Source organism: Yersinia sp. Marseille-Q3913 (assembly GCF_963892745.1).
Lineage (GTDB): Bacteria > Pseudomonadota > Gammaproteobacteria > Enterobacterales > Enterobacteriaceae > Yersinia > Yersinia bercovieri.
This window is the reverse complement of the sequence record NZ_CAWQAF010000018.1, coordinates 1-57671: the sequence shown is the minus strand read 5'-3', so window position 1 is coordinate 57671 and position 57671 is coordinate 1. Positions and strand designations below refer to the sequence as shown.

Here is a 57671-nt window from a genome sequence, read left to right as displayed (position 1 = left end):
GGTGTAGTTCTCAGACGCAATCAGTTCGATGTGCTCTTCCTGGCGCACCACTTCTTGCTCCATTGCACGCCATAGATCTGCATCATAATCGGCAATGTTCATTTCACGCTTTAACATCCGGCTCTCCTGACTTAGCTAACAAATTATACCTGGAAGGTCACCCTTTTGGGTTCTGACACACAGTGTAAACTGTTTCCCCCTCGTTATGATAGGTCTTGACAGAGGTTTTTACGCAAACGATTGGCTCCTTACTGCGTAAGGCTTTGACCTGTTCAGTGCTCATCCAAGGCAAGGGAAATGTCCTCATATTCATCATGCGGTTTATTCACATTCTGTGAGCTGGGTTGCCACGGTAATCCCCTATAACAACAAAGTGCATTTACAAATTAGGGGGTAATCTATAAAATGCATTTAAAATACATCTATTAAATGACACACGATAAATACCCAATGAGATTTGAGCTTCAGCAGCAAATGCCAGGGGATAAAAATGACCAAGGAGTCACCATGCTGGACCGCCAAACCATCGCCACCGTTCAATCCACCATTCCATTACTTGCCGCCACTGGCCCCAAACTAACCGCGCATTTCTACGATCGCATGTTCGAGCACAACCCTGAGCTAAAGCACATATTTAATATGAGCAATCAGATAAATGGTGATCAGCGGGAAGCGCTGTTCAACGCCCTTTGCGCTTATGCGGCGAATATCGACAATCTGGCGGCCTTGCTGCCCGCCGTTGAGCGAATTGCCCAGAAACATACCAGCCTGAACATTCAACCTGAGCATTATGCCATCGTCGGTCATCACTTAATTAACACGCTGGATGAGATGTTCTCACCCGGTCAGGAGGTGTTAGACGCCTGGGGCAGAGCCTATGGGGTATTGGCCGATCTGTTTATTCAGCGGGAAAGTGAGATTTATCAACAGGGTGAAACCAGCTCTGGTGGTTGGAGAAGCTTGCGCCGCTTCCGCATCATTAAAAAAGAGAAGCAGAGTGAGGTGATTTGCAGCTTTGTATTAGCACCGGAAGATGGTGGTCGGGTGCTGGATTTCAAACCGGGTCAATATCTGGGTATTTATATCGAAGATGAGCGGCTTGAATATCAGGAGATCCGCCAATACTCGCTGACTGCCGCACCAAACGGTAAGACTTATCGTATTGCGGTGAAGCGTGAAGAGCTAGGCACGGTGTCTAACTATCTGCACCAACAGTTGAGCGAAGGCGACAGTGTGCGCATCGCACCTCCTCGCGGTGATTTCTTTCTGGATATCTCAGCGGAGACCCCAGTGGCACTGATTTCCGCCGGTGTGGGCCAAACGCCAATGCTAAGTATGCTCAATACCCTGCACGATCGGCAACATGCCGCATCGGTGCATTGGTTACATGCAGCTGAAAATGGTCGTGTTCATGCATTCGCCGATGAAGTCACCGCGATTGCCGCCAACATGCCGAATCTTAGCTGTCACCTGTGGTATCGCGAACCCACCGCGCAAGATAATCAGGGTGAGGAGTACCATAGCAAGGGGTTGATGGATCTCAGCTCACATCAGTGGTTGACCGCCGATGCCAACAGACACTATTACTGCTGTGGCCCACTGGCATTTATGCAATTTGTCGGACGTCAATTATTGGCACAGGGGGTAGCATCCGAACGAATTCACTATGAGTGTTTCGGGCCGCATAAAGTCATTTAATTATTGAATTTTATTTAATTTTCCGTGGGAGGTCATTCGGCCTCTCACGCATTTCCGCGCTAAAAATTCAGTCTGATTATTGTGCTTAAATTTGGTAGAACGTGATTTAGATCTCATATATCCTAACTTAATATTGCCACCATGAGGCATTCAGATGAATTTCTCAAAATCCATATAACTGAAGTTATTAATGTGGCTAAAATTATCCCCTCACTGTTTATTACTCGGTAACATAATTTATACCCAACATGATTAGAGTTGCAGGTAGGGAACCAGTGCGCATATGCAGCTTCAAGAATAAAGGGCATACCCAAAGTAATTGGAGTTGCAGGTAGGCGGCAAGCGAACGAATCCCGATGAGCTTACACAAGTAAGTGATTCGGGTAAGTGAACGTAGCCAACACCCCTGCAGCTTCAAGAATAAAGGGCATACTGAGTATGATAAGGCTGAATTGACCTACCATGAGTAAGAAATTCATAAAAAAAGAAGGGTTGGCATTGGTATCTATGGCGCGCTATTTAATTGGTGAGCGCCCCGGTAATCGACTTAAAACCATCGATGAATTATCAGAAGATTTCGGCATATCCGTTGGTGTGGTACAGCACGCATTAAAAGTGTTGGAAGCTGATGGAGCTATCATCGTTGAACGTCGTGGCCGCAATGGTACCCTATTAGTTGACCTGAATATGGCACTGTTACTGCAACAAGCAGATCTGGGTAATATGGTGTGTGCGATGCCGCTTCCCTATACTAAACTTTATGAAGGTCTGGCCAGTGGCTTAAGGGAACAATTCACCTTACTCCCCCTCTATTTTGCCCATATGCGTGGCGCCGAAGTGCGTATCGAATGCTTGATAGATGGTATTTACGATATGGCGGTGGTATCGCATCTGGCTGCAAAAAGTTATCTGGCTCAAGGACGAGTGGCGATGGCATTAAATCTGGGCAATGGTTCCTACGTGGATGGCCACCAGCTTATTTGCCGCCGTGGTGAGCAGCACAATATTCGCCGGGTTGGATTGGATCCGCGCTCACCGGATCAATGCTTGCTGACTGAAATTAAATTTGCCGGGCAATCTATCGAGTTGGTTGAATTACCTTATAGCGACTGTATCGTGCATATTAACCGTGGTGATATTGATGCCGCTATTTGGAATCTGGCTGATGATGTTCCCCATGACCATTTGCAAGCGATCAAGTTACAAGGCGATGAGCGTTATATTCAAGCCTCGCAGGCGGTCATCCTTATCCGGCCAGATAATCACCCAATCAAATTACTGCTGGAGAAAGGGATCAATGAAACACTGCTGCTGGATCACCAGCGGGCGGTTCAAAAGGGCGAGATAGAGCCTCGCTATTAATCATTTTAGCTCAGTTGCACGCTAAGTTTTTGTTTTCAGGAGGCCAACTCTTTGGAAATGTGTATTGATTCACGTCTTAATATTTTGTGTCAGGCTGGGGTTATCGACACCGACATCGGTCAGGGTTTAGACCAGGTTATCAATCGGTTAGAGAACTTTTGGCAGTTGCCGGCTCGTGGCGATCACGGTGTTATGGTAATTACTCATATGGCGAATGCATTAATGCGCACTCGTCGTGGTGAGGAGATCCCTGCCCTGGACCCGGCGATACTGGCTGAAATTGTCCAAAGTGAACATATTCACCATATTCGCGAGATCAATCAGGATTTATTGGCCTATTTCTCACTAAAACCCGCTGAAAATGAAATTGGATATTTACTCGCGAACCTTTACGGTCTATACCTTTCTAGTGACTTGCCACCACTGCGCTAATTTTGCTTTGTAGGCAGCGTTATCAAATATACAACACCAGGATCTTTTTTTTAAAAATATTCAAAATAAAAATGATTTAACAAATAATAAAAATGATTTAACAGATAATAATAATGCCTCGGGCGCTTAGGACATGAAATGTTTTTAAAAACCCTATTAAAACAAAACACTAAATTAGTTGATGCGGCTATTTTGTTCTGGCACCAGGGAAAAATCAGTCCAGATAGCTATGTTATCGATGTTGAACAAACGGAAACTAATGCCCGCTTACTGCTGAAAACCGCCCATCATTGCCAGATAAAACTCTATCTGATGAGCAAGCAGTTCGGGCGCAACCCTGAACTCTGCCGCCGCCTGTTGGCTTGTCGTTATGAGGGCACGGGCTATCAAGGTATGGTCGCGGTTGATTTCAAAGAGGCCCGGCTGCTCTATCACCACCAGATCCCTGTCGCGCATATTGGTCATTTAGTGCAGCCCCCCTCCGGCATGGTGGCAGAGATAGTGCGCAGGCAGCCGGAAGTGATTACCGTTTTCTCACTGGAGAAAGCGCTGGAGATCTCACAGGCGGCGCACCAGCAGCATATTACCCAATCGCTGATGCTGAAAGTTTGTCAGGCGGGAGACCTGCTGTATGCGGGGCAGGAAGCGGGGTTTGAATTAAGTCATTTATCGGCCGTCATTGCCGCTATCCGTAAATTACCGGCGGTGCGATTGGTCGGGATAACTCACTTCCCCTGTATGCTGTATGACCCCCCGTCACACCAGACCTTACCCACCGCCAATATGCGCACGTTGCTGGCAGCTCGGGATATCCTGCTAGCCGAGGGGGTCGATATTGAACAGGTGAATGCCCCTTCCGCAACCAGTTGTACTACCCTGCCACAATTAGCCCAATGGGGGGTGACACATGCGGAACCCGGCCATGCCCTCACCGGAACCATCCCCGCCAATCAACAGGGTGACCAACCGGAACAGATATCGATGCTCTATTTGTCCGAGATTTCCCACCATTTTTCTGGCAACAGTTATTTCTATGGTGGTGGCTATTATCGTCGTGGCCATTTGCAAAACGCATTGATTCACCATGACAATCAATTCAGCCAAAGCTCCCTATTACCCATTGATGAGAGCAGTATCGATTACTGTCTGGGCTTGGCGGGGGAGTTCCCGGTAGGCAGCCCGGTTATCATGAGTTTCCGCACTCAAATATTTGCGACCCGCAGCGACGTGGTATTGATTGATGGCATTCAGCGCGGAGAACCCCGCTTGCTTGGCTGCTATGATAGTCGCGGCACTCAGTTGAGCTAACGGAACCACGATCTAATGCGTTAGCTTATGTAATATGTTCTTGTTAGCGCTTTATCGAATAATATGACGGATAAGTAATATTATTACTGTACTGATTGATTAACCTGCCGATATATTAGTTACCGCCATCATAAGTTGCGCTAATGAAATTAATCGCCCAGCGATCAATGGCCGTCAATATCGGGTGAGATTTTGCCCCTATATTTACCTGCTTTGGAGCCTGCCCGATGATTAATCCTGATGGATACACCTACGCGCACGAACACCTCCACATTGATTTGTCTGGGTTTAAAAATAATCTGGACTGTCGGCTGGATCAATATCAGCCAATCTGTGATGAAATGCGCGAATTAGTGGCTAAAGGGGTGGCGAATATCGTCGAAGTCACCAACCGCTACATGGGCCGCAATCCCCAATTCCTATTGAATCTGATGCATGACAGTGGCATCAATATCATCGCCTCAACCGGCTACTATACCGACAGTTTCTACCCTCCAATGGTCCGCGAAAGCACGGCGCAGCAATTGGCACAGACCATGATTGATGAGATAGAAACAGGTATTGACGGCACTGAACTGAAAGCCGGTGTGATTGCCGAAATTGGCACCAGTGAAGGGGTTATCACCGCCGATGAAGCAAAAGTCTTCCATGCCGCCGCGCTGACCCACCATGCTACCGGCCTCGCCATCTCGACCCATACCAGTTTCAGCACCATGGGCCTGCAACAGATAGCCCTGCTTAAGCAGCATGGTGTGCCGCTGGATCGGGTGGTTATCGGCCATTGCGACCTGAAAGAGCAGCCGGATCTGATTTTACAAATGATCGATATGGGCGTGTATGTCCAGTTCGATACCATTGGCAAAAACAGCTATTTCCCCGATGAACGCAGGGTCGCCATGCTCGTCACGCTAGCGCAACACGGGTTGTTGGATAGGGTGATGCTGTCGATGGATATCACCCGCCGCTCACATTTAACAATCAATGGTGGCAGCGGGTTTAGCTATTTAGTGGATTCGTTTATTCCCATGTTACTGGCCGCAGGGATCTCCCAAGCTCAGGTGGAGATGATGTTGCGCCACAATCCTAATAAATTTTTCGCCACGCAAGGAGAGTGATTATGAAGAAGATTGGCATTGCCGGGCTGCAACGAGAATTAATTCGCGAAATGATTGAGCAGACGGCACCGAATACGTTTGAGACATTTATCCTTTCGGATATGGATGCGGCCGTCAAAGTAAAAGAGGGCCAGTTGGATTACTACATTGGTGCCTGCAACACCGGTGCTGGTGCCGCACTATCCATGGCGATTGCAATTATTGGCTATAACAAAAGCGCCACCATCGCCAAGCCCGGCATCAAAGCCAAAGCTGAGCAGATAGAGAAAGTGGTGGCGGAAGGTAAAGTGGCGTTTGGCTTATCCGTCGAACATATTGAACATGCCATCCCATTGCTGATTACCCAACTGCGCTAAGGGGCCACCGTGGATTATATTCATATTGTTGTGGTTGCCCTGCTGACAGGGATGACCGCGTTACTTTCTCACCGTTCTGTTGCCGTGTTCCATGACGGTATCCGCCCTATTCTGCCGCAATTGGTTGAAGGGAATATGAGCCGCCGTGAAGCAGGCAGTATCGCTTTCGGTCTGAGTGTCGGCTTTATCGCCTCCGTCGGCATCTCGTTTACTCTCTCAACCGGTTTGCTTAACTCCTGGTTACTGTTCCTGCCAACCGACATCATTGGTGTCTTGGCGATCAATAGCTATCTGGCTTTCGCGCTAGGTGCCGCTTGGGGGATTTTGGCCCTCACCAGCCTGCCTGCTGTGAATACCGCGCTAACCTCACTGCCGGTGAACTTTATCGGTTCGCTGGGGGAGCTGAGTAGTCCGGTGATTTCGGCCTTTGCCCTGTTCCCATTGGTGGCTATTTTCTATCAATTTGGTTGGAAAACGGCGATTGTCTCCGCCTTTATTGTGCTGCTAACCCGTCTGCTGGTTACCCGCTTTACCGGGCTATTCCCTGAATCCATTGAAATTTTCGTCGGCATGATACTGCTGATTGGCATTGCTATCGCACAAGATTTGCGGGCAAAAACCCACCTCGGAGGTGGTGGACACTCGGTGTTTGAAGAGCGAACCCAGCGCATTATTAAAAATCTCCCGATGCTGGCGATTGTCGGCGGGTTAATCTCTGCGGTGGCGAGTATGAAGATCTTCGGCGGCAGTGAAGTGTCGATTTATACGCTGGCGAAAGCCTACGCCCCCGGCATCACACCGGAAGAGTCGCTAGCGCTGATCCATCAGGCGTCACTGGCTGAGTTTATGCGTGGTCTAGGCTTTGTGCCACTGATTGCCACCACAGCACTGGCGACCGGGGTCTATGCCGTTGCCGGTTTCACCTTTGTGTTTGTGGTCGGTTATCTGGTGCCGAATCCATTGCTGGCAGGAATAATCGGGGCGATAGTGATATCGCTGGAAGTGCTGATGTTGCGGTCAATCGGGAAATGGTTAGGCCGCTTCCCTTCGGTGCGCAATGCCTCGGATAATATCCGTAATGCCATGAATTTGCTGATGGAATACGCGCTGTTAATCGGGGCTATTTTTGCCTCGATCAAGATGGCCGGATACACTGGTTTTACCATCACTACGGCGCTCTATTTCCTCAACGAAGCCATTGGCCGCCCAGTGATGAAAATTGCGGCCCCTGTGGTGGCGGTAATTATCGCTGGTGTAGTGCTGAATCTGTTCTATTGGTTGGGGTTGTTTGTCCCGGCTTGATAATTGCCCAGCTTGATAAATAAGATGTAGAAAGAGAAAAGCCCGTTCGTCGTCAAACGAAACGGGCTTTTTCTTGCGTGCTCTCTGTTGCCTGCTTTCTAATGCAGAGATACGGCGAATTAAATCGCCTCTTCGTCCTGCTCGCCGGTACGGATACGCACCACACGGGAGACATCATAGACAAAGATTTTACCATCGCCGATTTTACCGGTTTGGGCTGTCTGCATAATCGCTTCGACGCAGGTATCGACGATATCGTCAGCGACCACAATTTCAATTTTTACTTTTGGCAGGAAATCCACCATATACTCAGCGCCACGGTACAGTTCGGTATGCCCTTTCTGGCGGCCAAAACCTTTCACTTCTGTCACTGTCATCCCGGTGATGCCAACCTCAGCCAGCGCCTCACGGACATCATCCAGTTTGAATGGCTTAATAATCGCGTCAATTTTTTTCATGGTGGATCCCTGTTGTTACCAATTCTTGCGGCCAAAGCCTGATGTAATCGGATAGCGTCTATCTTTACCAAAATTGCGGGCAGTGATGCGCGGCCCGACAGCTGACTGACGCCGTTTGTATTCATTGATATCTACCAGGCGGATAACCTTACGCACGATAGTTTCATCAAAGCCGTCTGCGACCAAATCGGCCACCGACTTATCTTGCTCGACATAGCCTTCGAGGATGGCGTCCAAAATATCATAAGGCGGCAGGCTATCTTCATCTTTCTGATCAGGGGCCAGCTCCGCAGAGGGTGGGCGCGTGATAACCCGCTGCGGGATCACGTAAGAGACGGTATTACGGTATTCCGATAATTTGAAGACCAGAGTTTTTGGCACATCTTTCAGCACATCAAAACCGCCCGCCATATCACCGTACAAAGTGGCATAGCCCACGGCCATTTCACTTTTGTTACCCGTGGTTAATACAATGCTGCGGCGCTTGTTGGACAGCGCCATCAGCACCACACCACGACAACGCGCCTGGAGGTTCTCTTCCGTGGTATCGCGCGCGGTGCCGGCAAACATCGGGGCTAGTTGCCCCATAAAAGCATCAAACATTGGCTCGATGGAGAGCACATCAAATTCGATCCCCAGAATCTCAGCTTCTTCTTTGGCATCGGCAATACTGATATCTGCGGTGTATCGGAACGGCATCATCAATGCCTGAACCTTATCTTTACCCAGCGCATCGACGGCAATCGCCAGTGTCAACGCGGAGTCAATCCCGCCGGATAACCCCAGAACCGCGCCATTAAAGCCATTTTTAGTGACGTAATCGCGCACCGCCAATACCAACGCCTCATAGACCTGCGCCAGTGGCGGTAGTTCAGCGGCAGGTGCCATCATCGGCACCACTTCACACTCATTGAGCTGCAACAAGGTGGTTTGCTCGGCGAATGCGGCCAAACGATGGGTCAGATTACCCGCAGCATCGAAAACTTTGGAGCAGCCATCAAAAATCAGCTCATCCTGCCCGCCAATCTGATTGAGATAGACCAATGGCAAGCCGGTACGCTGACAATGTGCCGCCATCAGTGTTTTGCGGATATAGGGTTTTTCGCGGTTGTAAGGGGAGGCATTGATCGATAGCAGCACTTCGGCACCGGCGGCTTTCGCGGCATCGACCGGGCCGTCGAACCATAAATCTTCACAAATGAGCAAGCCCAAACGATAGCCCTTGAGCTCAACGACACAACTGTCATGACCTGCTGAAAAGTAACGTTTTTCGTCGAACACGCCGTAGTTCGGCAATTGCTGTTTGAAATAGCGCGCCAGCAATTTCCCCTCAGAAAACAGCGATAATGCGTTATACAGGTTACCGGCTTCGCGCCACGGGTGGCCCACCAGCACCGCGATATGCTGTGTTGCTGCTTGTAAACGATCCAACTGTGCTTCACAGCGTTGATAAAAATCATCGCGATACAGCAGATCTTCTGGCGGATAACCGGACAAAGCCAGCTCGGAGAACATGACCAGACTGGCCCCCGCCTTCTGCTGCTCATTTAAGGTTTGCAACATACGTTCAGTGTTGCCTTCGATATCGCCAACCAGCCAATTCAACTGGGCTAACGCAATGGAAAGTGATCTGCTCATTTGTATTTAAACTCGGTTATCAGCGTTGTCATTGATTAACAACAGTTATTCTTTGAAATCGTTGGCATCCAGCTCGTGACGTGACAACAATTTGTAAAACTCGGTACGGTTACGCCCCGCCATTCTGGCGGCTTGGGTCACATTACCTTTGGTGATTTGTAGCAGCTTACGCAAATAATTCAATTCGAATTGATTACGCGCCTCAACAAAAGTCGGTAATGCGGTGTTCTCCCCCTCTAGCGCCTGTTCAACCAGCGCTTCACTGATAACCGGAGCCGAAGTTAATGCCACACACTGTTCGATAACGTTGACCAGTTGGCGCACGTTACCCGGCCAGCTGGCGGTCATAAGCCGTTTCATAGCATCGGTTGAGAAGCTGCGGACAAAGGGTTTATGGCGCTTGGCTGACTCACGTAACAGATGGTTTGCCAACAGCGGGATATCTTCTGAGCGCTCATGCAACGCGGGGATCTTCAGATTCACCACATTCAAACGATAGTAGAGATCTTCGCGGAATTCATTTTTCGCCATGGCTTTAGGCAAGTCACGGTGGGTGGCTGAAATTATCCGTACATCAATGCTTAAGTCGCGGTTACTGCCCAAGGGGCGTACTTTGCGCTCCTGCAACACCCGCAGCAATTTTACCTGCAAAGACAATGGCATATCGCCGATTTCGTCCAGAAACAGTGTGCCGCCTTCAGCGGCCTGAAATAGCCCTTCACGGCTACTGACTGCCCCGGTAAATGCGCCTTTGGCATGACCAAAGAGTTCTGATTCAAGCAACTGTTCGGGTAATGCACCGCAGTTGATGGCAATAAAAGCTTTTTTCGCCCGTGGACTGGCGGCATGGATAGCTTGCGCCAATACCTCTTTACCGGTGCCGCTCTGCCCGTTAATCAGCACGCTGACATCGGATTGCGCCACCATTTTGGCTTGTTCCAGCAAGCGCAACATCACCGGACTGCGGGTCACAATCTCTTCACGCCAGCTATCATCACCGGCAGGCATAGAAAGCTCTAAAGCCGCATCGATCGCTTTATATAAAGCATCTCGATCAACCGGTTTGGTCAGGAAGCTAAACACCCCTTGCTGAGTTGCGGCGACGGCATCAGGGATCGAGCCGTGGGCGGTCAGGATAATCACTGGCATACCGGGTTGATGCTTCTGGATCTCGACGAACAGCGCCATGCCATCCATTTCATCCATCCGCAAGTCACTGATAACCAAATCAATTTTCTCACGCATTAATAGGCGTAATGCCGCCTGGCCGCTTTCAGCGGTGGTGACATTAAATCCTTCGCTGGTTAAACGCATCCCCAGTAGCTTGAGTAAGCTGGGATCGTCATCAACCAGCAGTAGATTGGCCGGTTTGCGTGGCGTCATGAGATTCCTTATTAGTCGCAGGGGGGAGGTCAGTTGGCGGCACCGCTGGCGGAGCATCAGCCGGTTTTTCTATTGATGGCGCGACCGATTTAGTGTCAGCTTGGGGTGCCACTGGTTTGGTTTCTGCTGGTTTGGTTTCAACCGGCTTGGTTTCTGCCGGTTTAGCTTCTACTGACTTGGTTTCAACCGGCTTAGCTTCCACCGGTTTCGCCTCTGCTGGCTTGGTTTCAACCGGCTTAGCTTCCGTCGGTTTCGCCTCTGCTGGCTTGGTTTCAATCGGCTTAGCTGCTGCCGGTTTGGCAGGCTCCACTTTGGGTTGCGGTTTCACGTCTGCGGGTTTTGCTGCCGCAGCCGCAGGTTTGCTCTCCGCGTCAGTTTCTGGAATTTCATTTTGTAACTGCTTACGCGATGAGAGCTGCCGCTCAATATCAGTCAGATTTTCCAACTTGCGAGTGGTATCCAGCAAGTTATATTGCAACCGGACCTGGCTCTCCCGCAGGCGATCTATCTGAGCATCTGATTCGTCTTGTAAGCGCTGATAGCGAGTGCGCTCTTCAGCCAGAGAGATGCGCAGTACCTGCTGCTCGCGCCACAATTGAATCAATGGGCGCACAGCGGCTGGGAAGGTTGGGCTATAGCTATTTAGGCGCTCAACCACCTGACGCCGCTCGGCTATCGACGGCTCGGCGCTGCTTATCAGAATGCCCTGCTTAAAGGCGGCAGACCAAGTGACCACTGGCAGTGCTTTTGCTAATGCCCGCGCTTGAGTAGAGCCAAGGCGCTCAGCACAATCCATCGCTCGTAACCAGTACAGTGAGTTTTCTAGCGTCTCTTTATCATCAATATCCCACAGCACATCACAGGGTAAGGTACGATAATCAACGATTTTCGTTTCCGGTATCACCATCTGGACCGCTTGTGAAAAACGGCTGCTAGCAGAATTATCGGTACACCCAGTGAGTAACAGTGGGGCCAGCAATATAGCTCGCCAAAAAATACCCGAACCAGAGCTGCCCGCAGGCGTTGTGGCCGCAGTTGAGGTGGAACCTGATAACAAGGCGGTCTTTTTAGTGATACTGCTCATAGACCATTTGTACATTATTCATTCATTCTCGGCGGTTAATGGCAATTCAACACGGAAACAGACGGCGGCATAATCCACGGCCACCAATTGCAGGTCGCCCTGCATCCGTCTGATGCAGTCCTGAGCAATACTCAGCCCCAATCCGCTGCCTTTGACGGCCCCTTTCCGCTGATGGCTTCCCTGGAAAAAAGGCTCAAATATCATTGTTTCTTCTGAATTCGGGATGGGCGCCCCGGTATTGGCGATATCAATTTGTATGCGGTTATTCACCCGACGGCTGCGAATCCAAATGGTACCGGATTCCTCGCCATAGTGCACCGCATTGGAGTAGAGATTATCTAATACCCGCATTAATAGCGTTGGATCTGCCCAACAAATGTCCGCCTGCAAATCCTGCTCGGTGCGGATCATCTTGGCGCGCGCCGGTAAACTGTGTGCGGAAATCACATCTTCAACCATGTCGGCCAGTTCAACATTTTCGAGTTCACCGGGGCCATCCGCCAGTTTGCGGTTATAGTCCAGCAGCTGCTCTATCAACAGTTGCAAGTGGCGGCTGCTATTATCGAGGATAGCCACCACCTCTTTCTGATCCTGGGTTAATGGCCCGGCCACCTCATCAGCCAGTAATTCAGTCCCTTCGCGCATACTGGCTAATGGCGTTTTCAACTCATGGGAAATGTGTCGCAAAAATTCATGGCGCTGTGACTCCAGCCAGGCTAAACGTTCACTGAGCCAAATAATGCGCTGTGCCAGTGACCGTAACTCCCGAGGCCCCTTAAACAGGGCGGTATTACCCAGTGGTCGTCCCTCTCCCAGGCGATTTATCATTCGCTCAATGCCTTTAACTGGCCCAATTATCATCCGGGTGAATAACACTACTAATAGCACGCTAACCAAAAACAGCAACAGTGATTGCCAGCCAAAGAATTGACCACGTTCGGTGATATCTTTTTGCAGCTGTTGACCGCGCGAGAAAATCACATCACGGGTGGCCTGTACCATTTCGGCATTTGAGCGAGAAAATTGCTCTAATAGCGCGGAGGCGCTCTGTTCCGGGCCGCTATTTTTACATTGAATATCAGAAAGTTGGTTCAGAAGCCCACTCAGGGTTTGGTAATAGCGGGCATCCGGCAGAATAGGGGCGTGGGTATCGAGCATTTGCGCGTACTGTTTACGCTGATGCTGGTAGAGCTTAGCCAGCGTGGCATCATCTAATACGCAATATTGGCGATAGCTGCGCTCCATTTCGAGCGCCACACTGGTCATCGCCTCACTGCGCCGGGCATCTGCCAGCGTGGTGCGGTTGATATCAGCCGCCTGAGTACTTAAGTGATCCAGACTCTGATACGCCTGATACGCGAGTACCAATAGAGGCAGCAGCACCAACAGAAATGCCATGAGCACCAGTTGACGTAAAGAACGGGGGAATAAACGCCATCTTTTCAACGAAATCATCTCATTACCTATCATTCTGTTGTGATGCTAGCTGACTCTGTCGGGATTACAATGCCTGCAATCCAAATAAATGCCGCAGCCGCCCTATGCGGGATAAAAAAAAAAAGCACTCGCCAGAAGCTAAGTGCTTTAAATTTAATTTTTTTTACTCATAACCGTCAGAATCATTATCAGACCTGCCTGTTATACAGTGACGAAATGACTAACTGGGAATGAGACAACGGGGCAATAACTGCCCCGTCGCAAGAATATTTGGATGCCCTTACATATCGTCTCCAGTGTGATGAAGCCGTAGCAATCATCGGGAGGATGAGACGAATAGCATCCAGACATGTCCAAAATTGATGAATGGTTCATCACAGCAGGACATAGGCGGTGCCTCACTCAACGTGTCGTCCGATGTTTGATAATGTGTATTCACACAATATCGGTTTAGGTGGACGATAGGCACCAGTCTTAGGCATCATTCGGTGGCTTATGAAGCGCATATTCCGCTTAACAGCGGGACTATCATAAAGAGGTGAATGAGCAACTGAATAGGATAATGCAGCTTGCGTGCCAACTTTCGAAAATAAAATTCAATACATTGATTTTAAATCAAAAATTAAATTTTCATTAAAATAATAAAAACCATGAAAGCTCAATAACTAATCAATGCTGAATTCTTTGTCGCTTAATCACGACACCTAAAGGTAAATAAAATAAATTATATATAAATCAGTATATTAAATGTCTCTTATTTGAGACAGTGATTTAGCCGATTGTCGCGATTTACCGACAGTTAAATTAAAATAGTTAATATTCAATAAGATAGATTTTCAGTTTCAAAATTTGAATCGAATTATAGAGTTCAGTCCGATCTTGAGCAACTCGCACCCTGCCCACGCGAAAACCATCACTGCGTTATAAATTATGCGATTTCATTACCAAGGCAAATAATTCACTATTCTGCTCTGACCCAGAAGTTGCTACCAAAAACAGGAGAGCCGTCTACTCCGTTAACCAAGGATGTCGCTTAACCTTAATCCGAATATAAGGAGGCAAAATGAAGCCTGCCAATATAACCATGGGATTAATATTACTCACCACCCTATTTAGCCCTTACTGCGCAGCCGCAATAAACCATAGCTCAAGTGCTGTAGCCGCTCAGCCAGGCCCTATGCGGGTATCTGCTGGCGCATATCATGACAATAATAACTTCCCCGAATTCTCCATTGAGGAGTTCCAGGTTCTGCAAAACACTACAGGCAGGGAGGCGGAGATAACATTCACATTAAAAAGTACCGGGTTATTGTATTACCACGTTTATCTCAATGATAAAGATAATTTTGACATCATAGAAACATCAGGCTTTGTTAATAATAATCAACGCCATGTTTCATTAAAGAAGAGCAGCACCATGGCAGGAAACTATAAAGTCATTATTGAGTTAATCGATAATAATAAAGTAACCGTCACCAGAAATTATGATATTACGCTGGACTGAAAAAACTCAGGGGATCACTCCCCTGAGCCTGCTTGATTAGCCTAATTGCTTACGCGCATTACGGAACATCCGCATCCACGGGCTATCCTCGCCCCACTCTTGCGGATGCCATGAGTTGCTGACAGTACGGAAGACACGTTCAGGATGCGGCATCATCACCGTGGCACGACCACTGGCACTGGTCACCGCCGTGATACCCTGCGCTGAACCATTCGGGTTCGCCGGATATTGCTCAGTTACCGCGCCGTAATTATCCACAAAGCGCAATGCCACCAGGTTGTGTTGCTGCAATGCCGCCAAATGCGCCGCATCGCGCACTTCAACCTGACCTTCACCGTGTGACACGGCAATTGGCATCCGTGAACCGGCCATATCCTGCATAAACAGCGACGGGCTACTCGCCACCTCAACCAGACTAAAACGCGCCTCAAAGCGATCTGACAGGTTGCGAACAAAGCGTGGCCAGTGCTCAGCACCGGGGATCAATTCGCGCAGATTAGACATCATCTGGCAACCATTACACACCCCTAACGCCAAAGTTTCAGGGCGGTGGAAGAAGGCTTCGAACTCGTCACGCACACGGTCATTGAATAGAATCGATTTCGCCCAACCTTCACCCGCGCCCAAAACGTCGCCGTAAGAGAAGCCGCCACAGGCCACTAAGGTCTGGAAGGCGCGCAGGTCAGTGCGCCCTGCCAACAGATCACTCATATGCACATCGACAGCATCAAAACCGGCGCGGTGGAAGGCGGCCGCCATTTCAACATGGGAGTTAACCCCCTGTTCACGGAGCACCGCCACTTTTGGCCGTGCTTGCTTGATGATGTAAGGTGCGGCGATATCTTCAGCCGGATCGAAGGTCAGTTTCACATTCAGGCCAGGATCGCACTCATCCTGCTTCGCCTGATGCTCTTGATCCGCGCAATCCGGGTTATCCCGCAGGCGCTGCATTTGCCAGGTGGTTTCTGCCCACCACAAGCGCAAGGTGCTGCGTTTTTCGCTGTATACCAGCTCAGTGCCACGGCGAATAGCGAAAGTATCCCCCTCAACCGCACGGCCCAGATAGTGAACACAATTTGCCAAACCATGGTCGGCCAATACTTTTTCTACCGCGCCACGCTGCTCAGCACTAACCTGGATCACCGCCCCCAACTCTTCATTGAACAATACGGCCAGTGAATCATTGCCCTGCGAGTGAATATCGACATCAATGCCACAATGACCAGCAAAGGCCATTTCAGCCAGTGTCACCAACAAACCGCCATCAGAACGATCGTGATAGGCCAGCAACAGCTGATCCGCCACCAGCCGCTGCATGGCGTTAAAGAAGCCCGCCAGCTGTTGCACATCGCGCACATCCGCCGGTTTATCCCCTAATTGGCGATAAACCTGTGTCAGAGCCGTGGCCCCCAATGCATTGTGGCCTGCGCCTAAGTCAATCAGCAGCAGCGCGTTATCACCTTTATCAGTGCTCAGCTGTGGCGTCACGGTATGGCGCACATCTTCAATACGGGCGAAAGCCGTAATCACTAGTGACAGCGGCGAGGTCATTTCGCGCTGCTCATCACCTTCCTGCCAGCGCGTTTTCATCGACATGGAGTCTTTGCCCACTGGAATGGTAATTTCCAGCGCCGGGCATAGCTCTTCGCCGACAGCGCGCACCGCGTCATACAAACCGGCGTCTTCACCGGGGTGACCGGCGGCTGACATCCAGTTAGCTGACAGCTTAATGCGCTTCAACTCGCCAATTTGGGTGGCGGCGATATTGGTCAGCGCTTCACCGACCGCCAAACGGGCGGAGGCGGCGAAATCGAGCAAGGCCACTGGCGCGCGTTCGCCCAGCGACATCGCCTCACCATAGTAGCTATCAAGGCTGGCACTGGTGACCGCACAGTCGGCCACCGGGATCTGCCATGGTCCCACCATCTGATCACGGGTCACCATACCGGTTACGGTGCGGTCGCCAATGGTGATCAGGAAGGTTTTTTCTGCCACAGCGGGCAGATGCATCACCCGTTTTACCGCATCGGCAATCGTGATATCAGCACGTTCCAGCGCCTCACCTTCGGCCTGCAAGCTCTTCACGTCGCGCAGCATTTTCGGCGTTTTGCCCAGCAGCACATCCAGTGGCATATCAATAGGTTGATTATCGAAATGGCGATCATTGAGGGTGAGATGTAACTCTTCCGTGGCTTCACCAATCACCGCATAGGGGGCGCGCTCACGGCGGCAGATCTCATCAAACTGTGCCATCTGCGCCGGGGCGATCGCCATGACATAACGCTCCTGAGATTCGTTACACCACACTTCCAGCGGGCTCATGCCCGGCTCGTCGTTCAGGATGTCGCGCAGCTCAAAACGACCACCACGACCGCCATCGCTGACCAGCTCCGGCATGGCGTTGGACAAGCCACCCGCGCCGACGTCATGGATAAACAGAATCGGGTTGTGGTCACCTAGCTGCCAACAGCGGTCGATCACCTCCTGACAGCGGCGCTCCATCTCTGGGTTATCCCGTTGTACCGAGGCGAAATCCAGATCCGCATCTGACTGACCGGAAGCCATGGATGACGCCGCGCCGCCACCCAGACCGATATTCATTGCCGGGCCGCCGAGCACCACCAGCTTAGCGCCGACGGTTATCTCACCTTTTTGCACATGATCCGCACGGATATTACCGATCCCGCCCGCCAACATAATGGGCTTATGGTAGCCGCGTAACTCAGTGCCATTATGGCTGTTAACCCGCTCTTCATAGGTGCGGAAGTAGCCCAGCAGTGCTGGACGACCAAATTCGTTGTTAAATGCGGCACCGCCCAATGGGCCTTCGGTCATGATATCCAGCGCGGTGACTATCCGGTCCGGCTTGCCGAAATTCTCTTCCCACGGCTGTTCGAAGCCAGGGATCCGCAAGTTAGAAACCGAGAAACCCACCAAACCCGCTTTCGGTTTTGCGCCACGTCCGGTGGCACCTTCATCACGGATCTCACCACCAGACCCGGTCGCCGCACCCGGCCAGGGTGAGATTGCCGTCGGGTGGTTATGGGTCTCAACTTTCATCAGGATATGCGCCTCTTCCTGATGGTAGCCATAAACACCACTCTCTGGTGCGGCAAAGAAGCGCCCAACCTGAGAACCTTCCATCACCGCCGCATTATCTTTATAAGCAGACAACACGTAATCCGGCGTGTGTTCGAAGGTATTTTTGATCATTTTGAACAGTGTCTTAGGCTGAGCAACCCCGTCGATTATCCAATCCGCGTTAAAGATCTTATGGCGGCAGTGCTCAGAGTTTGCCTGCGCAAACATATACAGCTCAATATCCGTCGGGTTGCGCCCAAGCCCGGTAAAGGCGGCCAGCAGATAATCAATTTCATCCGCTGCCAGTGCCAGACCCAATTTGGTATTGGCCTGCTCCAGTGCACTGCGGCCCTGCGCCAGAATATCCACCCGTTGTACCGGGGCTGGCTGATGATGAGAGAACAGCTGTTCTGCTTGCTGCAAATCGGAAAATACCGTTTCCATCATGCGATCATGCAGCAGCGCCGACAATTGTTGCCACTGGCTTTCGGTCAGATTCGGGCCTTGAATATAGAAGGCCAAACCACGTTCCAGCCGCAGCACTTGTGGCAATGCACAGTTGTGCGCGATATCAGTGGCTTTGGAAGACCACGGAGAGATGGTTCCCGGCCTTGGGGTAACCAGCAGTAAACGCCCTTCTGGCGCGTGCTCAGGGAGAGATGGCCCATACTTAAGCAGCCGCTGGAGTCTGGCGTGTTCATCGGCACTCAGTGGTGCGCTAACATCGGCAAAGTGAACATATTCGGCGTAGATATCACTCACCGGCAGATGAGCATCCTGGCAACGGGACAACAGTTTGGTAATACGAAAAGCCGACAAAGCGGGCGAACCACGCAGTATTTCCATAATCTAAGTTTCTCTCTCTTCGAAGCGACTGGAACAGCACTTCATTGGGCGCAGCACTCATTGGCGCAAAACAGGGGAAAACGCGCGCCATTATAGTGAATCTAAGCCGCCGACGAAACCGTTTGCGTAGCTATTATTCATAATTGCGTCAGAAACTGCGATTAGGATTATCAGCTGAATACCGGATAAATAAGCACGCAATAAAGTTGCACACTGACGATTTGTTGCGCAAAATGCCACTCCACTGGGGATTTAACCATGTCGATTCTCGCTTCACGACACACATATAAAGAGCGCTGCCGAGAGATAACTATTTGACGCGCATAAAATTAAATTACTTTGTTATCGGTGTAGTTGCCATACTTTTGGCCCTCGCGCTGTGGCCCAATATTCCCTGGCGCAATGGCCAGGAGGGGCAACTCGATCGCATAAAAGCCCGTGGTGAGCTGCGAGTTAGCACTATTAGTTCACCACTGAACTACACACCCGGAAAAGATGGTCCTTCCGGCCTCGACTATGAGCTGGCAAAACGTTTTGCTGACTATCTGGGGGTCAAGCTGGTCATGACCCCGCGTCATAATATTGACGATCTGTTTGATGCTTTAGATAGCGATGATGCAGATATGCTGGCCGCCGGGCTTATCTATAACCGCGAGCGTCTCAATCGGGCGCGCACTGGCCCTGCCTACTATTCGGTCTCGCAGCAGTTGGTCTACCGACTTGGCACACCACGGCCAAAATCCTTCGGTGATCTGAAAGGGCAGCTGATTGTCGCCTCCGGTTCAGCCCATATGACCACACTAAAACAGCTTAAGCAGAGCAAATATCCGGATCTTAACTGGGGATCGTCCATTGATCGCTCAGGGAAAGAGCTACTGGAGCAAGTTGCTGATGGCAAACTCGACTATACCCTGGGTGACTCCATCACCATTGCTCTGCTGCAACGCATTCACCCGCAATTGGCGGTCGCCTTTGATGTGACTGATGAAGAGCCAGTGACCTGGTATTTCCGCAAAGGCAGTGATGACAGCTTGTATGCCGCGATGCTCGATTTCTACAGCCAGATGGTGGAAGACGGCAGTTTGGCGCGGCTGGAGGAGAAATATCTCGGCCATGTCGGTAGCTTTGATTATGTCGATACCAAAACCTTCCTGTCCGCCATCGACAATGTGCTGCCCACTTTCCGGCCGCTGTTTGAAAAACATGCTGGTGATATCGATTGGAAATTGCTGGCGGCGATTGCTTATCAAGAGTCTCATTGGAACCCCCAAGCTACCTCGCCGACCGGTGTGCGTGGCTTGATGATGCTAACCCGCGCCACCGCAGATGGTTTAGGGGTCAAAGACCGCGTGGACCCCGAGGAGAGCATTAGAGGTGGCTCCATCTATTTGCAGCGGCTGATGCAAAAAGTGCCGGAAACCATCCCGGAAGATGAGCGAGTCTGGTTCGCGCTGGCGGCATACAATATGGGCTATGGTCATATGCTGGATGCCCGTCGACTGACCAAAAACCAGAATGGCAACCCAGACAGCTGGGTTGACGTCAAAATGCGGCTACCCATGCTGAGCCAAAAGCGCTACTACCCGAGCACCACCTATGGCTACGCCCGTGGTCACGAGGCTTATAACTACGTCGAGAATATTCGCCGTTATCAGGTGAGTTTGGTGGGGTATTTGCAGGAAAAAGAGAAAAAAGCCGCCCAACACGCCGCTATTGAGGCTGAGCTGGGGAGAGCCTATCCGGTCGTCGCCCCCGGCTGGTCAATCAATAACTAACACTCATTTTCCACATCAAGTTATCGCGCGCGGGTTAATTTTTATCCACAGAGGCCCGCTGCGCAACTTTTAATGCTTTCTGCTGCTCGCGACGCAGGCGAAAAAACGCGCTCAATTGGTGGGAACAGGCCTCCGCCAGCACACCGGCGCGGATCTCTACCTGATGATTCATCCTTGGGTGGCGTAAAATGTCCAGCAGTGATCCTGCGGCACCGGTTTTCAGATCATTCGCCCCATACACCAGACGACGGATCCGACCATGAACCATAGCACCGGCACACATCACGCAGGGTTCCAACGTCACATATAATGTGGCGTCTAGCAGACGATAATTCTGCACTGCTTGCCCACCTTGACGTAGCGCCATGATCTCTGCATGGGCCGTGGGATCGTTATCGCGAATAGAGCGGTTCCAACCTTCGCCAATCACCTGATTATCCAGCACTAACACCGCGCCTACCGGAACTTCACCCTCTTCCTGCGCACGAAGGGCCAGCATCAACGCGCGCTGCATCCAGTACTCATCACTGTACTCAGCGGTCGACACATATTCAGAAGATAAATTATTATCAGCAGACACATTAACCTCTCAGCTACTTTTGCGGCGTGCATTATACACAGCGAACCATAGCCTCTACACTCGTTATCCCCGCAACAACCTCGCTAACTGCATATAAAGTAGCTCAGAATATCATGATCGGTTACTGTTTCGACTGGATAGAAAACCTACCTGACCGAAAGGGTATCTGCCGATATGAGTGTTCTCTGATAATGGAAGCCAGATAAATGAAGCTCAGCAAGAAAAATGCCGCGATTGTGCGCAAAACCCTCAATGGATGGGCTAGTGAAGGGGTGATCCCCGAGGAAGAGCATCAGCGCTTATTAAACCACATTGATATTCAACCTTTTGACTGGCGCAGGCTGGCAGGTTATGCCTTTCTCGCGGCACTGGCGTCACTGGTTATCTCCATTGGCAGCTTAATGGCTGACACACTCCTGCTCAATTGGATTAGCCAGTTTTTCCGCTTCGATCCCCCGGTGCGGGTCGTCGTGACAGGGGTCTTGGCAACCCTGCTTTATATTTGGGGCTTTCGCCGCCGCCGACAAGATCCCAGCAAAATCTACAGCAATGAGGCGATACTGTTCCTCGGCGTCCTAATGACCGCCGCTGCCATCAGCCAACTCGGTCTCTGGCTGGATAATGGCAGTGGACGATTCTCTGGCTTATTGCTGCTCGGTACTCTTATCTATGGCGTGGTCGGTTGGTTTGGCCGCTCGCCGCTGGTGTGGCTATTTGCCTTACTCTCGCTGGGGAATGCCTTTGGGGCGGAGACCGGCTATGCATCGGGTTGGGGCGCTTATTGGCTAGGAATGAATTATCCGATGCGCTTTATCGCCTTTGGCCTGGTGCTTTGCGCCGCCGCGCTGGCGTTGCAACCGCAGCTGGCAATGCGCCGGCTTGACCGCGTTTCGCAGGCGATGGGGCTGCTTTACCTGTTTATCGCCTTATGGATACTGTCTATTTTTGGCAATTACGGCGATATTGACCATTGGTATCAGACTCGCCAGATAGAGCTGTTACATTGGAGTTTATTGTTTGCCATCGCGGCTGGAATGGCCATCTGGCTAGGGCTAAAACGGGATGATGCGATGTTACGCGGCTTTGGCCTGACATTCCTCGCCATCAACCTGTATACCCGCTTCTTTGAGTTCTTCTGGGATGCAATGCCAAAGACGGTGCTGTTCCTGCTGCTGGGTATCAGCCTATGGCTGCTGGGCAGACATGCTGAGCGGATCTGGCGGCTGGGTCACCATGACAATGACGTCACTCACTAAGGGCTGAACCTATTAACCTGGCGGATCGCTGTGATTATTTCTATTCTAGTTGCTGCAATTCGCCGGTTTTACTGACCCGCCAACGATGCTCACAGAAGTGCAGCAGCGGGTTATCCTGCTTGCTGTCGCTGTATCCGCTGTAGAGTTTCAGCGGCGACCCCAGCCGTTGCTCCAGTTGCACCACTTTCTCTGGCCCCAAACAGCGCAGGGGCAGCACCCAGCCACCATTACTCCGTGCCATGCGGCTCCCCACCAGTCGTAAGCGGTGGATAAATGTTGAGTCATGGTAAACCTGCTCGACCAATCGTTGCGGCGAACCGGTGATTAGCCAAACTTCGGCGTCACTGCTCTCCAGATATTCGCGCAACCGCATCACCACCACCGGAAACGCGGTAACTTTCTGCCGAAACGCCTGCACGAAGCGCAACTCCAAATCTTTCAGCTTCGCTTCCCGCCGCCCGAAGGTCGTCGCCCACAGCAACAGACTCAGCGGCCAGCGGGCACAGCGCCCCCCAGCCAATAATCCCAGCCCAACCACCGGCAGTAGCGGGATCACCAGCAACCAATTCAGTGGCAGGTGGCGCAACAAAAAACGCAAAAAACTGCCAAACATATCCTGCTGATGCAAAGTGCCATCTAAATCAAAAAAGACAATGCGTTTGGTACTGGCGGCTGGCGGCTCGCGCGTCGCTTTTGGGTTAATGTCAGTTTGCTCAAAGGTGGAGCTGGCCTGCTTTTCGCTCAAAAGTTACTCCTCAGGGTCATTAAATCCCATAAACCAGGTAAATAGAAAACCTGCCAGTATGGTGACAACCATCGCCACTAAATACAACATCACTTTACCTGTCACAATGGTCAGCGCCAGTGGTAAACCGGAAATACCAAAAGTAATCACGGTCGCCACTTTCCAGTAACTGATCAGTGCGCCCCCCACCGCGCCCCCTAAACAGGCAGCAATAAAAGGTTTCCCCAAAGGCAAAGTAACACCGAAAATCAGCGGCTCGCCGATCCCCAGGATGCCCACTGGCAGCGCCCCTTTGATCACTTTTTTCAATCGGCTATTGCGGGTTTTCATTAATACCGCCAGCGCCGCCCCCACCTGCCCGACACCCGCCATCGCCAAAATCGGCAACAGTGGATTGGCACCGTGGGCCTGAACCAGCTCCACATGAATAGGAACCAGACCTTGATGCAGCCCGGTCAATACCAGTGGCAGGAAGAAGCCGGACAACAGTGCACCCACCAGCAAACCGCCATGATCAATCGCCAGATTGACACCATAGGTGATGCCCTCAGAGATATAGCCGCCCAATGGCTGCAAAATCACAATGGCTAACGAGGCGGTAATCAGGGTGGTCAGCAGTGGGTTGACGATAAGCTCAATGGACTCCGGCAAGCGCTGGCGTAGCCACTTCTCCAGCCAACACATGAGTGCCACCACCAGTAATACGGCGATGACCCCGCCCCGCCCCGGTTGCAATGCCTCGCCGAATAAGGTAATTTGCGCCAATGCCGGGCTGGTCAGAATGCCCGCCATCACGCCCCCCATTGCCGCAGAGCCACCAAAGACTTTGGCGGCATTCACCCCCACCAAAATATTCATAATGGCGAAAACCGCGCTGCCGAAAATGGCCAGCAGGCCGAGCAGGTTCGGATATTGCAGCGCCAGATCGCCGGAAATATCAGGCCGTTTCAGCAGGTTAACTATCCCCATAATCAAACCTGAGGCAATAAATGCAGGAATAATCGGGATGAATATGTTCGCCAATTGCCGCAAAGCTTCACTCATCGGAGCGCCATATTTAGCCTTGGCCTGCGACTTATTGCGGCTGATATCATCCTGAGACACCGCAACATCATCCGTGTTGTTTTTCAATAGCCTACGCATACTATCAACCACTTTGGACGCCGCGCCGGGGCCAACAATCAGCTGATGCTGCTCCCCCTGCTTGATGTAGCCCTTCACGCCTGGTAGCTGTTTAAGCAGCACTAAATCCGGCAGTTGCTCATCTTTCACGACAATACGAACCCGGGTCATGCAGTTCTCAAGTTTGAGAATATTCCCTTCACCGCCAATACCCGCAAGAATTTGTGTTGCCAATATCGTTGACTTATCCATTGCCGATCCCCTGAAAGTGACTCTTACAATGCGGCACGTAAATAACCATGATGCTGCTGGAGATCCTGACGGGCCTGCTCGGCGCTCACCCCTTTCAGAATCATCAAAATGGCTGGTTTGACTTCAAATTCAGTCTGCGACAGGGCATTTTCAGCCTCTGCACGGCTGGCACCAGTGGCTTCCACCACGATACGGCAAGCGCGATCAACCAGCTTCACATTGGTCGCTTTCACATCCACCATCAGATTTTGGTAGACCTTCCCCAGCTTGACCATCGCGCCGGTGGATAACATATTCAGCACCAATTTCTGCGCAGTACCTGATTTCATTCGTGTGGAACCGGTCAGCGCCTCCGGCCCGACCAGCGGTGAGATAGCAACCTGTGCTTCCTGCGCGATAGGGGAGTCCGGATTACAGGAGATGGCCGCCGTCGGACAGCCCAACTGGCGGGCATAGCGCAGGGCACCAATGACATAAGGCGTGCGGCCCGAAGCCGCCAGACCAACCACCATATCGGTGGCGGTGAGATTCAAATCTTGCAAATCGCGTGCGCCGAGCGCCATATCATCTTCGGCACCTTCGACGGCTTTGAGTAACGCACCAGGGCCGCCAGCAATTAAACCAATCACCATGCCATGAGGCACACCGAAAGTTGGCGGGCATTCAGAGGCATCCAAAACCCCAAGCCGCCCGCTGGTCCCTGCCCCCAAATAAATCAGCCGCCCGCCCTGCTTTAATGCCCCGGCAGCCAATTCAACCGCCTGTGCAATGGCTGGCAAGACCAGGCGAATGGCCTGCGGCACTTTACAGTCTTCATCATTAATGCAAGTCAGCATCTCCAGCGTGGAGAGTTTGTCCAACTCCATGGTGGCCGGATTGCGGCTTTCAGAAATCAACGCGCCCAGATTCATTATTTACTCCTCACTGAATTTTTAATTCACAATTATTTACTTATAATTGAATATAATATTCATTAAAGCGACTGTTTTCTTGTCTCATTCATCGGATGATCACAAAAAAAGGGTGCTATGCTCCCTAACTTAGCCTTTACCCTAAGTATTTATGGGTATTCTTTATCAAGCGCCCCTGATTCAGGAACTGATTTATGAGCACTCTTCTACGTATCCGTCAGCTCTACCCGACGCTGGCACAAAATGATCGCAAGTTGGCCAACTTTCTGCTGACCAACCCTGAACAGGCGCGCCATCTGAGTTCGCAACGACTGGCGCAGCAGACCGGTGTCAGCCAATCGGCAGTGGTTAAATTTGCTCAAAAATTAGGCTACAAAGGTTTTCCGGCCCTCAAGCTGGCCCTCAGCGAAGTTGTCGCCGCCCCCACGCAGGCCGTCACACTTCATAACCAAATTCTGAGCACCGACAGCTTAAAAACTGTCGGCGAGAAGTTATTGAGTGAAAAAGCCGCCGCGCTGCGCGCCACACTGGATATCAATAGCGAGCAGCGCCTCACCCAAGCCCTGGAGATGCTGCGGGCGGCACGGCGCATTATCTTGACCGGCATTGGCGCTTCAGGGCTGGTGGCGAAAGATCTTGCCTATAAGCTGCTGAAAATTGGTGTGATGGCAGTATCGGAAACGGATATGCACGCACAGTTAGCTGCCGTGCAAGCATTGGATTCGCGGGATTTGCTGTTGGCTATCTCCTTTAGTGGCGAGCGGCGAGAGATCAATCTGGCGGCTGAAGAGGCGCAGCGGTGTGGTGCCAAAGTGCTGGCACTGACCAGTTTCTCCCCCAATAGTTTGCAGCAGCGCGCTGACCACTGCTTGTATACCATCTCGGAAGAACCGGTGATCCGCAGTGCTGCTATCTCTTCCAGCACTGCGCAATATGCACTGACGGATCTGCTATTTATGGCGATGATTCAGCAAGATCTTGAAAGCGCTCAGGATCACATTAAGCACAGTGCTGCACTGATGAAAAAACTGGTCTAAGGAGTTGAGAGGCGTATAATCCTCCGCTGCTGAGAATACCCGACCTAAGGTAAGAGAATCATGGCCCTATTGATCACTCGTAAATGCATTAATTGCGACATGTGCGAGCCGGAATGCCCTAACGAGGCAATTTCTATGGGTGCAGAGATCTATCAGATTGACCCAATGCGCTGCACGGAATGTGTTGGTCACTACGAGACGCCAACTTGCCAGTTGGTCTGCCCTATCGATAATACCATTTCTACCGATCCTGCCTGGGTTGAATCTAACGAACAGCTGTGGGATAAGTTTGTCCAACTGCATCACGCCGATCGTCTGTAATAGCCACCTGCGAATAAAAAAGGCGGCATTTTCATGCACGCCTGTTAGTTGCTCTTTCGCCGCCGTTCGCGGTAAAAATTGCGCTAACTTTCAATAATCACTGTCGCGCAGGCATAACGCCGCTCATCGGCTAAAGTAACATGTAGCGATTTGACCCCCAGCTCAGCGGCTAATTCGGCTGCCCGTTGATGCAAATGCAGGGTCGGCTTACCTAAGGCATCGTTAACCACTTCAAACTGATTAAACGCCAACCCATTACGGATACCGGTGCCAAATGCTTTGGCCGCCGCCTCTTTGACCGCAAAACGTTTAGCCAGAAAACGGATTGGCTGCTGATGCTGCTGATAATGTTGCCATTCCGATGGACTCAGGATGCGCCGCGCCAGCCTGTCACCGCTACGTTCAACCACCGCTTCTATCCTTGAAATTTCAACAATATCAGTGCCTAAGCCAAGGATAGCCATTAACGACGCGCTTCCCGCATCAAGACTTTCATCTCGCTAACCGCAGCGGCAAGGCCGGTCATCACTGCCTGACCAATAATGGCATGGCCAATATTCAGCTCGTGCATTTCAGGTAGGGCGGCGATCGGCTGCACATTATGGTAAGTCAGGCCATGACCCGCATTAACCTTCAGCCCTTTGCTGGCAGCATAAGTCGCGGCTTTGGTGATCCGCACTAATTCAGCCTGACGCGCTAAATCAGTGGAGGCATCCGCATAAGCGCCAGTATGGATTTCAATATAAGGCGCGCCGACGGTAACAGCTGCATCAATCTGGCGCATATCAGCATCAATAAACAGTGATACCAAAATGCCCGCCTCAGCTAATCGGCTGACCGCGACGGTCATTTTATCAATTTGCCCTGCGACATCCAGGCCGCCTTCGGTGGTCACTTCCTGGCGTTTTTCCGGCACCAAACAGCAAAAGTGGGGTTGTAGCTCACAGGCAATACCCACCATTTCATCGGTGACTGCCATTTCCAGATTCATGCGGGTCTGGATGGTTTGACGCAAGATACACACATCGCGATCGGTAATATGGCGACGATCTTCACGTAAATGCACGGTAATACCGTCAGCACCGGCTTGTTCGGCGATAAACGCGGCCTGAACAGGATCGGGGTAAATAGTTCCACGTGCATTTCGTAATGTCGCGATGTGATCGATATTAACGCCCAGCAACAAATCAGCCATGACAGCCCTCCAGTTATGGATGCATCTTGATTAGGTCAATAAGCACGCAAAAAAAGCCTGCTATAAAACGTATAAGTGCCTCGCAGTTTACACTGAGTCGACTGGCGGCAATAAGTGAAAATTGGCGAAGAGAGCTTAAATAGTGAAGGCCCGCGCTAGGCTAAGGGTTCAGCCGGCGGTTTAATGACAAATTGGCGAAACAGTTCGCGACTTTTTAGTGGCTTACCGCCCAGATAGGGTTTCAGAGCAATGCGGGTGAATCGTTTAGCAGCACGCAAAGTATCGGCATCAGGAAATTCACGGTTAGCCAAAGCCAGCAATTGGCGGCCGGTAAAGCTGTAATGGTCAATAACCAGACTGGCAATAAAGCCTTTTTCCTCCCGATAGCGGTAGGTCATGGTGTCTGATACCGGTTGTCCGCTACCGGCACAATGAAGAAAATCAACCCCATAGCCAAGATGAGCCAATATCGCCAATTCAAACTGGCGCAATGCATATTCAGGAGTTCCATCGCTACCAGCCAATGATTGCAAGCAGTGTAGATAGTCGAAGAATAGAGCTGAGTAATTGGTTTGGTGTTCTAACACGCGAGAAAGCAGCTCATTGACATATAAACCGCTGTACAACATAGACCCGCTCAATGGGAGAGCCAACGACACAGGCTCAGCACTGCGTAATGTTTTGACTTCACCGCGGCCGGTCCAGCGAACCAGTAAAGGCGTAAAAGGCTGCAAGCAGCCTTTTAGATTGGAGCGGCGACCGCGCGCACCTTTTGCCAGCACCCGCATACGGCCTTCCCCTTCAGTGAATAAATCCAGCATCAGACTGGTTTCACTGTAAGGTCGCCCATGCAGGACAAATGCGCGCTGCCAACCGTCCATTGGCGACCTTACTTCAGGTCGTCGGTATAGCCTAAGCTGCGCAATGCACGTTCGTCATCTGCCCAGCCTGATTTCACTTTCACCCACAGCTCAAGATGCACTTTAGCCTCGAACATTTTTTCCATGTCCTGACGGGCTTCAATGCCGATGGTCTTGATTTTTGAACCCTTGTTGCCGATGACCATCTTCTTCTGGCCTTCGCGCTCAACCAAAATCAACCCGTGGATGTTATAGCCACCGCGTTCATTTGGTACAAACTGTTCAATCTCAACGGTCACTGAGTAAGGTAACTCCTCACCCAAAAAGCGCATCAGCTTTTCGCGAATGATCTCTGACGCCATAAAACGCTGGGAGCGGTCAGTGATGTAATCTTCCGGGAAGTGATGTTCAGCTTCCGGCATAAGCTTGCGCACGATGCCAGCAATAGTATCCACGTTCATCCCTTTCTCAGCAGAGATCGGCACAACATCAAGGAAATTCATCTGCTTGCTTAAGAACTGGATATGCGGCAACAGCTTACTTTTGTCTGTTACGTTATCAACTTTGTTGATCGCCAATAACACTGGGCAATCTAAGCTGCGCAGCTTATTAACCACCATTTCGTCGTCGGCAGTCCAATTGGTGCCTTCAACCACAAAAATCACTAATTCCACATCACCAAGAGAGCTGCTTGCCGCGCGATTCATTAAGCGGTTAATGGCGCGTTTTTCTTCAATATGCAGCCCAGGGGTATCAACATAGATAGCCTGATAAGGCCCTTCAGTATGGATACCCATAATACGGTGGCGTGTGGTTTGCGGTTTACGTGAAGTGATGGAGATCTTTTGCCCCAACAATTCATTCAGCAAGGTAGATTTACCCACATTTGGGCGACCTACAATTGCAATAAAACCACAATACGTTTTTTCTACTTCGCTCATTCAAGCTCCAACTGTTTCAGCGCTTGTTCCGCTGCCGCCTGCTCAGCTTTACGTCGGCTTGAGCCAGTACCTATTACCGGTTCATTCAAGCCACTCACCTGGCAGTGGATAGTAAATTCCTGGTCATGTGCTTCACCGCGAACCTGCACGACCAGATAAGAAGGCAATGGCAGATGACGGCCCTGCAAATACTCTTGCAGGCGCGTTTTCGGGTCTTTCTGCTTATCACCGGGGCTGATTTCCTCTAACCGACTGCGATACCAGTCGAGGATCAGCCGTTCAATCATATGTATATCGCTATCTAAGAATATACCGCCAATCAAGGCTTCTACCGTATCCGCTAAAATTGATTCGCGGCGAAAACCACCACTCTTCAACTCGCCCGGCCCGAGGCGTAGACACTCACCAAGGTCAAACTCACGGGCCATTTCGGCGAGTGTATTGCCTCTAACCAATGTCGCACGCATCCGGCTCATATCCCCTTCATCAACACGGGGGAAACGGCGATACAGCTCATTGGCGATAACAAAACTTAATATAGAGTCACCCAGGAACTCCAAACGCTCATTGTGTTTGCTACTGGCGCTACGATGAGTCAGTGCTTGCAGCAAGAGCTCCTGCTGTTGAAAAGTGTAGCCCAGCTTCCGCTGTAGCCTATTTATTACGATGGGGTTCATGAGTTACCAATAGATCAAGAATGCGTCAAAAACTACAGCATACGGAACAGGTCTGATCCACCAAAAATATCAGGACAAAACTGTTTCGTTTGCAGTGGCCCCCATAAAAGAGCCAACATTTATCGCTCGAAAGGTTATTCTACAACGAGTGGAAATATAATGCTGCGTTTAAATACCCCGCTCACCTGAACTCACTGCGGTATTAGCAGCATTCACACTCTCGAATCACTGATATTTACCCGTGATTCGAGAGTTATTAACGACGACCTACTGTCACGCTAATGACGTTGGGGAGTCGATATTAATGAATGCCACCAATCCGACTTAAACGTACGCCCGTTGGCCATTCACCCTCTTGCTTTTCAAAACTCATCCAAATAGCCGTGGCCTTACCGACCAGATTACGCTCTGGCACAAAACCCCAGTAGCGGCTATCTGCGCTATTATCGCGGTTGTCGCCCATCATAAAGTAATGGCCTTCCGGCACGACCCAAACCCCTAGAGGCTGGTTAGGTTGCTGATAATAGGCACCTATCTGATCCTGACGCCCTGGAACAGTCAGAATATGGTGTGCAACTGATCCTAACGTCTCGCTACGCTCACGCAGACGCACGCCACCATCAGGCACAGCCTGATTAGTCGGGATCTGGAAGAATCCAGCAGAAGCTTCGCCATTACCGCTATAGCGGAATGTCTGCACAAAATCACTTGGCTCAGATGGGCTGTAAGTAATCGGCAACGCGCTATCACAAGAAGTCCCGGTATTACACGCAGGTTGAACCGTCACTTCTTTGCTGATTGGATTATAGCTAACCCGATCACCCGGCAACCCCACCACACGTTTGATATAGTCCACACGTGGATCAAGCGGATATTTAAACACCGCAATATCACCGCGTTTCGGATGCCCGGTAGGGATCAGCGTAGTTTGCGTTATCGGATCTTTAATGCCGTAAGCAAACTTCTCAACCAGAATGAAATCACCGATCAATAGCGTTGGCATCATCGAACCAGATGGGATCTGGAAAGGCTCGTAAATAAACGAACGCACGATAAATACCAGTGCCAACACCGGGAAGACGGAGGCACAAGTTTCAATCCAGCCGGGTTGTTTAGCCGCCTGCGATAAAGTTTTATTATCTACCGCACAGCCCGTTTGTGCCTTGATCTCCGCCGTTTGCGCATGTACTGCTGCAATTTTCGCCTGACGGGCAGGGCCCCATTTAAACCGCTCGAAGCACCAGATAATCCCTGTCAACAGCGTTGCTATCGCTAAAATCAAAGCGAACATATTAGCCATCAAAACTCCTTATTTACTGTCTTTTCCGACATGCAGAATAGCCAAGAAAGCCTCTTGCGGTAATTCAACGTTACCGACCTGCTTCATACGTTTCTTACCATCTTTCTGTTTCTGCAGAAGTTTTTTCTTACGGCTAACGTCACCGCCATAACACTTCGCCAGTACGTTTTTACGTAGCTGTTTCACTGTTGAACGAGCAATGATGTGGTTGCCGATAGCCGCCTGAATCGCAATATCGAATTGCTGGCGTGGGATCAGCTCTTTCATTTTCTCAACCAGATCACGACCACGGTACTGCGCATTATCGCGATGGGTAATTAGTGCCAACGCATCCACACGTTCATTGTTGATTAACACATCAACACGGACCATGTCAGAAGTCTGGAAACGTTTGAAATTGTAATCCAGTGAAGCATAACCGCGAGAGGTGGATTTCAAGCGGTCGAAGAAATCAAGCACCACTTCAGCCATTGGAATTTCATATGTCAACGCAACTTGGTTACCGTGGTAAACCATGTTGGTCTGCATACCACGTTTTTCGATACACAACGTGATGACGTTACCCAGATACTCCTGTGGCAACAACATGTGGCATTCAGCGATAGGTTCGCGCAGCTCTTCAATATTGTTCAGTGCGGGCAGTTTGGAAGGGCTATCAACATAAACCGTCTCCTGACTGGTGGTGACCACTTCGTACACCACTGTTGGTGCCGTGGTGATCAATTCCAGATCGTATTCGCGCTCCAAGCGTTCCTGAATGATTTCCATATGCAGCAAGCCAAGGAAACCACAACGGAAACCAAAGCCCAATGCCGTCGAGCTTTCTGGCTCGTAGAATAAAGACGCATCGTTAAGACTTAACTTGCCGAGTGCATCACGGAAAGCTTCATAATCATCTGAGCTAATCGGGAACAGACCGGCGTAAACCTGCGGCTTAACTTTCTTAAAGCCAGGTAATGATTTCTCAGCGGGGTTACGGGTTAAAGTCAAGGTATCGCCAACTGGCGCACCGAGAATGTCTTTAATCGCACAGACCAACCAGCCTACTTCACCGCAGTTAAGCACATCACGATCAATACGTTTTGGCGTGAAGATACCCAGACGCTCAGCGTTATAGCTCTGACCGGTACTCATCACCTTAACTTTGTCGCCTTTGCGCAATGAACCATTTTTGATACGGATTAATGACACCACACCCAAATAGTTATCAAACCAGGAGTCAATAATCAGTGCCTGCAGTGGGCCGTCTGGATCACCTTCTGGTGGCGGGATATCACGAACCAAACGCTCAAGAATATCAGGTACACCAACACCTGTTTTGGCTGAGCAACGAACCGCATCCGTTGCATCAATACCGACGATATCTTCGATCTCTTCAGCAACACGCTCAGGATCAGCAGCAGGCAAGTCGATTTTGTTCAGTACCGGAACAACTTCCAGATTCATTTCCATTGCGGTGTAGCAGTTTGCCAGCGTCTGCGCTTCAACGCCCTGCCCTGCATCCACCACCAATAGAGCCCCTTCACAAGCCGCCAAAGAGCGGGAAACTTCATAAGAGAAGTCAACGTGACCGGGGGTATCAATAAAGTTGAGTTGATAGGTTTGACCATCTTTAGCATGATAATCAAGGGTCACACTCTGTGCCTTGATGGTAATACCACGCTCACGCTCCAGATCCATAGAATCGAGCACTTGAGCGGCCATTTCACGCTCAGATAATCCGCCACAAATCTGAATAATACGGTCCGACAGTGTCGATTTACCGTGGTCAATATGGGCAATAATAGAAAAGTTTCTTATGTGCTTCATTTATATGAATTTTTCTCTAGTCGTTGTCTTTAATTAATTATTGGTGGACACAGCGATGGACTCAAACCCAAAACTACCCACATAAATATGCAGGCATCTTACACTGTAAATTAGCCTCGTGAAAGGCATCACACTTAGCTTGTTAGCTGATTTACCCTGTTAAAATGTATCTACACCTTACCGCTCACGATGATTGATGCCACAGTCGCATACAACCATTTCTATCAAATATCCGCTAGAAACAGACAATACCCATAATTACTCTATGCCTATAATTTCTATTCTTGAGTGTCACTTTTTATTAAATCACTTTAGGAAAATGCTCATTTACCTCAATGAGAAATAACCTAGAGTTATTAATATCAACCAAGTGAAATATCCTCTTGGCAGGCATATGGAGAATATTATGATTGACGAAGGAAAAATACTTAGCCGCCATGAGTTTAAAACTGAAAAATCAAAGCTAACTATTGCTGCAATAATATTTACATTGGCGTCTGTTCTTGCCCTCATTGTTACCTCAATAACAAACTCTATTTCATCAGCACCATCTGTCCCCTCTATTTTTTTCGTTGTTATTTCAGTTATCTCACTGAGTTTTATATTTTATTCCCGATTGAATAGTAACCCAGCCTTTACCTATTTCCTTTATGAAAAAGGTGTCCGTGTTTTTAATCATTACAATGGAAATGTCTATTTTATTCCATTTAATAAAATACTGTACATTCATAAATACCATACCGGAATAAATCCTAATGGTAGAATTAACACCATGGCATTTCGCACATCAAAACTTCAGCCATGGAATATTATCATTAACAATATAAGCAACGCTTACCCTCTTATAAATACGATAATTCACCAGCAAGTTATGCATGTTGGCGTAGTAAGTTTAAATACTTTAGCTCTAGGTAAAAATGTCGTATTTGAACTAATCCGGAAAAATAATAGCTGGCTAAATTTACCGATAGTTAATGGCATTTTAAATATTATTAAAGTAAGCAAAATACAGATGGATACAACTCCACTGACACTCAGTGCGCACGCACTGATGACGTTAGAAGGTATTATTTATATTGAAGATATTTTACGTATTGAGATCAGTCGCGAAAAACGTCATGACAAAATACGATTATTTGATGCGGAAGGTAACATACTCTTTTCATTAGACTATTCGGCGCTGATCAGTGCTGATCTTTTTATTGCTTTAATTGAACACATGATACAAAACCGCATCCCCGCCTACTATGGCTAAGATGACGATAATGAATCATTACTCTTGCTGAATTCGTATAGCCGTTGGCGGTAACCCAACTTGTAAAACCGTAGGCTGATAATCACTCTGCCCTTCAATTCTGGCAGCTAATTTTCTGGCTAACAAAAAACCTAAGCTAGCGCCTGAAATAGCACCAAGAGCAGTAAACGCATCGGTGACAAATAACGCCTGAAACAGAGCCCCACCAGCAATTAACCCCGCTATTGGGGTTAAATAAACCAAAGAGGCAGAACGTAATAAGCTACCTTCACTGATCCCAACTTCAACTTTCTGTCCTGGCTCAAGCGGTTGTGAAATCGCTACTTGTAGTTGATGATCAGATTCTGGCCCCAATTCGTTTAATAGATGGCTGCCACAGCCACTACGCGCATTACAACTTCCACAACCAGATTGTGGCTCACAACGTAGAAGCGCAATTCCGTTTTTCCACGAGACAACGGTAGCCCACTCCTTCATCATTTTGCAGACTCCATAACTACGCTATCAGCAATTCGTTTCGCTGTTGCAGGAGGCAGTTCGCCAACGACGGATATTTCTACATTATTGCGAGCTTCGGTATGAACAGTACGACGCCCCTGACGCAAAGATTGTTCTGAGGGAACATCTTTACCCAGCGGGTTCACATTCACCGAGAAGCTAAATAAACCATCGCTATACAGCCGTGATTCTGTTGGCGTATCCATATTCGGTAACGTACGGCGGCTGCGTGAAACCTCAGTAACACCTTCCGGCAACCAGCGCGGCGCCCAAGTGAAATCCACCTTCGTTTTAGCAGGTAGCGCAAGCAACGGCGGCAAAGAGAGTTTGACCAAACCTTGCAGAATCTCCTGAATAGGCTCTCCGATAGCAAAAGAGATCACCCGAAACTGCTCGAGTGTTTCACCATCCTTGTCTAGCAGGTCTACACGCATCGGTAGTTTGGTTGTCTCATCCATCCAAATAATATAGCTATAGCGTGTGCTGTCACGGGATACCACCCGAATAACCTGACAGGGTCTATCCGCTACGCGGGCACGACCAAGGGCAATATAGTTATAATATTTTGATAATTTTTCAAAATCGGGGAAAACAACAGAAGGTAATGCATCGACAATATGCTCACCGGCAAGGGTAAAAGAGTCAAAACCTGGCTCGAAATAACTTATTTCATTTCCACGCTGTAAGATCTCAGTACGTGGGCCATCCATACGCAGTAATTGCGCCAAGGTTTTTTTATCTAAAATAGCATGTCGATAACGAAGAGAATCAATCCCTTGCTTATTAACATTGATATACGATAGCTCATAATTGAGCGATTGGCTGGCAGTGCTCATTTCCTGCAACATAGCTATCGGCGCAGTATCCGCCGAAGCTAATGTTGGCATGAATAGACTACCCGCCAATAAACAAACGGAAAACCAAAATTGCTTCATTACTGCTGCTGCATTCCTAGGGACTGAGTGCCAGGGACCTGAATTGCAGCTTGCGTTGATGTCGAAGGCTGCTGCAACACATCAGTTTGTGGTAAACGACGTTGCAATTCAAAATCTTGCAACTGGGTCATCATATTGACGCGCCGACGTTGCTCTTGAACTTGATGTTGTTGAGACGTTCCGAAAGAACCATCAGCAGGGACACCAAAACTGACTGGTGAAGCTTTACCCATCATCGGCAATGTATTAAATGCAGGTGACTCTGGCTGCAAATTACCAGACTCAGGTTGGTTATATTGCTGAACCCCAACAATGACGGCTAACGAAACACAGGCTGCCACACCCACTTGCGTAATCTGGCTGGCCCATGGGCGAACTTTATGCCAGAACGGCATTTTCTGCCAGGTATGTGGTTGTGGCTGAGATTCAGGCACAGCAATAGGAGCAAAACGAGTTGGCTCGTTTTTGAGCGCCTCTGCAACACGGCTGGCGATATCCAGATGCAAGACTTCACCAACATCCCCCCGCAGGGTATCGCGGATTAAGTGATAGCTCTGCCAGCTTTGCTGCAATGCTTTATCTTTCGATAAAGATCCAAGCAGCTCACTATCAAGAGTTTCTCCGTCCATCAGAGCGGAAAGCTTTTCTTTCTGCATGCCAAATACCCTTTATGTGTCCGCTTAACGCTGAATTAGCGGCTGAACTTTGTTATCAATAGCTTCTCTGGCGCGGAAGATACGGGAACGAACAGTACCCACCGGACAGTCCATAATTTCAGCTATCTCTTCATAGCTTAGACCATCTAACTCCCTGAGTGTAATCGCCATCCGGAGATCTTCAGGAAGTGACTCTATGGTTTTAAAAACTATCTGCCTTAATTCTTCAGACAACATTAAGTTCTCAGGGTTCGATATTTCTTTCAATGCACCCGCATTTTCGTAATTTTCAGCATCATTTGCATCCACATCACTGGATGGCGGGCGCCGCCCCTGAGCAACTAAATAATTTTTTGCTGTATTAACAGCAATACGATAAAGCCAGGTATAGAAAGCGCTATCGCCACGGAATGATGCCAGTGCGCGATACGCCTTAATAAAAGATTCCTGCACTACATCAGGGACATCGCCCTGAGGCACGTATCGGGATACTAGGCTCGCAACCTTATGCTGGTATCTAATTACCAGTAAATTGAACGATTGCTGATCACCTTTCTGGACCCGTTCAACCAGCATCTGATCCGTTAACTGCTCGCTCATCCGAGGTGAACTCTCCCGAAATCTATCCTCACGCCAAAAATAGTACTGCCAGCCATATCTTTATTTTCCTGAGCAAGCACACGCTTGGAGTTTATAAAATTTGCAAAGTTCCATGTTGCCAGATTTTTTGTCTGAATATTATTTAGACATCTTATAGCCATAGCTTTTGCTCTGGCAGATAGGCTAACATGAAATTCCCTCTTCTTCTGCACACATCATACGATATGCAATCATCATCTGAACACGTTAGCGATGTATTGATCATCGGGAGTGGCGCTGCCGGTCTGTCATTAGCACTACGCCTCGCGCCACATTGTAAAGTTACCGTTCTGAGTAAAGGGCCGCTTAATGAAGGCGCCACTTTTTATGCTCAGGGAGGAATTGCTGCCGTTTTTGATGAAACCGACAGCATCAGTTCACATGTCGATGACACCTTGATTGCCGGGGCCGGACTCTGTGACAAAGACGCCGTAGAGTTTATTGCCAGCAACGCCCGCTCTTGCGTGCAATGGCTGATTGATCAAGGCGTTCTGTTTGATACTGAAACCAGTGCCAGCGGCGAAGAACGCTATCACCTTACGCGTGAAGGCGGCCATAGCCATCGCCGTATTCTGCATACTGCTGATGCGACAGGTAAAGAAGTAGAAACCACACTCGTAGGTAAAGCAAGTACCCATCCTAATATTTTAGTTAAAGAGCGCTGCAATGCAGTCGACCTTATCACATCCAACAAAATTGGTCTGACGGGGACTAAACGCGTAGTTGGCGCTTACATCTGGAACCGCGAGTTGGAAAAAGTTGAAACTTTTCGGGCTAAAGCCGTGGTGTTAGCCACCGGTGGCGCGGCTAAAGTTTATCAATATACCACTAATCCAGATATCTCCTCTGGCGATGGTATTGCCATGGCCTGGCGTGCCGGATGTCGAGTCGCCAACCTGGAGTTTAACCAATTTCACCCGACCTGCCTGTTCCATCCGCAAGCTCGTAATTTTTTATTGACCGAAGCATTGCGTGGTGAGGGAGCCTATCTTAAGCGCCCTGATGGTAGCCGTTTCATGCCTGATTTTGACTCACGGGGTGAGCTCGCGCCACGTGACATCGTCGCCCGCGCAATAGACCATGAAATGAAGCGCCTCGGTGCAGATTGCATGTATTTAGATATCAGCCATAAACCCGCTGATTTCGTGATACAGCACTTCCCAATGATTTACGAAAAACTGCTGTCATTGGGCATTGATCTGACCAAAGAAGCCATTCCTATCGTCCCGGCGGCGCACTATACCTGCGGTGGCGTGATGGTAGACCAGCACGGGCGCACCGATCTGGATGGGTTATATGCCATTGGCGAAGTCAGCTATACCGGCTTGCATGGTGCTAACCGCATGGCATCTAACTCGCTGCTTGAGTGTCTGGTTTACGGCTGGTCTGCCGCTGAGGATATTCTTACGCGCTTACCCCATGCCAAGCTGGCTAAGCATTTACCGGACTGGGATGAGAGCCGTGTTGATAACTCAGATGAACGAGTTGTCATTCAACATAACTGGCATGAATTACGCCTATTTATGTGGGACTACGTCGGTATCGTGCGGACCACTAAACGCTTAGAGCGCGCTTTGCGCCGAATCAATACTTTGCAGCAAGAGATTGATGAGTATTATGCCAATTTCCGTATCTCCAATAATCTGCTGGAATTACGTAATTTGGTACAGGTCGCCGAGTTAATTGTACGTTGTGCTATGGACCGCAAAGAGAGTCGTGGTTTGCATTATACACTTGATTATCCTGATCAAATAGATAATCCAAAACCGACCATTCTCCATCCATAATGCATTTCAGGGCGCAGTTTCGAGCATTGTGCCCTGTTTCAATTTCTCCCCCGCAGTCTTAATACCTAGGCTAATAGTTAAGATAAAAATCACCGATTAGCGCGCAGAACTCAGGTGAGTAGACACCTTCCGATTGGCGCAGATCCAATTTCTGGTATTCAGTTTCACCGGATTCACGCGATAACGTCAGCAACATTCGATGCAAGGGTTTACCGGGGCGATCCCTAATATCAACCTGGCTGCGGACAAACCACTTTTTTTGCACAGCCAAACGAGCGAGTTCAATACCTAAATCCTGCGGTAAAACCACACAAAACAGCCCCTCCTCTGTGATAAGCTGCTCAGCGCAATTCAATAAAGCGTCATGAGTTAAGGAGCTGGTGTAACGTGCGGTATCACGGGCATCATCCCGGCAAGCCACTGCGGGGGCAAAATAGGGTGGATTACTGACTATCAGGTCATACTGATGAGGATGGTTTTCGGCAAACTGATGCACATCTTGCGCATAAATTCGTATTCGCGCAGCCCAAGGCGATAACGCCGCGTTGCTGCTCGCTTGTTGCGCCGCCTCAGATTCCAGTTCAACACCATCAATCAATATCTCTGATGACGAACGCTGAGCAATCATCAAGGCGATAAGCCCGCTACCGCAGCCAATATCCAGTACTTTGAGGGCTTTTTCTACCGGTACCCAGGCACCCAGCAGTACACCGTCGGTGCCCACTTTCATTGCACAACGGTCATGCGCCACAAAAAATTGTTTAAAAGTGAAACCACCACCACGCAATACCGGCTTTTTTTTCAATTGTTCGCCCACATTAGTCACCAAAATCTATAACCGGCGTAGCATAGGACAATATGATTGAAGGGAAAAGAGATCATTACCGCTTAAACAGGTGAAGAATTCGGCTAACCCGTCTATAATCGGCGCCCCAAGTAGAGGAAGACCATGACTGTAACCAATTTTTCCGAACTCGATCTCGATGAACGCCTGATTGACGCACTACGCGACAAAGGCTATGAGCGCCCAACCGCTATTCAAGCTGCGGCTATTCCGCCAGCGATGGATGGGCGTGATGTATTGGGTTCGGCTCCAACAGGTACGGGCAAAACTGCCGCCTTTTTGCTGCCAGCCTTGCAGCATTTGCTGGATTTCCCACGCAAAAAATCTGGCCCGCCGCGGATTTTGATCCTAACGCCAACCCGTGAGCTGGCAATGCAAGTGGCGGATCAAGCCCGTGAACTGGCCAAGCACACACAACTGGATATCGCGACGATCACCGGTGGTGTGGCTTATATGAACCACGCAGAAGTCTTTAGCGAGAATCAGGATATTGTGGTTGCCACCACTGGCCGCTTGCTGCAGTACATCAAAGAAGAGAACTTTGACTGTCGGGCAGTAGAGACCCTGATTCTGGACGAAGCTGACCGTATGCTTGATATGGGCTTTGCGCAGGATATCGAAACCATCGCGGCAGAGACCCGCTGGCGCAAACAGACGTTGCTGTTCTCCGCAACGCTGGAAGGCGAGGCCATTCGTGAGTTTGCCGAGCGCATCCTCGAAGAGCCGGTCGAGCTGGAAGCTGACCCATCGCGCCGTGAACGCAAAAAAATTCAGCAATGGTACTATCGCGCTGACGATATCGAACACAAAACCGCTTTGCTGGTGCATCTGCTCAAGCAACCGGAAGTGCAGAAATCTATCATTTTCGTGCGTACCCGTGAAAAGGTACATCAACTGGTCAGTTGGTTGCGTGAAGCGGGGATCAACGCCTGGTTCCTCGAAGGCGAAATGGTTCAGGCCAAACGTACCGAAGCAATTATTCGTTTAAGTGATGGCCGAGTAAATGTGTTAGTGGCGACTGACGTTGCTTCACGCGGCTTAGATATCGACGATATCAGTCACGTGTTCAACTTTGACCTGCCGCTAACTGCTGACGTCTACCTCCACCGCATTGGCCGTACTGGTCGCGCGGGGCGCAAAGGCGTGGCTATCTCACTGGTTGAAGCCCATGACCACTTATTACTGGGCAGAATTGGCCGTTATCTCAAAGAGCCGCTGAAACCGCGGGTTGTTGATGAACTGCGTCCAACCAGTAAAGAGCCAAGTTCAAAATCTACCGGCAAGCCGTCGAAAAAGGTTTTGGCTAAGCGTAAAGAACTAAAAGAAGCTAGCAAAGAAAAAGCCAAAGTGAAGGTTCGTCACCGCGATGCTAAAAACGTGGGTAAACGCCGTCAGCCGAAAGAAAAACCAGATACCAAGAGCACCGGTTAATTCAGTGCACTAACCAAAAAGCCGCTTATCAATAGCGGCTTTGAGGGTATTGACAAAGTGCCAGCGGCGGAGAAGACAGGTAGATCGTAAAGACGCCGTAAATCCATCCATGGAGGCTCGAGCCGCGCCATCCTTGGCGCGGACGCTTTACTCTTCTACCTGCCCTCACCTCTTGAGATCGAGTCATCGAGGTTTGTCATCAGTCTGAAAGGGAGCCGAAGCTCCCTTTATAATTTTTGTAACTAAATCGTTATGACAATAATTACAGACTTTCAGTGAAAGTACGGGTAATTACATCACGTTGCTGTTCTGGTGTCAGTGAGTTGAAGCGCACTGCATAGCCGGAGACACGAATGGTTAGCTGTGGATATTTTTCTGGGTTTTTCACTGCATCTTCCAGTGTTTCGCGGCGCAGAACATTCACGTTCAAATGCTGACCACCTTCAACCCGCACAGTAGGTTGCAGTTCCAGCGGAACTTCACGATACTCGATCTGGCCCAACTCACTTGCTGGAACGATCTGGTCCTCTGCATAGCCTGATTTAGCGCAAACACAACGCAGTTCATCTTTTTCATCATCCAGCAGCCAGAAAGAGTTCAATAGAGCTTCATTGCTAGCTTTAGTAATTTGAATACCAGTAATCATTTGGTGCCTCCGTAATACGGCTATAAATTCCAAGGGGGAGAAAACTTTCTTGGTTATTTGGTAAAACCATTGTTGTCTTATTGTTCTGTATACCAGCCAGACAGTCGCGATTCCTTGACTTAAATCAATATTTTCGCCGGACTGGCAAGTATGCCACTGTCAAATTTATGTTTTATATCAATTTTATCAATAGGGCTAACAGCAATTATTTTTGTAAATTTTCAACGTTTTTTGCATTGATAGGTCAAAAAAGCATCATGAGGTCACAGAGTCGGGTTTAACAGTTTCACTCACGAGTTTGAATCGGTAAGCTTAGCGCATCAATATCTTACAGAACCAAGGAGAGTGTTTATGTCCGTCTCCCTTAGCTGGCACGATGTGATCGGCCAGGAAAAAGAACTGCCTTATTTTAAAGATACGCTGGCTTATGTGGCCTCAGAACGCAATGCTGGCAAAATTATCTACCCGCCACAAAAAGACATATTTAACGCGTTTCGCCTAACTGAGTTGGATCAGGTTAAAGTGGTTATTTTGGGTCAAGACCCCTACCACGGCCCCAATCAGGCTCATGGATTATCATTTTCCGTGTTGCCGGGAGTCCCCGCGCCCCCCTCTCTGGTGAATATGTACAAAGAGTTGGCCACCGACATTCCCGGCTTCCAGCGACCTAACCATGGCTTTTTACAAAGCTGGGCCGAGCAAGGTGTCCTGCTACTAAATACCGTGCTAACTGTCGAAGCGGGTAATGCACACTCTCACGCCAATCTTGGCTGGGAAACCTTTACCGATAAAGTCATTGCGGCACTGAATGAACATCGTGAAGGTGTGATTTTTATGTTGTGGGGGGCTCATGCGCAGAAAAAGGGCCGAATTATTGACACCCAGCGCCATTTTATTTTGAAAGCCCCACATCCATCACCACTCTCGGCACATCGTGGTTTTCTTGGCTGTAAGCACTTTTCACAAGCAAATCAATTATTACAGCAGCAAGGTTTAGCGCCAATTGACTGGCAACCTAAGCTACCCACTGAAGAATAAAACGTTATTGACTCAAAAAAAACGGATAAAAAAGGCACCTTTCCAGGTGCCTTTTCGCATCAGGACACCTTAAGCTTTCGCTTTAGATACCGCAACCATTGCCGGGCGTAACAAGCGGCCATTCAGCGTATAGCCTTTTTGCATCACCATCATCACGTTATTGGGTTCATGATCGGCAGATTCAAGCATCGTCATTGCCTGATGAACCTCAGGATTAAATGGCACATTGGTATCGCTAACAACTTCAATGCCGAATTTACCGACCGCATCGAGCAGTGATTTCAGTGTCAATTCGACACCTTCAATCATCGAAGTCAGCTCGGTATTGGCTTTGTCAGCAGTATCCAGTGCGCGTTCCAGATTATCGATCACTGGCAATAATTCAGCTGAGAATCGTTCCAAAGCAAACTTATGTGCTTTTTCAACATCCAATTCAGTACGACGACGGATATTCTCAACCTCAGCCTTAGCGCGTAGCAAGCTCTCGCGCTCACGCTGTATGGCTGCAGCCAACTGCGCTTCAAGCTCGGCAACACGCGGATCTACACCTTCACCCGTCTCTTGTGTCGCTTCCACTTGCTGCTCTGCTGCATTTTCCATTTCTTCCGAGACTTGCTCGTTTGGTGTTTTCTGTTCTTTACTACTCATGGATATCTCCGCGTTTTAGCATTAATCTCGCTACTTGGCTTATTATGGGGATCAAAACCGGGGATTCAAGGGAACCGGTCATAATGTGGGGTAAAAGAGTCCCCCAGTAAGGAAAATCACGGCAATGAATAATAAAAGATTCAATTGTATTGGTATTGTCGGTCACCCACGGCACCCGGCTGCACTTGCCACCCATGAAATGCTCTACCACTGGCTAAACGCCAGAGGTTATGACGTTATGGTTGAACAACAGATTGCTAAAGATCTCAATTTAACTGGCGCAGTTACCGGCAGTTTAGCTGAAATTGGCCAAAAAGCTGATTTAGCGGTCGTCGTCGGCGGTGATGGCAACATGCTTGGTGCCGCACGAGTCCTCGCCCGCTATGATATCAAAGTGATTGGCGTCAACCGAGGCAATCTGGGTTTCCTGACCGATTTAGACCCCGATAATGCCCAGCAACAGCTTTCCGATGTGTTAGAAGGCGAATACCTTAACGAACAACGTTTCTTGCTGGAAGCCCAGGTCACTCGCACTGATCAACAAAGCCGCATCAGCACGGCGATCAATGAAGTGGTTTTGCATCCTGGCAAAGTGGCGCATATGATTGAATTCGAAGTGTATATCGATGACCGCTTCGCATTTTCTCAACGGTCTGATGGCCTAATCATTGCCACTCCAACCGGCTCGACAGCTTATTCGCTCTCAGCAGGCGGTCCAATCCTGACGCCCACACTGGATGCCATCGTCCTGGTGCCCATGTTCCCGCACACCCTGACAGCTCGCCCACTGGTTATTAATAGTAGCAGCACCATTCGCCTGAAGTTTTCACAAATTACCAGCGACCTGGAAATAAGCTGTGACAGCCAGATAGCCTTGCCGATTCAGGAGGGAGAAGAAGTGTTAATCCGGCGCAGTGATTTCCATCTCAATCTTATTCATCCAAAGGACTATAGTTATTTCAATACGTTAAGCACGAAGCTCGGTTGGTCAAAAAAATTATTCTAAAAAGTGCCTTAGGGACTTTACTGTATATAAAACCAGTCTATACTGTATTCAAATACAGTCATGTATTTATGTACAGGAGATTTACCATGCTGGCCCAATTAACCATCAGTAATTTTGCAATTGTGCGTGAGTTAGAAATTGATTTTCAACCCGGAATGACAGCAATTACTGGCGAAACTGGGGCAGGTAAATCCATCGCCATAGATGCTTTGGGATTATGTCTTGGCAGTCGTTCAGATGGCAGTATGGTTCGTTTGGGGGCTACGCGTGCTGATATTTGCGCTCGCTTCTCATTGGCAGACACCCCATCAGCCCGTCAATGGTTGGAAAACAACCATCTTGATGACAGCAATGAATGTTTGCTGCGGCGAGCGATTGGAACAGATGGCCGCTCAAGAGGCTTTATTAATGGTACAGCGGTGCCTTTGTCCCAATTACGGGAGTTGGGTCAACACCTGATCCAGATTCACGGTCAGCATGCCCACCAGTTGCTGTTAAGGCCCGACCATCAAAAACAATTATTAGATGCTTACGCAGACCAATCAGCCCTGCTGGCCGAAATGAAAGCTGCCTATCAAATATGGCACCAAAGCTGCCGCGCGCTGGCACTTCATCAGCAGCAATCACTGGAACGTAATGCTCGCCATGAACTGCTGCAATATCAGTTGAAAGAGCTGAATTCATTCGCCCCGCAAGTGGGAGAATACGAGCAAATTGATATTGAATATAAGCGTCTGGCAAACAGTGGGCAGTTGTTGTCACTCAGCCAGCAAACCTTACAGCTACTGGCCGATGATGAACAAAGTAACATCCTCAGCCAACTCTACTCCGCCAAAAATCAGTTAACCGAACTGGCAAGTATGGATGAACAATTTAATAATTTGCTCAATATGCTGGAAGAAGCCTCGATCCAAATTAGTGAAGCCAGTGATGAGTTACGTCACTATGCAGAACAATTGGATATGGATCCCAATCGATTATATGAACTGGAACAACGGTTATCCCGCCAATTAAATTTGGCCCGCAAACACCACGTTGCACCGGAAGAACTACCACAGTTCCATCAGCAGTTATTGGATGAGCAAGAGCAACTCTCGCAACAAGAAAACGATCACGAGCAGCTCAGCCATGAAGTTAATACTCACTATCAGTACGCACTCGCTATCGCCAAACGGTTGCACGAGGAGCGCCAGCATTATGCTGATGAATTAGCTGCATTGATTACCGAGAGCATGCATGAGCTGTCGATGCCACATGGCAGACTCACTATTGATACCCAATTTGAGCCAGAACACCTCAGTGCCGAAGGGGCGACCCGGATTGAGTTCTGTGTCACAACCAATCCGGGTCAGCCACTGCAACCACTGGCTAAAGTTGCCTCTGGTGGCGAACTATCTCGCATCGCCTTGGCTATCCAGGTCATTACAGCGCGTAAAATGGATACCCCTGCGCTTATCTTTGATGAAGTCGATGTCGGTATCAGTGGACCGACAGCAGCCATCGTGGGTCGCCTGTTACGCCAGCTTGGCGAGTCGACTCAAGTCATGTGTGTGACACACCTCCCACAAGTTGCAGGTTGTGGTCATCAACATTTCTTTGTGAGCAAACAAACTGATGGCACTGAAACCGAAACACATATGCATCGACTCGATAAAAAAGCCCGTTTGCAAGAGTTGGCGCGCCTTCTGGGCGGCAGTGAAGTAACGAAAAATACCTTGGCAAACGCAAAAGAATTGCTCGCAGCATAGAAAAGATTAACTTTTTTCCTTTCCAGAGGTCATACAGGTGCCCTGTAAAGGTTTCCAACTGCTGCAAGGTCTATTATCATCGTCACCCTACGCCCTAAAGGAATGTGATTACTATGCGCTGTAAAATGCTGACTGCCGCCGCTGTAATGCTTGCAATACTTACTGCGGGTTGTTCAACGCTGGAGAAGGTGGTCTACCGGCCTGATATTAATCAGGGTAACTATTTATCACCTAATGATGCGTCCAAAATTCATAAGGGTATGACCCAACAACAAGTGGCATATACCTTAGGCACCCCAATGTTGCAGGATCCGTTTGGTACTAAAACCTGGTTCTACGTATTCCGTCAGCAACCTGGTCACGAAAAAATCACTCAACAAACATTGACGTTGACCTTCGATAGCAGTGGTGTGCTGACTGATATCAAAAACGATCCAACGTTAACTGGAAATTAATTTATCCGAAGATTGCCGAGTAGATTGAGGGAGCGAATGCTGATTAGGATTTTTGGTGCTGGGTCGATTACTGCTGATGCGGCCACACGATAGCGCACATTTTTTCTCAAGAGCAGTCTAGGGCAACAATAAAAAATAAGGCGCGACTGTGCCTTATTTTTTTGCGTGTTCAGCGCGCTGGCGGCGTAGTTCTTTCGGATCAGCGATTAGTGGGCGATATATCTCAACACGATCACCGTCATTAAGCTTATCGCCAAGTTTTACCGGACGACTATAGACACCCACTTTATTTTTTGTCAGGTCGATATCTGATCGCAACTCAAGCAGACCCGATGCTTTGATGGCATCCTCGACAGTACTTCCTTCATCAAGGGAAACAGAGCGCAGATATTGGCGTTCAGGCAAGGCATAAACTACCTCAACGCGAATATCAGACACTATAAACCTCTTTAGCCCGCTGGGTGAACGCCTGCACCATACTTCCAACCAACTCCTTGAATATCTTACCAAAAGCTAATTCAATCAACTTATTCGTAAACTCAAAATCAAGGTGCAGCTCAACTTTACAGGCATCCGCACTCAGCGGCGTAAAATGCCAACCGCCCATTAATTTACGAAACGGCCCATCCACCAGTTGCATATTTATGCTCTGGTTATCAGTCAATGTATTACGTGTAGTAAAGGTTTTGCTTATTCCGGCCTTGGCAACATCAACGGCTGCGGTCATTTCGTTTTCAGTAGCATCAAGTACTCGGCTTCCGGTACAGCCAGGTAAAAATTCTGGGTAAGAACGAACATCATTAACTAGTTGATACATCTGTTCTACGCTGAACGGAACCAACGCAGAGCGGCTAATTTGTGGCATAACATTTCCTGTGAGACATAAAACGCACTGATAATACCATTTATCTGCCGCCAGACAAAAAATCTGCTAGCCATTCCGTGCAACAAATGAGACAAAATGCACCAGCATCCTGCGGGAAAGGATTTCATTCGCCTCCACATACAGTATAATGATCAACATTATGACAAAGAAAAAAGCATACAAACCCGGTTCCGCAACCATTGCGCAAAACAAGCGCGCCCGCCACGAATACTTCATCGAGCAAGAGTTCGAAGCGGGTCTCTCTTTGCAAGGTTGGGAAGTAAAATCCCTGCGTGCTGGTAAAGCCAACATCAGTGATAGCTACGTCACTTTTAGAAACGGTGAAGCCTTCCTATTCGGGGCAACCATTACACCGCTTAACGTCGCTTCAACTCATGTTGTCTGTGAACCAATGCGTACACGCAAATTATTGCTGAATAAACGCGAACTAGATTCGCTGATCGGCAAAGTTAACCGCGACGGTTTTACTGTAGTTGCCCTTTCCATGTATTGGAAAAATGCGTGGGTTAAAGTTAAAATCGGTGTCGCAAAAGGTAAAAAAGATCACGATAAGCGCGATGACATCAAAGATCGTGAGTGGCAGGTTGATAAAGCCAGAATAATGAAACACGCTAATCGTTAAGTCACTGGCTTAACAGGCGATAGTTCTGGTATACTAAATAAGTTCTTTGGGGCTGATTCTGGATTCGACGGGATTTGCGAAACCCAAGGTGCATGCCGAGGTGCGGAGGCCTCGTAAAAAACCGCAAAAAAAATAATTGCAAACGACTCGCAATACGAATCTGCTGCTTTAGCAGCTTAATCAGCCTAAGAAACTGAAGATTCCCTCTCTCCCTAGCCTCCGCTCTTAGGACGGGGATCAAGAGAGGTCAAACCTAAAAGAGATCGCGTGGACACCTTGCCTGGGGTGAAAGCGTTAAACCCAATCAGGATAGTTTGTTAGTGGCGTGTCCGTCCGCAGCTAACCGGCGAATGTAATGACTGGACTAAGCATGTAGTGCCGACGGCGTAGTAATTTCGGACGGGGGTTCAAATCCCCCCAGCTCCACCACTTTTAGTTTTACCGAAGTATAGTAAAGTCTACTAAGCCCGCATGGAACCAGCCTTGCGGGCTTTTTTACGTCTATAGTAGTCTACTGAGAATTGCTAGAAACCACTACTTATGGCACCCTCCTTGGGACCCTACACAAAGGGTCCAAAACTTGAGGGTCCCAAAATGGCAAAACTCGCAAAAAAACTCACGGATACTGAAATCAAAAGCACTAAACCTTCAGACAAAGAAATCAACTTGTTTGACGGTGATGGCCTAATGCTAAGAATCGCCCCCCTCTCAAGGGGTGGAAAGAAAAATTGGTATTTCAGGTATGCAGTGCCAGTAACTAAAAAGCGAACAAAGATAAGCCTCGGAACCTACCCCCACCTCACGTTAGCAAGAGCAAGAGTTTTGCGGGATGAATACCTATCTTTACTTGCCAATGGCATCGATCCACAAGTCCATAACAACGATAAAGCTAATGCATTAAAGGATGCTACTGAGCACACGCTACAAGCTGTTGCTCGAAAGTGGTTAGATGAGAAGGTAAAGACATCTGGTATATCCAAAGACCATGCAGAAGACATTTGGCGTAGTCTTGAAAGAAATATCTTCCCCGGATTAGGCAATGTTCCTATCAAAGAGATCCGGCCTAAGTTATTGAAGCAGCATCTTGACCCAATTGAACAACGCGGTGTATTGGAAACCCTGCGCCGAATCATTTCCCGCCTGAATGAAATCTTCCGCTGGGCAGCGACAGAAGAACTTATTGAGTTTAATCCTGCTGATAACCTCGGTCAGCGTTTTAGTAAACCTAAAAAGCAAAATATGCCCGCCCTTCCCCCCAGCGAACTACCAAGATTTATGGCTGCACTGGCGAATGCTTCCATACGGCTGGAAACACGTATGCTGATTGAATGGCAATTGCTTACTTGGGTTCGCCCCGGAGAGGCTGTTCGTGCGCGTTGGGCTGACATCGATACAGAAAACAAAATCTGGAACATCCCCCCTGAATTTATGAAGATGAAACGTCCTCATAAGGTGCCGCTCAGCAAAGAAGCTCTTCGTATACTCGAAAATATGCAGCCTATCAGCAGCCATCGTGAGTGGGTATTTCCCAGCATAAAAACTCCGCTGACCCATATGCATGAGCAAACAGCCAATGCTGCGTTAATCCGTATGGGTTTAGGTGGTGAATTGGTTGCCCACGGTATGCGATCTATCGCAAGGACAGCAGCAGAGGAATGCGGTAAATTCAGGACGGAAGTTCTTGAATCGGCTTTGGCTCATACCAAAAGCACTGAGATTATAGCCGCTTACAATCGTGCAGAGTATCTCGTCGAAAGAGCAGATCTTATGCAATGGTGGGGGGATTATATTCAAGTGCAAAAACATAAGGCTATTGCTGCGTGATGATATTGTGCCCATGCACTGCTTTAACTCACTCAAAGGCCTATTCTTCTCTTAATGACTATGAATAAGGAGCATGAGCGACTGGCTATAGAAGCATAACATTACGACAGCGCAGATTATTTAAATTGCAAGTATGGCGATTGAAATTATTCCATTTGATTGACCAATATCTTGAAAAAGATAAGGTTCAATAGGCAGATTTCAAAGAGAATGTTACTTTAAAATTTCTATAGTATAGTGACATAACCATACTCTTTAAGGTGTTTTTATGAATACTACACACGATCCTATCCGTCATATAAAATACTTAAGGCAGTCCCTATCTCAAGATAATGAAGCTATAGGTTTCTTCCTTTCCGCAGGGTGTCCACTGTCAGTCGATATGCCTGAAGATGAATGGCCATTAATACCTGATGTAGTTAATCTTACAAAACACATCCACAAAGAATTGGTTGATAATCAACAATATACAAAACTCATAACGGAATTAGTTAAAGCTGAAAAAGATAAAGATAATATCGAAGATATTCTTAGTTTTTTGCGGGGGCTTGTTTCTGTTTCTAAAGGAGGAGAAGTTAGAGGATTAAGTGAAGAACATCTTGCAGGCCTAGAGAAATTGATATGTGAGAAGATAGCAGTAAAAATAGATGTTATTCTTCCAAATGAAGAAACTCCATATCACAAACTGGCTAAATGGATACGTTCTATTGATAGAAAAATCGCGGTGGAAATTTTCACAACGAACTATGACCTTTTGATGGAGCAATCGCTTGAGGAAATGGAAATACCATATTTCGACGGCTTTGTTGGTGCCAACAATCCATTCTTTGACCTAAGAGCATTAGAAGATAATTTAATACCAAAACACTGGTCAAGACTTTGGAAAATTCATGGTTCAATAAACTGGTGCCAAAAGAATATAGGTAATCAAAAGAGAGTTTATAGAACTCATCCGAATCATAAAGAATCATCCCATTTAATATACCCTTCACACCTTAAATATGAAGAAAGTAGAAAAATGCCATATTTGGCTCTATTGGATCAATTGAATAGATTCATTAGAAAAAAATCATCCTTTCTTGTCTTATCCGGTTATTCATTTAACGATGGTCATTTGAACGATGTCATTGTAAGTGCACTAAAGTCAAACCCTACAGCTATGGTTTTAGGATTAATGTATGGTGATTTTAATATTAATGGAAAAGAAAAATATCCTGAAGCATATCGATTAGCTAAAAATCAACATAACTTAAATGTGTGGACTAACGATGCTGCCATTATTGGTACAAATTATGGAAAATGGTTTTACAATGAAAACAATGATGATGACAAAGAGATTTTCAGTTTTATAAAAAGAATTAGCTCAGAAGAGCATAACCAATGTAACTCAAATGTTAGCTTTGGTGATTTTAAGGATTTTACTACATTCTTACAAAGAATCATTGGTTCTATTAAGGATTGAAACCATGTCTGATAAAGAATCTTATTTAGGTAAAGTTCAAGATGTAAATGGAACAACTGTAAGCGTATCATTATCAAAAGACTCACTGAGTGGTTTCATATATATAGATGGTCAAGGATATAGGGCCGGACAAATAGGTAGTTTTGTCAGAATACCAATCGGGTTCAATAATTTATTTGGAATAATCAGTCAGGTCGGAGCAAGCGCATCTCCATTAGATACTGATGAAAATACACAAGTAGATAATAGATGGCTTAGAATACAACTTATTGGTGAAGCACAAAGAAATGGTTCATTTCAGAGAGGACTATCACAATATCCAACTATCGGTGATAACGTTCATCTTGTATCAGAAAAAGAATTAAAACAAATTTATGGGCAACCCGATGAAGGATATTTCGTCAAGATTGGCCACATATCAAATGCAGATTCAATACCCGCGCTCATTGATATTAATAAACTCATAACCAGACATTCTGCAGTAGTTGGCACTACAGGCTCAGGAAAATCTACTACAGTTGCCAGTTTAATTTCCGCATTATCTGAAAGTGAAAAATATCCGTCTGCTAGAATAATTATGCTTGATCTGCACGGCGAATATGGTCGATGCTTAAAAGATAGGGCTAATATCTATAAAGTCAATGCAGACCCAAACCCAATCGTAGGAGAAAAAGAACTTTATATACCTTATTGGGCACTGAATTTCGATGAACTTTCAGAAGTCTGCTTTGGGGGGATTGACTCGGAAAAAGAAAGAAATATATTACTTGAAAAAATACAAAAAGTAAAAAGCGAATCACTTAAAAGGAAGCCACGAAATGGCTCAAACCAAGATACCCTAAGCGCTGACTCACCGATTCCTTTCAATCTACATTGTTTATGGCATCAGTTATATACTGAAACCTTTGGAACATACATTAAAACACAAGGGAAACAACCTCTTGAAACCTTAGCTTATGAAACATTGATCGATGGTTCAGAGCTAAAGGGTAATGCGTTATCTGGAGTTCCCCCTATATTTAAGAATGTATCAAACGAAGCTGGCGCGACTAAAATAAATTACTTACCAACGCCACTTACGTTAGGTAAGCAGTTACAAGCCTTAGGTTCAAAGCTCAGAGTCCCTCGGTATGATTTTATTTTTAAACCGGGTCAGTGGACTCCATCAATAGATGGAGATATACAAAAAGATTTGGATGAATTACTAAAGGGATGGATTGGTGATAAACCAGTAACCATTCTCGATTTGTCTGGCGTTCCTTCTGATATATTAAAAACCATCATAGGTGCTGTTTTACGAATATTATATGAAGCACTTTTTTGGGCAAGAAATCTATCTCAGGGTGGTAGACACCGACCTTTACTAATAGTTATGGAGGAAGCTCATAACTATTTAAATAGTCAAAATGATAGTATGGCATCACGAATGGTGAAAAGAATTGTCAAAGAAGGAAGAAAATATGGAATAGGGACAATGGTTGTAACTCAACGCCCTTCAGAAATTGATTCAACAATACTTTCACAATGTGGAACTTTCTTTGCCCTACGTCTTAATAACGCTTCAGATCGCAGTCATATAACCTCAGCCATGTCAGATAATCTTGATGGATTAACCAGCATGCTCCCAATTCTCAGAACGGGAGAATGCATTGTGTTAGGAGAAGCAGTCAAATTACCAATGAGGACATCAGTAATCCCTCCCCCCAAAGATCGACGACCCGATAGTCAAGATCCTATTGTATATGATATTCTACCGCAAGACGATTCAATGAATCCCGGTGGTTGGAATATATATCCAGAAAAAGAACCAAACTATGCTGAAGTTATCGAAGCATGGAGATCTCAAAGTCCAAGAATAAGTAAAGTAAAACTATAGAGGAATATATGAATAGACAACCGGTAGTGTCAAGTAATATCCGTAGCGTTGGTTATGACGCTAATGATTCAACCTTAGAGATTGAGTTTAATAACGGTGCTATATATCAATATTTTGATATCCCTCAAAATATTTACTCGGATCTAATACATTCAGATTCTGTTGGTGGGTATCTTGCCAGACATATCAAAGGACACTTTAGATTTTCTCGCGTATAGGTCAAACATTAAAAAGGGCCATTTGGCCCTTTATCCTTCAGTTAAGGGGATGTTCCAAATGGAAAAATAATACCCCAAATTTGTGGCAACTATATCAACTCATAGAGCTGTAAATAACCCCCATTCACGGACATATTAGATACGCCATTGAAATACCCCCACTTAAATAATCATTCGCATCTGATAATATTTAAAATATTTACTCTTGCTTATCAATATTTTTTCAAAAAACATATCACCCGCTAATTTAATGCAAATTTAACCTTTGCCTCTAAAATGTTTCGAATGCAATAACAAACTTAGCATAAATTTTTTATCTATATTCATAACATCATAGCAGACTGCCATATCGGCTATATCTACTAACTACACGCTGTTGCTGACCATGATGCAGAATAAACCATATGACATTTTTCCCAGTTTACGCACGATTCGCAGGAAGGTGTCGTGACTCCAGCCCAGCCAGTTTGTAAGGTGCAATAATTACCATAGTTAGAACCTCCCGGTTGTGTCCAGTAGCGTGCTACAGGGATTTTATTAGCTGAACATACAGGATTACTCCCGTAAATAACTTCTACCTTTCCACCTGAACCCCAAACACCGGATTGACAAGACAGCATATCCCCTGCATTTGATCGCCCAATAAGCCCATTAGGTGAACAGGCTGCACCAGATACAGCAATTCCATTTATCTGAACATACTCATCTGATGTGATACGCCCTGTCGACTGGATATAATTGGAATAAACACGCTTACTGTTGATATCTGCAGTCGTATTGATATTGCCGGTGGCGTTAATCACATTATTAACCTGAACAATACCGCCATAGGTTGAAGCACCACTGACCGATAAGGTAGATCTTACTTCTACAGAGCCAGTCAAAGTCGAATTCCCTACAACGGTTAAGGCTCCGCCAACATTGGTTGATCCTGTCGATTTTAATACCTCAGCCATCACAGTGCCTGCAGCGGTAATATCTTTGGCGTTATTAATACTTTTGCCGCCCATATTCAAGTCTCCCGTCATTGGCAATGTGCCATCACGGCGAAGATAAACCGAATACATTGATGAATCATAACCCACACGATAGGCCAATAAACCTTCTGTAGTGATATTGCTGTAGTCAGATGATTTTTCATTCCATTGACCACCATAACCAGAAGCTACAGTGGGTGATCGGGTCATTCCGCTGTCTATTCCTGCCGATTGCATCGCTTTACCAAGGAGGTCATAGCGAACTTTCCCGCCTTCATTCCATATTGCCGTTGTCATCACAAGGCCATTGATCACATAGTTAGGAGCTATACCTGAACGTTTCAATAAAACCTTATATGAAGATTTATTGGCATTTATCCCGGTATAACTAACAGGCAATAGTCCTTCATTAATTAATGTCTGATAAGTGATTTCACAGCCATTGGATGAACAAACTCTTGGCCCCGGATCATTGGATTGACTGGTGCTGCTTGTCAGGGTTGAAAGCTTGTCATATCGAATGTTGATATAGCGGTTAACCGCTTCACCGATTTGCTTTATCTGCGCTCCCACCGCATTAGCTATAACAACTTCTTGTTCGCTTTTCATATCTTGAAATTTAATAAAAGCCATTGCAGTGCCAACCCCTAAAACCAATACCAACTCTAATAAGGAAAATCCTTTTTTATGCTGTTTAATCATTTTCTTGTCCTTTTTTATTTTCACGTAATCATTAATTAGCAAAAATAAAAAAGAGGTCAAGATGAACAAAGGATATTTTTAACATAGCGGAATAAAGAAATAGACTACCGCGCCCTTCTGGGGCTTGCTCAACAGTTCACCGGCTTAAAAACAAGTTTTAAACCGGTTCACCGTTCGGACGTGAAATAAAACGATATTAGGATTTAGATTTATTAATGGTAGTATCAAGATAAATCTGACCTCGCTCACGATAGTTTTCAATATCATTCTCATGAAGAGAGTAAATATCCAGCAGGATACCAAACACTAATTTCTTATCTACTTGACTAATATCACATCCTAAAACTTTAGCAATCTCTGCGCCTAAAATTATTTTCTGTCGTGTATTTAATTTTTTATCGTCTTTTTTCTTTTTAGATTCCAAAAAGTAAAGCCGTTCTTGTGCTGTTGCGATTTGTTGTTTAATTGTCTTTTCTGTCATAAATCCCCCTTAGTATTTGTTTTTATTTCTGTAAGGGATATTCACACTTTCATGTTCAGAACTCAGTTGTTTCTTTATTGATTTTATCTTCAACCGAAACTTACTTTTCTCTTGTCTCTCTTTTGCTTTTTCCCTTATATATATTATTGTTTTTTCTGCTTCTAAATAGGCTTTTTCAAAATCAGTAAAGATCCCGTCATCAAGCAGCCTTTTGGCTTCCAAATCGATAGCCTCATCGTTTTTTTTAAACATATATGCCCCTTGTATTTTACTCTTTTTTATTCATTAGCATATTTACAATAAAAATCAATATCATGAGTGATATTTATTTCACTATCCATAAGCTCAATACTCCGATATTAATCCCCCACATTATTGCATTAACGCCAAGTAAGATTAATGCCACGTCGTCCAGTTCACCAAGTCTCATATTATTTCCTTTTTATATATTCTCTTTATTACCTACATCATATTTATTTAAATAACAAATTATTGATAACACTAACTGCCATTAATCCGCCATAAAATGTATTTATGCAACACGATTGTAGGTAATAGTTATTTCCAAACACTCTTACTCACCACGTTACTTAATTTGTCCCATTACTGATTTTATTTTCATAGCCTAATAGATAACTCGTCTTGTCTTTCGGACATTCATTGGAAGCCATCTAATAACATTAACGGATGACATCTTCCTTTAATCTATATTGCGCCGCTTAATTCGGCGTTTTGTTCTCTCTTTATTTACAGTCTTTCATATTAGTTGTATTAATTAATAAGGAGAGCTTTTACATTGTTATCAAAACAATGCCCACTTATACACTCACTTCGTGAGCGTGTGGGGTCTACCGACGGTTGCTGCCGCAGGCTAAAAGCAAAACTAAGTTCAACGTCAACCCCTGAGTTTTTCTTACGAAAAACTAAAACCAGCATAGTAGACGCTGATGTTTATTTGATAGTTTTTATTATATTTAAGGTTATTTATTACATGGCAATATTTCATCTGGAGTTTAAAATTGTGAAACGCTCGGAGGGCATGTCTTCCTGTAGAAAGGCGGCTTATCATGCGCGTTGCAAAATAACAGATAATCGCACAGGTAATACTTACGATTTCAGCCACAGGATAGATTTATTCCATCATCAAATATTAGCGCCAGTTTCTGCACCGGCTCATATTATTGAAAGCTCAACACATGTCAATTATGGTCTAAAAGTGAGCCACAGTTATGCTTTAAAAGTGCGCCACTTT

At 47.6% G+C, this 57671-nt stretch carries 55 protein-coding genes and 1 other RNA gene (1 of these 56 running past the window's edge); 26 read left to right on the top strand and 30 right to left on the bottom strand.

Features of this window, described 5'->3' with window-relative positions; genetic code table 11:
* Positions 1–117, bottom strand: the 5' end (the start) of a protein-coding gene (gene glyA, locus AACW11_RS09505; RefSeq protein WP_212586593.1) for a serine hydroxymethyltransferase. Its footprint begins 1137 nt before the window's first position; the window shows 117 of its 1254 coding nt (coding positions 1–117); it begins with the start codon at positions 115–117; its stop codon lies off the left edge, out of view.
* A 390-nt stretch (positions 118–507) separates the two neighbouring features.
* Here glyA and hmpA point away from each other — a divergent pair, with 390 nt between their 5' ends.
* The 7 genes from hmpA (at position 508) to AACW11_RS09470 (ending at position 7573) form a co-directional block, all read left to right on the top strand.
* Positions 508–1698, top strand: a complete 1191-nt coding sequence (gene hmpA / locus AACW11_RS09500) for an NO-inducible flavohemoprotein (protein ID WP_212586592.1) — start codon at positions 508–510, stop codon at positions 1696–1698.
* Between the two features lie 462 nt (positions 1699–2160).
* On the top strand, positions 2161–3060 hold the full coding sequence (gene yhfZ / locus AACW11_RS09495) for a GntR family transcriptional regulator YhfZ (protein WP_212586591.1): 900 nt from the start codon (positions 2161–2163) through the stop codon (positions 3058–3060).
* A 51-nt stretch (positions 3061–3111) separates the two neighbouring features.
* Positions 3112–3492: a PRD domain-containing protein gene (locus AACW11_RS09490; RefSeq protein ID WP_212586590.1), complete on the top strand. Its 381-nt coding sequence runs from the start codon at positions 3112–3114 to the stop codon at positions 3490–3492.
* A gap of 138 nt (positions 3493–3630) precedes the next feature.
* On the top strand, positions 3631–4800 hold the full coding sequence (locus AACW11_RS09485) for a YhfX family PLP-dependent enzyme (protein WP_212586589.1): 1170 nt from the start codon (positions 3631–3633) through the stop codon (positions 4798–4800).
* 227 nt (positions 4801–5027) lie between these two features.
* The gene (locus tag AACW11_RS09480) at positions 5028–5915 is read left to right on the top strand and encodes a phosphotriesterase-related protein (protein WP_212586588.1); all 888 of its coding nucleotides are present in this window, start codon (positions 5028–5030) and stop codon (positions 5913–5915) included.
* Between the two features lie 2 nt (positions 5916–5917).
* Positions 5918–6271: a DUF2620 domain-containing protein gene (locus AACW11_RS09475; RefSeq protein WP_005274293.1), complete on the top strand. Its 354-nt coding sequence runs from the start codon at positions 5918–5920 to the stop codon at positions 6269–6271.
* Between the two features lie 9 nt (positions 6272–6280).
* Complete coding sequence (locus AACW11_RS09470; protein WP_212586587.1) at positions 6281–7573, top strand: YhfT family protein; 1293 nt, start codon at positions 6281–6283, stop codon at positions 7571–7573.
* Positions 7574–7692: 119 nt separating this feature from the next.
* Here the strand turns inward: AACW11_RS09470 and glnB are convergent, their stop codons facing one another.
* The 5 genes from glnB to AACW11_RS09445 are packed head-to-tail and all read right to left on the bottom strand — an operon-like array spanning position 7693 to position 13591.
* A complete protein-coding gene (glnB, locus tag AACW11_RS09465; protein WP_212586586.1) occupies positions 7693–8031 on the bottom strand; it encodes a nitrogen regulatory protein P-II in 339 nt (112 codons plus the stop codon).
* A gap of 15 nt (positions 8032–8046) precedes the next feature.
* Positions 8047–9669 (bottom strand): NAD+ synthase, encoded by a 1623-nt coding sequence (locus tag AACW11_RS09460; RefSeq protein WP_212586585.1) that lies wholly within the window; start codon positions 9667–9669, stop codon positions 8047–8049.
* Positions 9670–9714: 45 nt separating this feature from the next.
* On the bottom strand, positions 9715–11052 hold the full coding sequence (gene glrR / locus AACW11_RS09455) for a two-component system response regulator GlrR (RefSeq protein WP_212586584.1): 1338 nt from the start codon (positions 11050–11052) through the stop codon (positions 9715–9717).
* A complete protein-coding gene (qseG, locus tag AACW11_RS09450; protein WP_445285811.1) occupies positions 11015–12136 on the bottom strand; it encodes a two-component system QseEF-associated lipoprotein QseG in 1122 nt (373 codons plus the stop codon). Before qseG ends, glrR begins: the two co-directional genes overlap by 38 nt.
* Before the next feature lie 18 nt (positions 12137–12154).
* The gene (locus tag AACW11_RS09445; protein WP_212586583.1) at positions 12155–13591 is read right to left on the bottom strand and encodes a sensor histidine kinase; all 1437 of its coding nucleotides are present in this window, start codon (positions 13589–13591) and stop codon (positions 12155–12157) included.
* 1045 nt (positions 13592–14636) lie between these two features.
* Here AACW11_RS09445 and AACW11_RS09440 point away from each other — a divergent pair.
* Positions 14637–15077, top strand: coding sequence for a hypothetical protein (locus AACW11_RS09440; protein ID WP_212586582.1), 441 nt, complete (start codon positions 14637–14639; stop codon positions 15075–15077).
* A 36-nt stretch (positions 15078–15113) separates the two neighbouring features.
* Here AACW11_RS09440 and purL read toward each other — a convergent pair whose 3' ends face one another.
* Positions 15114–19004 (bottom strand): phosphoribosylformylglycinamidine synthase, encoded by a 3891-nt coding sequence (gene purL / locus AACW11_RS09435; RefSeq protein ID WP_212586581.1) that lies wholly within the window; start codon positions 19002–19004, stop codon positions 15114–15116.
* A gap of 314 nt (positions 19005–19318) precedes the next feature.
* Between purL and mltF the strand changes: the two genes are divergently transcribed.
* Positions 19319–20779, top strand: coding sequence for a membrane-bound lytic murein transglycosylase MltF (gene mltF / locus AACW11_RS09430; protein WP_212586580.1), 1461 nt, complete (start codon positions 19319–19321; stop codon positions 20777–20779).
* Positions 20780–20813: 34 nt separating this feature from the next.
* Here mltF and tadA read toward each other — a convergent pair whose 3' ends face one another.
* Complete coding sequence (gene tadA / locus AACW11_RS09425) at positions 20814–21359, bottom strand: tRNA adenosine(34) deaminase TadA (RefSeq protein ID WP_212586579.1); 546 nt, start codon at positions 21357–21359, stop codon at positions 20814–20816.
* A 206-nt stretch (positions 21360–21565) separates the two neighbouring features.
* Here tadA and AACW11_RS09420 point away from each other — a divergent pair, with 206 nt between their 5' ends.
* Entirely contained in the window at positions 21566–22615 is a 1050-nt protein-coding gene (locus tag AACW11_RS09420; RefSeq protein ID WP_212586578.1) for a DUF2157 domain-containing protein, read from the top strand.
* Positions 22616–22655: 40 nt separating this feature from the next.
* Here the strand turns inward: AACW11_RS09420 and yfhb are convergent, their stop codons facing one another.
* Genes yfhb through murQ form a run of 3 tightly spaced genes read right to left on the bottom strand, consistent with a single transcriptional unit; the run spans position 22656 to position 25645 of the window.
* A complete protein-coding gene (yfhb, locus tag AACW11_RS09415) occupies positions 22656–23318 on the bottom strand; it encodes a phosphatidylglycerophosphatase C (protein WP_212586599.1) in 663 nt (220 codons plus the stop codon).
* Between the two features lie 45 nt (positions 23319–23363).
* Positions 23364–24734 carry a PTS transporter subunit EIIC gene (locus tag AACW11_RS09410; RefSeq protein WP_212586577.1) on the bottom strand — a complete coding sequence of 457 codons (1371 nt, stop codon included), beginning with the start codon at positions 24732–24734 and terminating at the stop codon, positions 23364–23366.
* A gap of 23 nt (positions 24735–24757) precedes the next feature.
* Positions 24758–25645, bottom strand: a complete 888-nt coding sequence (gene murQ, locus AACW11_RS09405; protein ID WP_212586576.1) for an N-acetylmuramic acid 6-phosphate etherase — start codon at positions 25643–25645, stop codon at positions 24758–24760.
* A 194-nt stretch (positions 25646–25839) separates the two neighbouring features.
* Between murQ and AACW11_RS09400 the strand changes: the two genes are divergently transcribed.
* Both AACW11_RS09400 and AACW11_RS09395 read left to right on the top strand, forming a co-directional pair.
* Positions 25840–26682: a MurR/RpiR family transcriptional regulator gene (locus AACW11_RS09400; RefSeq protein WP_212586575.1), complete on the top strand. Its 843-nt coding sequence runs from the start codon at positions 25840–25842 to the stop codon at positions 26680–26682.
* Positions 26683–26742: 60 nt separating this feature from the next.
* Entirely contained in the window at positions 26743–27003 is a 261-nt protein-coding gene (locus AACW11_RS09395) for a YfhL family 4Fe-4S dicluster ferredoxin (RefSeq protein WP_212586574.1), read from the top strand.
* Between the two features lie 83 nt (positions 27004–27086).
* On the opposite strand, the gene acpS is transcribed toward AACW11_RS09395, so the two are convergent.
* The 7 genes from acpS to lepA all read right to left on the bottom strand — a co-directional run bounded on the left by acpS (position 27087) and on the right by lepA (position 33785).
* Entirely contained in the window at positions 27087–27467 is a 381-nt protein-coding gene (acpS, locus tag AACW11_RS09390) for a holo-ACP synthase (RefSeq protein ID WP_212586573.1), read from the bottom strand.
* The gene (gene pdxJ / locus AACW11_RS09385; protein WP_212586572.1) at positions 27467–28198 is read right to left on the bottom strand and encodes a pyridoxine 5'-phosphate synthase; all 732 of its coding nucleotides are present in this window, start codon (positions 28196–28198) and stop codon (positions 27467–27469) included. The genes acpS and pdxJ overlap by 1 nt, the downstream gene beginning before the upstream one ends.
* Positions 28199–28353: 155 nt before the next feature.
* Positions 28354–29079, bottom strand: a complete 726-nt coding sequence (gene recO / locus AACW11_RS09380) for a DNA repair protein RecO (RefSeq protein WP_048617025.1) — start codon at positions 29077–29079, stop codon at positions 28354–28356.
* Positions 29080–29087: 8 nt separating this feature from the next.
* On the bottom strand, positions 29088–29999 hold the full coding sequence (gene era / locus AACW11_RS09375; RefSeq protein WP_032897882.1) for a GTPase Era: 912 nt from the start codon (positions 29997–29999) through the stop codon (positions 29088–29090).
* Complete coding sequence (rnc, locus tag AACW11_RS09370; protein WP_019212212.1) at positions 29996–30676, bottom strand: ribonuclease III; 681 nt, start codon at positions 30674–30676, stop codon at positions 29996–29998. The genes era and rnc overlap by 4 nt, the downstream gene beginning before the upstream one ends.
* A 301-nt stretch (positions 30677–30977) precedes the next feature.
* Positions 30978–31976 carry a signal peptidase I gene (gene lepB, locus AACW11_RS09365; RefSeq protein WP_212586571.1) on the bottom strand — a complete coding sequence of 333 codons (999 nt, stop codon included), beginning with the start codon at positions 31974–31976 and terminating at the stop codon, positions 30978–30980.
* 9 nt (positions 31977–31985) lie between these two features.
* A complete protein-coding gene (gene lepA, locus AACW11_RS09360) occupies positions 31986–33785 on the bottom strand; it encodes a translation elongation factor 4 (protein WP_005274238.1) in 1800 nt (599 codons plus the stop codon).
* A gap of 406 nt (positions 33786–34191) precedes the next feature.
* Here lepA and AACW11_RS09355 point away from each other — a divergent pair, with 406 nt between their 5' ends.
* Positions 34192–35040 carry a hypothetical protein gene (locus tag AACW11_RS09355; RefSeq protein WP_212586570.1) on the top strand — a complete coding sequence of 283 codons (849 nt, stop codon included), beginning with the start codon at positions 34192–34194 and terminating at the stop codon, positions 35038–35040.
* A gap of 18 nt (positions 35041–35058) precedes the next feature.
* Here the strand turns inward: AACW11_RS09355 and rseC are convergent, their stop codons facing one another.
* Genes rseC through rpoE form a run of 4 tightly spaced genes read right to left on the bottom strand, consistent with a single transcriptional unit; the run spans position 35059 to position 37729 of the window.
* A complete protein-coding gene (rseC, locus tag AACW11_RS09350) occupies positions 35059–35520 on the bottom strand; it encodes a SoxR-reducing system protein RseC (protein ID WP_212586569.1) in 462 nt (153 codons plus the stop codon).
* Positions 35517–36473 carry a sigma-E factor regulatory protein RseB gene (rseB, locus tag AACW11_RS09345; protein ID WP_212586568.1) on the bottom strand — a complete coding sequence of 319 codons (957 nt, stop codon included), beginning with the start codon at positions 36471–36473 and terminating at the stop codon, positions 35517–35519. The genes rseC and rseB overlap by 4 nt, the downstream gene beginning before the upstream one ends.
* Positions 36473–37129, bottom strand: coding sequence for an anti-sigma-E factor RseA (gene rseA, locus AACW11_RS09340; RefSeq protein WP_032897871.1), 657 nt, complete (start codon positions 37127–37129; stop codon positions 36473–36475). Before rseA ends, rseB begins: the two co-directional genes overlap by 1 nt.
* 24 nt (positions 37130–37153) lie before the next feature.
* Positions 37154–37729, bottom strand: a complete 576-nt coding sequence (gene rpoE, locus AACW11_RS09335; protein ID WP_032813901.1) for an RNA polymerase sigma factor RpoE — start codon at positions 37727–37729, stop codon at positions 37154–37156.
* A gap of 224 nt (positions 37730–37953) precedes the next feature.
* Between rpoE and nadB the strand changes: the two genes are divergently transcribed.
* A complete protein-coding gene (gene nadB, locus AACW11_RS09330; protein ID WP_172666810.1) occupies positions 37954–39555 on the top strand; it encodes an L-aspartate oxidase in 1602 nt (533 codons plus the stop codon).
* A gap of 70 nt (positions 39556–39625) precedes the next feature.
* Here nadB and trmN read toward each other — a convergent pair whose 3' ends face one another.
* Entirely contained in the window at positions 39626–40372 is a 747-nt protein-coding gene (gene trmN, locus AACW11_RS09325) for a tRNA(1)(Val) (adenine(37)-N(6))-methyltransferase TrmN (RefSeq protein ID WP_212586567.1), read from the bottom strand.
* A 132-nt stretch (positions 40373–40504) separates the two neighbouring features.
* On the opposite strand from trmN, the gene srmB reads away from it, so the two are divergent.
* The gene (srmB, locus tag AACW11_RS09320) at positions 40505–41830 is read left to right on the top strand and encodes an ATP-dependent RNA helicase SrmB (protein ID WP_212586566.1); all 1326 of its coding nucleotides are present in this window, start codon (positions 40505–40507) and stop codon (positions 41828–41830) included.
* Positions 41831–42092: 262 nt separating this feature from the next.
* On the opposite strand, the gene grcA is transcribed toward srmB, so the two are convergent.
* A complete protein-coding gene (gene grcA / locus AACW11_RS09310) occupies positions 42093–42476 on the bottom strand; it encodes an autonomous glycyl radical cofactor GrcA (RefSeq protein ID WP_005274219.1) in 384 nt (127 codons plus the stop codon).
* Between the two features lie 351 nt (positions 42477–42827).
* Between grcA and ung the strand changes: the two genes are divergently transcribed.
* Positions 42828–43514 carry a uracil-DNA glycosylase gene (gene ung, locus AACW11_RS09305; protein ID WP_212586565.1) on the top strand — a complete coding sequence of 229 codons (687 nt, stop codon included), beginning with the start codon at positions 42828–42830 and terminating at the stop codon, positions 43512–43514.
* A gap of 69 nt (positions 43515–43583) precedes the next feature.
* On the opposite strand, the gene grpE is transcribed toward ung, so the two are convergent.
* The gene (gene grpE / locus AACW11_RS09300; RefSeq protein WP_005274213.1) at positions 43584–44162 is read right to left on the bottom strand and encodes a nucleotide exchange factor GrpE; all 579 of its coding nucleotides are present in this window, start codon (positions 44160–44162) and stop codon (positions 43584–43586) included.
* A 124-nt stretch (positions 44163–44286) separates the two neighbouring features.
* Here grpE and nadK point away from each other — a divergent pair, with 124 nt between their 5' ends.
* The 3 genes from nadK to bamE all read left to right on the top strand — a co-directional run bounded on the left by nadK (position 44287) and on the right by bamE (position 47371).
* A complete protein-coding gene (nadK, locus tag AACW11_RS09295; protein WP_048617050.1) occupies positions 44287–45168 on the top strand; it encodes an NAD(+) kinase in 882 nt (293 codons plus the stop codon).
* Between the two features lie 86 nt (positions 45169–45254).
* Complete coding sequence (recN, locus tag AACW11_RS09290; protein WP_212586564.1) at positions 45255–46916, top strand: DNA repair protein RecN; 1662 nt, start codon at positions 45255–45257, stop codon at positions 46914–46916.
* Between the two features lie 113 nt (positions 46917–47029).
* A complete protein-coding gene (bamE, locus tag AACW11_RS09285; protein WP_212586563.1) occupies positions 47030–47371 on the top strand; it encodes an outer membrane protein assembly factor BamE in 342 nt (113 codons plus the stop codon).
* Positions 47372–47524: 153 nt separating this feature from the next.
* On the opposite strand, the gene AACW11_RS09280 is transcribed toward bamE, so the two are convergent.
* Both AACW11_RS09280 and AACW11_RS09275 read right to left on the bottom strand, forming a co-directional pair.
* Positions 47525–47809 carry an RnfH family protein gene (locus AACW11_RS09280; protein ID WP_212586562.1) on the bottom strand — a complete coding sequence of 95 codons (285 nt, stop codon included), beginning with the start codon at positions 47807–47809 and terminating at the stop codon, positions 47525–47527.
* On the bottom strand, positions 47802–48236 hold the full coding sequence (locus tag AACW11_RS09275; protein ID WP_032897860.1) for a type II toxin-antitoxin system RatA family toxin: 435 nt from the start codon (positions 48234–48236) through the stop codon (positions 47802–47804). The genes AACW11_RS09280 and AACW11_RS09275 overlap by 8 nt, the downstream gene beginning before the upstream one ends.
* A gap of 160 nt (positions 48237–48396) precedes the next feature.
* On the opposite strand from AACW11_RS09275, the gene smpB reads away from it, so the two are divergent.
* The 6 genes from smpB (at position 48397) to AACW11_RS09245 (ending at position 54259) form a co-directional block, all read left to right on the top strand.
* Entirely contained in the window at positions 48397–48879 is a 483-nt protein-coding gene (smpB, locus tag AACW11_RS09270; protein ID WP_032897911.1) for an SsrA-binding protein SmpB, read from the top strand.
* A gap of 48 nt (positions 48880–48927) precedes the next feature.
* Positions 48928–49308: a transfer-messenger RNA gene (gene ssrA, locus AACW11_RS09265) on the top strand.
* 165 nt (positions 49309–49473) lie between these two features.
* Positions 49474–50703: an integrase domain-containing protein gene (locus tag AACW11_RS09260; RefSeq protein WP_212586561.1), complete on the top strand. Its 1230-nt coding sequence runs from the start codon at positions 49474–49476 to the stop codon at positions 50701–50703.
* A gap of 268 nt (positions 50704–50971) precedes the next feature.
* Positions 50972–52165, top strand: coding sequence for an SIR2 family protein (locus tag AACW11_RS09255; RefSeq protein WP_212586560.1), 1194 nt, complete (start codon positions 50972–50974; stop codon positions 52163–52165).
* A 4-nt stretch (positions 52166–52169) separates the two neighbouring features.
* Positions 52170–54041: an ATP-binding protein gene (locus tag AACW11_RS09250; RefSeq protein WP_212586559.1), complete on the top strand. Its 1872-nt coding sequence runs from the start codon at positions 52170–52172 to the stop codon at positions 54039–54041.
* A gap of 8 nt (positions 54042–54049) precedes the next feature.
* Complete coding sequence (locus tag AACW11_RS09245; protein WP_072077877.1) at positions 54050–54259, top strand: KTSC domain-containing protein; 210 nt, start codon at positions 54050–54052, stop codon at positions 54257–54259.
* A 362-nt stretch (positions 54260–54621) separates the two neighbouring features.
* Here the strand turns inward: AACW11_RS09245 and pilV are convergent, their stop codons facing one another.
* From pilV to AACW11_RS09230, 3 genes are all read right to left on the bottom strand, one after another.
* Complete coding sequence (gene pilV, locus AACW11_RS09240) at positions 54622–55938, bottom strand: shufflon system plasmid conjugative transfer pilus tip adhesin PilV (RefSeq protein WP_212586558.1); 1317 nt, start codon at positions 55936–55938, stop codon at positions 54622–54624.
* A gap of 196 nt (positions 55939–56134) precedes the next feature.
* The gene (locus AACW11_RS09235; RefSeq protein WP_212586557.1) at positions 56135–56419 is read right to left on the bottom strand and encodes a conjugal transfer protein TraD; all 285 of its coding nucleotides are present in this window, start codon (positions 56417–56419) and stop codon (positions 56135–56137) included.
* A 9-nt stretch (positions 56420–56428) separates the two neighbouring features.
* Complete coding sequence (locus tag AACW11_RS09230; RefSeq protein WP_212586556.1) at positions 56429–56671, bottom strand: hypothetical protein; 243 nt, start codon at positions 56669–56671, stop codon at positions 56429–56431.
* A 682-nt stretch (positions 56672–57353) separates the two neighbouring features.
* Between AACW11_RS09230 and AACW11_RS09225 the strand changes: the two genes are divergently transcribed.
* Positions 57354–57671, top strand: a 318-nt coding sequence (locus AACW11_RS09225) for a MobA/MobL family protein (RefSeq protein WP_339379052.1), incomplete at its 3' end; no start/stop codon positions are given.

Excerpts from the sequence above, each read along its gene's own strand:
- AACW11_RS09395 (WP_212586574.1), top strand. The coding sequence starts at position 26,743 with ATGGCCCTATTGATCACTCGTAAATGCATTAATTGCGACATGTGCGAG.
- smpB (WP_032897911.1), top strand. The coding sequence starts at position 48,397 with ATGACAAAGAAAAAAGCATACAAACCCGGTTCCGCAACCATTGCGCAA.
- AACW11_RS09440 (WP_212586582.1), top strand. The coding sequence starts at position 14,637 with ATGAAGCCTGCCAATATAACCATGGGATTAATATTACTCACCACCCTA.
- hmpA (WP_212586592.1), top strand. The coding sequence starts at position 508 with ATGCTGGACCGCCAAACCATCGCCACCGTTCAATCCACCATTCCATTA.
- acpS (WP_212586573.1), bottom strand. The coding sequence starts at position 27,467 with ATGGCTATCCTTGGCTTAGGCACTGATATTGTTGAAATTTCAAGGATA.
- era (WP_032897882.1), bottom strand. The coding sequence starts at position 29,999 with ATGAGCGAAGTAGAAAAAACGTATTGTGGTTTTATTGCAATTGTAGGT.
- grpE (WP_005274213.1), bottom strand. The coding sequence starts at position 44,162 with ATGAGTAGTAAAGAACAGAAAACACCAAACGAGCAAGTCTCGGAAGAA.
- AACW11_RS09445 (WP_212586583.1), bottom strand. The coding sequence starts at position 13,591 with ATGATTTCGTTGAAAAGATGGCGTTTATTCCCCCGTTCTTTACGTCAA.
- AACW11_RS09480 (WP_212586588.1), top strand. The coding sequence starts at position 5,028 with ATGATTAATCCTGATGGATACACCTACGCGCACGAACACCTCCACATT.
- nadB (WP_172666810.1), top strand. The coding sequence starts at position 37,954 with ATGCAATCATCATCTGAACACGTTAGCGATGTATTGATCATCGGGAGT.
- AACW11_RS09355 (WP_212586570.1), top strand. The coding sequence starts at position 34,192 with ATGATTGACGAAGGAAAAATACTTAGCCGCCATGAGTTTAAAACTGAA.
- AACW11_RS09250 (WP_212586559.1), top strand. The coding sequence starts at position 52,170 with ATGTCTGATAAAGAATCTTATTTAGGTAAAGTTCAAGATGTAAATGGA.
- AACW11_RS09420 (WP_212586578.1), top strand. The coding sequence starts at position 21,566 with ATGAAGCTCAGCAAGAAAAATGCCGCGATTGTGCGCAAAACCCTCAAT.
- grcA (WP_005274219.1), bottom strand. The coding sequence starts at position 42,476 with ATGATTACTGGTATTCAAATTACTAAAGCTAGCAATGAAGCTCTATTG.
- glrR (WP_212586584.1), bottom strand. The coding sequence starts at position 11,052 with ATGACGCCACGCAAACCGGCCAATCTACTGCTGGTTGATGACGATCCC.
- AACW11_RS09260 (WP_212586561.1), top strand. The coding sequence starts at position 49,474 with ATGGCAAAACTCGCAAAAAAACTCACGGATACTGAAATCAAAAGCACT.
- bamE (WP_212586563.1), top strand. The coding sequence starts at position 47,030 with ATGCGCTGTAAAATGCTGACTGCCGCCGCTGTAATGCTTGCAATACTT.
- AACW11_RS09245 (WP_072077877.1), top strand. The coding sequence starts at position 54,050 with ATGAATAGACAACCGGTAGTGTCAAGTAATATCCGTAGCGTTGGTTAT.
- yhfZ (WP_212586591.1), top strand. The coding sequence starts at position 2,161 with ATGAGTAAGAAATTCATAAAAAAAGAAGGGTTGGCATTGGTATCTATG.
- recO (WP_048617025.1), bottom strand. The coding sequence starts at position 29,079 with ATGGACGGTTGGCAGCGCGCATTTGTCCTGCATGGGCGACCTTACAGT.
- srmB (WP_212586566.1), top strand. The coding sequence starts at position 40,505 with ATGACTGTAACCAATTTTTCCGAACTCGATCTCGATGAACGCCTGATT.
- purL (WP_212586581.1), bottom strand. The coding sequence starts at position 19,004 with ATGGAAATACTGCGTGGTTCGCCCGCTTTGTCGGCTTTTCGTATTACC.
- rseB (WP_212586568.1), bottom strand. The coding sequence starts at position 36,473 with ATGAAGCAATTTTGGTTTTCCGTTTGTTTATTGGCGGGTAGTCTATTC.
- rnc (WP_019212212.1), bottom strand. The coding sequence starts at position 30,676 with ATGAACCCCATCGTAATAAATAGGCTACAGCGGAAGCTGGGCTACACT.
- glnB (WP_212586586.1), bottom strand. The coding sequence starts at position 8,031 with ATGAAAAAAATTGACGCGATTATTAAGCCATTCAAACTGGATGATGTC.
- rpoE (WP_032813901.1), bottom strand. The coding sequence starts at position 37,729 with ATGAGCGAGCAGTTAACGGATCAGATGCTGGTTGAACGGGTCCAGAAA.
- lepB (WP_212586571.1), bottom strand. The coding sequence starts at position 31,976 with ATGGCTAATATGTTCGCTTTGATTTTAGCGATAGCAACGCTGTTGACA.
- AACW11_RS09475 (WP_005274293.1), top strand. The coding sequence starts at position 5,918 with ATGAAGAAGATTGGCATTGCCGGGCTGCAACGAGAATTAATTCGCGAA.
- rseC (WP_212586569.1), bottom strand. The coding sequence starts at position 35,520 with ATGATGAAGGAGTGGGCTACCGTTGTCTCGTGGAAAAACGGAATTGCG.
- pdxJ (WP_212586572.1), bottom strand. The coding sequence starts at position 28,198 with ATGGCTGATTTGTTGCTGGGCGTTAATATCGATCACATCGCGACATTA.
- rseA (WP_032897871.1), bottom strand. The coding sequence starts at position 37,129 with ATGCAGAAAGAAAAGCTTTCCGCTCTGATGGACGGAGAAACTCTTGAT.
- recN (WP_212586564.1), top strand. The coding sequence starts at position 45,255 with ATGCTGGCCCAATTAACCATCAGTAATTTTGCAATTGTGCGTGAGTTA.
- AACW11_RS09460 (WP_212586585.1), bottom strand. The coding sequence starts at position 9,669 with ATGAGCAGATCACTTTCCATTGCGTTAGCCCAGTTGAATTGGCTGGTT.
- AACW11_RS09230 (WP_212586556.1), bottom strand. The coding sequence starts at position 56,671 with ATGTTTAAAAAAAACGATGAGGCTATCGATTTGGAAGCCAAAAGGCTG.
- qseG (WP_445285811.1), bottom strand. The coding sequence starts at position 12,136 with ATGAGCAGTATCACTAAAAAGACCGCCTTGTTATCAGGTTCCACCTCA.
- ung (WP_212586565.1), top strand. The coding sequence starts at position 42,828 with ATGTCCGTCTCCCTTAGCTGGCACGATGTGATCGGCCAGGAAAAAGAA.
- AACW11_RS09275 (WP_032897860.1), bottom strand. The coding sequence starts at position 48,236 with ATGCCACAAATTAGCCGCTCTGCGTTGGTTCCGTTCAGCGTAGAACAG.
- AACW11_RS09255 (WP_212586560.1), top strand. The coding sequence starts at position 50,972 with ATGAATACTACACACGATCCTATCCGTCATATAAAATACTTAAGGCAG.
- pilV (WP_212586558.1), bottom strand. The coding sequence starts at position 55,938 with ATGATTAAACAGCATAAAAAAGGATTTTCCTTATTAGAGTTGGTATTG.
- nadK (WP_048617050.1), top strand. The coding sequence starts at position 44,287 with ATGAATAATAAAAGATTCAATTGTATTGGTATTGTCGGTCACCCACGG.
- murQ (WP_212586576.1), bottom strand. The coding sequence starts at position 25,645 with ATGAATCTGGGCGCGTTGATTTCTGAAAGCCGCAATCCGGCCACCATG.
- AACW11_RS09485 (WP_212586589.1), top strand. The coding sequence starts at position 3,631 with ATGTTTTTAAAAACCCTATTAAAACAAAACACTAAATTAGTTGATGCG.
- AACW11_RS09400 (WP_212586575.1), top strand. The coding sequence starts at position 25,840 with ATGAGCACTCTTCTACGTATCCGTCAGCTCTACCCGACGCTGGCACAA.
- lepA (WP_005274238.1), bottom strand. The coding sequence starts at position 33,785 with ATGAAGCACATAAGAAACTTTTCTATTATTGCCCATATTGACCACGGT.
- AACW11_RS09410 (WP_212586577.1), bottom strand. The coding sequence starts at position 24,734 with ATGGATAAGTCAACGATATTGGCAACACAAATTCTTGCGGGTATTGGC.
- AACW11_RS09235 (WP_212586557.1), bottom strand. The coding sequence starts at position 56,419 with ATGACAGAAAAGACAATTAAACAACAAATCGCAACAGCACAAGAACGG.